Raw genomic sequence first — 55,689 nt, forward strand, 5'->3', positions numbered from 1 at the left:
CCGTCCGCACTCGCACGCGCCCAGGCGGCGTGCACCGTTCGTGAGAACGCCTGCGGCAACGGACCGGTGGCTACCACCCGCAACTCGAAACCCTGGTCGCGAGACTGGTGAATCTGGATCTGCCGCAATCCCCGGGCATGCTCGGCCGGCATTTCCTCCACCGCACTGCTCAGCGTGCCGACCAGGCCGAGTGTTCCTTCCGGCAGGAACGCGATGCGGCTGTAGCGACCGACCACCTCCCCGAAAGCCGGCAAGGTGCGGCCGCAGGGGCAAGCGCCATCGATGACTTGCGCAAGATCGCCGGTGTCGTAGCGCACCATCGGCATGGCGGTGTTGGTGAGCGACGTCACCACGATGCGGCCCGCCTTTCCGGATTCGACAGGATTGCCGGCGGCGTCGAGGATCTCGACGTGGCAATGCTCGGTGTGGACGTGATAGCGCCCAGCTTCGCAGCGCACGGCGACCAGTCCGATCTCGTTGAGCCCGTAGTTCTGTTGGATCGGCGCACCGAAGCTGCGCGCGATGAACCGGCGCATGCCCGGCGTCAGTTGCTCGGAAACCGCGAGCACGGAGCGGATCGATCCCACGGGAGATTCCGGCGCGGCAGCGAAGGCGAGGTGTTCGAGCGTTTCCGGATAGCCGATCAGATAACGCGGGTTTTGTTTCCGCAGGAGCCGCAACTGGTCGTCGACCGGATTGGTCACGTTGTAGTGCAGATGCGGGCCGGTGGCGAACGCCGATCCCACGTGGCCCCACGCCAAGTGCTTGAGCATTTCGCCGTCGGCGAGCCGGGAGCCGTCGGCCTTGCACGAAAGCTGACTGGCGAGGCGGATGGACACGAGCTTCTCCGCCGGATCGAATCGGAACCAGCGGTACTCGCGCTGTTTCAGCACGCCAAACATGCGCCACGCGTCCATGCTGAAGTAGACGCGCGTCGGCCGGCCCGTCGTGCCGGAAGACACGGTGCTGCTCGCGATGCGGTCGCTCGGCTCGGCGAATACCTCCGCGACCAAGGCCTTGGCATGCTCCTGAACGTTCCCCTTCAGCAGCACCGGCAGGAGCGACAGGGTTTCCAGCGGGTCGCGCGCTTCGGGATCCAGACCAAGCTCGGCGAATCTCTCGCGGTAGAACGGAACGTGCCTGGCGCAAATCCGCAGCAAGCGTCTCAGCGGTCCGGCGATGCGGGCGACCTGCGCGTCGGGCGTGTCGAATTCGTTGGCGACGAGCGCATCGTAGGCGGCGGCATCCCCCTTGGCGCGTGCGCGCCAGCGGGATTGCTCCGCCAGCTCTTCGCCGAGCGTCGTCATATCGGCGAGCGCTCCTCATGCGTGGGTTCCCTGCCGCGGACGACGGCATAAGCCCAGGCAAATATCGTCGCCGCGAGGAAGGGGTAGCAATAGACCACCTGCCATCTTGAATTCGCGCGCGCGATCCGCGTCACCATCCGGAAGCGCCGACGAAACAGCGGAACGAGGTTGCGGAAGAAACGTGGATGGCCGAGCGGATACTTCAGGCCGTAGTCCGGCACCGTCGGCAGGTAGCGTTCGCGAAACGGACCACCCCAAGACCAGCTGTGCCGCCAGGAGCGCCAGAACGAACCCCGCGCTTCGTGCATCACGACCAGGCGTGGCGTGAAGTAGATCGCGAAACCGCGCCCCATCAGTCGATGCTGGAATTCCATGTCTTGCATGACGGTCAACGAGTTGTCGAATCCGCCGACGGCGTCGAAGGCGCGTCGCGTCGCGACCAGGCTGAGGCCTGGCTGGAACAGATTCGTGCGCTCGGGCGGCCGGACCGGATGCCAGTTGAACCAACAGGCCCAATGATCCGCGATCGCGATCGGATTCCAGCGCTGGTTCGGCGGAATGACGACGGCGCCTCCGAAAGCACCGAACCTGCCCGGGCCGATGCGGCTGGCAATGTCGACCACTACCACGAACTGTTCGTTCGACCCGGGCAGCGTGTCGGCATCCATGAAATAGAGCAGCGAACCGCGCGAGGCGGCCACGCCTGCATTGCGGGCGGCGCCACTGCCGAGCTCCGTGCACAGTACATAGGTGAAGGGGCTGGCCTTGATCACCGCCGCGGTGTGGTCGGTCGAACAATTGTCGACGACGATGACTTCGACCCGCCAGTCGGGCGGGATCGCCTGCTCCCTGAGTTTTCCCAGCAAGCGACGCAACGCGCCGGCCTGGTTGCGGACGGGGATGATCACGCTGAGCATCTGGGAGGCGGGCGTGGCGGTCATCGGCCCCTTAGGACTTCGACAAGGCGGTCCGTGACCTTGTCCCAAGCGTAGTTTTCGGCGGCGAAGGCCGGGCCCGTCGCCATGGCGCGTGGTCGGAAGGATCTGTCTTCGAGCGACTTATCCATCAGGTGCACGAGGTGGTCCTGGTCCGGCATCAGGCGTTCGGAGCCACCGTCCAATTCCACGAGATCGCTGTCGATCCGCCAGGCGAAACTATCCCGCGTAAAGTCGTCCGTTGGGCCGCCGGCAGTGCAAATGACGGGCAATCCGCAGGCGACAGCCTCCAGCACCGGCATGTTGAATCCCTCGAGTTGATAAGGCGACACCAGCACATCGGCGCTCCGATACAGGTCGGCGAGATCGCGGTACGACAATTCCCCGCCTCGGTAGGAAATCTTGCCTTCCGTCGCCCGGCGCTCCGCCGCCGACAGCTTCGCCATCATAGCGGCGACGGCGGCGCGCGAACCATAAACCGAATCGATGCCCTTGAGCACGAGGCGCGCGTTTTCGTGCCGTGACGCGATCGCAGCGAAGGCCTTGAGCAACGATGGGATGCCCTTCCGATCGTAGAGCGCACCGACATTGAGGAATACGAAATCGTCCGCGGCGATGCCGCGCTTTCGACGCTGGGCCATCCGCTCGGCATCGGCCGAAGGACGGAAGGTCTGCGTGTCCACGCCATGTGGCACGACGACGGCGCGATGCGCGGGCACGCCGCTCGCAATCAATCGCGTCCGGGAAAAACCGGACGGCGTGACGACGGTGACGTCGTTTCCGAGGACCTCCGGCAACGCCCGGTTGCCGGCGACCATGTATTGGTTGAGCCGTTTGCCTTCGGCGACGGCGAATACGAAGGTTCGTCCGCGCGGAGCCGACGAGAAATCGAACGGGAACGCCAGGCGGAAGGTCGCGTCGGGAACGAGACCTGAGGGCGGTTCGGGAATCGCCGCGATCGCAGCTTCGCTGGCAGCAGGCAGCAGCCCCGTGGCGACTTTCCACGAGCCCACCTTGAGGAAACCCGCCGGCGGATGCGGCGCTTCGACATGGAACAGACGCACGTCGCCCCGCTTGAGGAGCTCGAGGCATTGGAACTGATTGACGATGGAATGGGACTGCGCGTAAGCGCGCCAGCCTTCGACGACGAGGGTGAACATCGAGTTCGTTTCCATTCGGACCGGAAGATCCACCGAGCAAGGACCTTAGAAAACTACAAGAGTGTTCGTTCGCGCAGGTCGTGCAAGTTCGCCATGCTATCAGCCGGAGCCGCGGCGTCGAAGCCTGGCTTGGCTCCGGAACGGATGCGTCGGCGGGAACCGCGAGATCGCACTGGAAAAACCTCGCCGAAGCGGGGCGAGTCGGGATTTCGCGCAGCATGGCCGCGTGCCGACGAACGCCCACAAAAAAGAAAAACCCCGCCGAAGCGGGGTTTTCTTGGAACGCTTTCTCTTGGTGCGAACGGAGGCCAGGGACGGCCTCCATCTGGACGTAGCCCGGTGCTGAGCGCAGCGAAGCCCGGGTTAATCGGCGAAGGACCGCCGATTAAAAGTCCATGCCGCCCATGCCACCCATGCCGCCGCCGGCCGGCATCGCCGGTTCGTCCTTCTTCGGCGCCTCGGCCACCATCGCTTCGGTGGTGATCATCAGGCCGGCGATGGACGCGGCGTTCTGCAGCGCGGTACGCGTGACCTTGGTCGGATCCAGGATGCCGAACTCGATCATGTCGCCGTATTCGCCGTTGGCGGCGTTGTAACCGAACGCGCCCTTGCCCTCGACGACCTTGTTGAGGATGACGGACGGCTCTTCGCCGGCGTTGGTGACGATTTCGCGCAGCGGCGCTTCCATCGCACGCAGCGCGATGGCGATGCCGTGGTTCTGGTCTTCGTTGGCGCCCTTCAGGCCGGCGATCGCCGCCTTGGCGCGCAGCAGCGCGACGCCGCCGCCCGGGACGATGCCCTCTTCGACGGCCGCACGGGTCGCGTGCAGGGCGTCTTCGACGCGCGCCTTCTTTTCCTTCATCTCGATCTCGGTGGACGCGCCGACCTTGATGACCGCCACGCCGCCGGCCAGCTTGGCCACGCGTTCCTGCAGCTTCTCGCGGTCGTAGTCCGAGGAGGTCTCCTCGATCTGCGCCTTGATCTGGTCGATGCGCGACTTAATCGCGTCGGCGGCGCCGTGGCCGTCGATGATCGTGCTGTTTTCCTTCGAGACCTGGATCTTCTTGGCGCGGCCGAGATCCTTGATGGTCGCCTTCTCGAGCTGCAGGCCGACTTCTTCCGAAATCACCGTGCCGCCGGTCAGGATGGCCATGTCTTCCAGCATCGCCTTGCGACGGTCGCCGAAGCCCGGCGCCTTCACGGCGCAGACCTTGACGATGCCGCGGATCGTGTTGACGACGAGGGTCGCCAGCGCTTCGCCTTCGACTTCCTCGGCGACGATCAGCAGCGGCTTGCCGGCCTTGGCGACGCCTTCGAGCACGGGCAGCAGTTCGCGCACGTTGGAGATCTTCTTGTCGTACAGCAGGATGAACGGGTCATCGAGCTCGGCCGACATCGACTGCTGGTTGTTGATGAAGTACGGCGACAGGTAGCCGCGGTCGAACTGCATGCCTTCGACGACGTCGAGCTCGTTCTCGAGACCCGAGCCTTCCTCGACGGTGATCACGCCTTCCTTGCCGACCTTGTCCATCGCCTTGGCGATCAGCTCGCCGATGTTGTGGTCGGAGTTCGCCGAGATGGCGCCGACCTGGGCGATTTCCTTCGAGGTCGAGGACGGCTTCGAAATCTTCTTCAGCTCTTCGACGGCCGAGACGACGGCCTTGTCGATGCCGCGCTTGAGGTCCATCGGATTCATGCCGGCGGCGACGGCCTTCATGCCTTCGCGGATCAGGGCCTGCGCCAGCACGGTGGCGGTGGTGGTGCCGTCGCCGGCGTTGTCGGACGTCTTCGACGCGACTTCCTTCACCATCTGCGCGCCCATGTTCTCGAACTTGTCGGCCAGTTCGATCTCCTTGGCGACGGACACGCCGTCCTTGGTGATCGTCGGGGCGCCGAAGCTCTTCTCGAGCACGACGTTGCGGCCCTTCGGGCCCAGGGTCGCCTTGACGGCGTTGGCGAGGATGTTGACGCCCTTCACCATGCGGGCGCGGGCATCTTCACCGAAGCGGATTTCTTTGGCTGCCATTGTCTTGTTACCTCAGATTCGTGTTTGTTTTTTCGTAAGTTCGCCGGCGGCGCGAGGCGCCAGCGCAGCGATCAGCCGATCACGGCGAAGATGTCGTCTTCCTTCACCACCAGGATTTCCTGGCCGTCGAGCTTCACTTCGGTGCCCGAGTACTTGCCGAACAGCACCTTGTCGCCGACCTTCAGGGCCGGGGCGCGGAAGGAACCGTTGTCCAGGGCCTTGCCCGGGCCGACGGCGAGCACTTCGCCCTTGATCGGCTTTTCGGTGGCCGAATCGGGGATCACGATGCCGCCAGCGGACATCTTCTCTTCTTCCATGCGCTTGATGACGACGCGATCGAACAGCGGTTTGATATTCATGACAACCCTCGTAACTGGTTGATTGGGGAGGAAATGGGGCCGGAATATTAGCACTCGCCATGAACGAGTGCCAGCCTCGGGCCGTAGAAAATCCCGGCATCGCCGGGTGCCCCAGTAATGGGGGGAGCCGCCCGGCTTTCAAGGGGGCTTGGCCTAGAATCGGGCAATGCCCGCCCTGCTCGTCACCTGCACCTGCCCCGACAAACCCGCCGCCCTGACCCTGGCGCGGGACCTGGTCGAGTTGCGGCTGGCGGCCTGCGTCCAGGTCCTGCCCGGCCTGCATTCGATCTACCGCTGGGAAGGCCGGGTGGAGGATGCCGAGGAGGTCCTGCTCTTGATCAAGACCTGGGACGACCGCATGCAAGCCCTCACCGAGGCGATCGGGGAGCGGCATCCGTACGAACTTCCCGAGATAATCGCGCTCCAAGCCGCGGGCGGACTGGCCCCTTACCTGCAATGGGTCCAGGACGAGACCCGCCCCGAGAACACAGAGATTTCCGAATGATGCGTTTGTTCGCCGCGGCCCTGGCCGTATTGCTGGCCGGATTCGCCGCAACTTCAGTGCGCGCGCAGGCATTGAGCGTGGACGACCTGCTGCCAGTCGACGAGGCCTACGTGCTCAGCGCGAAGGCGGTATCGCGCGAGAAGGTCGAGTTCACCTGGAAGGTCGCGAAAGGTTATTACCTGTATCGCCATCGCTTCGCCGTGCAGCCGACGGACTCGTCGTTCAAGTTCAATCCGCTGCAGCTACCGCCGGGGCACAAGCATCGCGACGAATTTTTCGGCGACGTCGAAACCTACCGCGACTCGGTGACGGCGACGCTGACGGGCGCGACCGCCAGCGGCGTGAATACAGTCAGTTTCAAGGTGAAGTACCAGGGCTGCGCCGATGTCGGCGTCTGCTATCCGCCGCAGACGCGCACGCTGACCGTGACGATGCCCGGCGCGGAGGGCATCGTCGCTTCGCCCGCGAGCAACGATCCGTTGGCCGCGTTGACCGGCGCCACCGATCCGGCGATCGCCGCCGGCGGCCTGCCCTTGCCGGAGGCGCATGCCTTCAAGTTCGAAGCCATCGCCAACACGCCGGCCGAATTGCTGGTGCGGCTGACGCCGGCGCAGGGCTATTACCTGTATCGCGACAAGACGAAGTTCCGCCTGCTCGATGCGCAAGGCGTTTCGCTGGGCACGCCGCGTTTCCCCGAAGGCCGTTCGCACAAGGACGAACATTTCGGCGACGTGACCGTGTATTTCGACGTGGCGGAAATCCCGGTGCCGGTCGTGCGCGAGAACACGACCACGCAGTCGCTGACGCTGGAGGCCAGCTTCCAGGGCTGCCAGAACAACGGCATCTGCTATCCGGTCATGACGCGCACGATGGCGATCGATCTGCCGGCAGGCGATGGCGCGGATGCTTCCGCCGTCATTGCAACCCCGGCCGGTTTGGATGGCGGCGTGAAACTGCCGCAGGTGCTGACGCTGGATCTGATGCGGCAGGCGCTGACCAACGCCAAGGTGACCGACGACAAGCCGGCCGACACCGGACTGTTCGCGGCGATGCTGCTCGCCCTGCTCGGCGGTTTGATCCTCAACCTGATGCCCTGCGTCTTGCCGGTGCTGTCGTTCAAGGCGCTGTCCCTGGCCGAAGGCGGAACGAGCCGCGCGCGCGCGAAATCGCAGGCGCTCTGGTACACCGCCGGCGTGCTGGCGAGTTTCGCGGTCGCGGGCGGATTGGTGCTGGCATTGCGCGGCGCGGGCGAAGCGCTCGGCTGGGGTTTCCAGTTGCAGCAACCGGCGGTCGTCGCGATCCTCGTCCTGCTGTTGTTCGCGATCGGCCTGAGCCTGTCCGGCCTCTGGCAATTCGGCGCCACGCTGGCGGGCACCGGGCAATCGCTGACGGAAAAGTCCGGCGCGGCCGGCGATTTCTTCACCGGCGTACTCGCCGTCGTCGTCGCCAGCCCCTGCACCGCACCTTTCATGGGCTCCGCACTCGGTTATGCCTTCACCGCGCCGATGCTGCCGGCCATGCTGGTTTTCCTCGCATTGGGCCTGGGCCTTGCCCTGCCCTTCCTGCTGATCGGTTTCGTGCCGGCGCTGGCCTCGCGCCTGCCGAAGCCCGGCGCATGGATGGACACGTTCAAGTCCTGGCTCGCCTTCCCGATGTATCTGACCGCCATCTGGCTGGCCTGGGTGTTCGGCAAGCAGCGCGGCATCGATGCGGTGGCCTTGCTGCTGGTCGGCACTGTGTTGCTGGCGATCGGCCTTTGGTGGTTCGAGCGGCAGCGCTACGGCGATGGTCTGCTGAAGAAAGCGACGGCCTGGGTATTCATCGCATTGGCTTTCGGCGTTTCCTATGGCGCCTTGCGCGTGCCCAATACGCACACCGGCGTCGCGTCGATCGAAGGCACGGTGCCGTACTCGGCGGAAAAACTCGCCGAACTTCGCGGCCAGGGCAAGCAGGTTTTCGTCGACATGACGGCCGACTGGTGCATCACCTGCAAGGTCAACGAAAAAGCCGTGCTGCACACCGACGGTTTCAAGAAACTCCTGGATGAAACCGGCACCGTGTACATGGTGGGCGACTGGACCAACCAGGACGAAGGCATCACCGAGTTCCTGGACCAGTACAAGGCGCCGGGCGTGCCGCTGTACGTCGTCTTCCCCGCTCGTCCCGCATCGGAAAACTGATCCGTGCGTTGGAAGCAGGCGGTGCTGATCGTGCTGGCCGCGTTGCTGGCCGGCGTGCTCGGACTCGCCGCGAGCATCGCCATCAACGGGCCGGGCATGCTGTTGCGCAGCGACGCGGGCCAGGCCCTGATGGCCTGGTGGCTGTCGTCGAAAGCGCCGCCCGGCCTGCAACGCGTCGACACCGGCGAGATCGTGCCGGCGTTCGAGCTGAACGCGCTGCAAGGCCAGCTGACACGCCTGCCCGTGCAAGGCCGCGGCATGGTAATCAACTACTGGGCCAGCTGGTGCGGCCCCTGTCGCGAAGAGATGCCGGTGCTGGGGCGATACGCGCAGTCGCAGGGCGACAAGGGCATCCAGGTCATCGGCATCGCGCTGGATCATCGCGAGGACGCCGAAGCTTTCCTGCGCGAAGTTCCGGTGCCCTTCCCGAACCTGCTGGAGATGCCGGGGCCGACCGACAGCTCGGCCCGGATGGGCAATGCCCAGGGCGTGTTACCGTTCAGCGTGCTGATCGGACCGGACGGCCGCCTGCTCAAACGCCGCTTCGGCAGCTTCGCCAGCCCGGAAGAACTGCAGGAATGGGCCTCCGGCACCCCCTGAGCCTCGCCGGACCAGCGCTTAACCATATTCAAACAGACGCGATCTGCCGGGAACGCGCCGATATCGTCTGGACAAGCCCCCACCCCTGGTCCACACTGCCCGTCCCACACGGAGGGGGCCGGTGGCCAAGATCCTCGTCCTTCACGGACCGAACCTCAATCTGCTCGGAGAACGCGAACCGGGCATTTACGGCCGCACGACGCTGGCGGAGATCGACGCGCGCCTGCGAGCCCGTGCGACCGAGGCCGGCCACCAGCTCGACTGCCTGCAGTCCAATGCCGAACACGAACTGGTCGAGCGCGTTCAGCGTGCCCGCCAGGACGGCACCGACTGGCTGCTGATCAACCCCGCCGCCTTCACCCATACCAGCGTGGCGCTGCGCGACGCGCTGGCGGCGGTGCGCATCCCCTTCATCGAGATCCACCTGTCGAACCCGCATTCCCGCGAACCCTTTCGCCAGCATAGCTATCTGAGCGACATGGCCCGCGCGGTGATCGCCGGTTTCGGCGCCGACAGCTACCACTTCGCCCTCGAAGCGGTGCTGCGCTGGCATGCGGCCAACGACGGCGTAGCCGCCGCCAACGGCTGAACCCCTCCACTTTCACCACAAGACCAGACGAGGCCGACATGGACCTTCGCAAGATCAAAGCACTTATCGACCTGCTCGAAAAATCCAATCTCGCCGAACTGGAAATCAAGGAAGGCGAGGAATCCGTGCGCTTGTCGCGCGTCTCCAAGCACGCGCCGCCGATGATGGTCGCGGCTGCGCCGGTCGCGCATCACGCGGAACCCGCGCGCCCCGCGCCCGCCGCGACACCCGCGCTGGCCGCGACCGCCGCCGAAGCGCATGCCAAGGGCGGCGGCAAGGACGTCCCGGACGGCCACACGATCCGCTCGCCGATGGTCGGCACCTTCTACGCTTCGCCCAATCCCGATGCGCCTTCGTTCGTGAAGATCGGCCAGACGGTGAAGGCCGGCGATACGCTCGGCATCATCGAAGCGATGAAGATGTTCAATCCGATCGAGGCCGATGTTTCCGGCACGGTGCGCGCGATCCTGGTCGAAAGCGGCCAACCGATCGAATTCGACGAGCCGATGTTCGTGATCTCCTGAGGCCCGCGCCATGCTCAGCAAAATCGTCATCGCGAACCGCGGCGAAATCGCACTGCGCATCCTGCGCGCCTGCCATGCGCTCGGCATCAAGACGGTCGCGGTGCACTCGACCGTCGACCGCAACCTCAAGCACGTGGCCATGGCCGACGAGTCGGTCTGCATCGGCCCGGCACCGTCGGTGGAGAGCTATCTCAACATCCCGGCGATCATCGCCGCGGCCGAAGTCACCGACGCGCAGGCCATCCATCCCGGTTATGGCTTCCTGTCGGAGAACGCCGACTTCGCCGAACGCGTGGAATCGTCCGGCTTCGTCTTCATCGGCCCAACCGCGAACGTGATCCGGATGATGGGCGACAAGGTCGAAGCCATCAACGCGATGAAGTCCGCTGGCGTGCCCTGCGTGCCGGGCTCCGGCGGTCCGCTCGGCGAAGACGGCGACGAGAACCTGCGCATCGGCAAGGAGATCGGTTATCCGGTCATCATCAAGGCGGCGGGCGGTGGCGGCGGCCGCGGCATGCGCGTCGTGCGCGAACCCGGCGCATTGCTGTCCTCGATCGCGACGACGAAGGCCGAAGCGAAAGCCGCCTTCAACAACGACATGGTCTACATGGAGAAATTCCTGGAGAACCCGCGCCATGTCGAGATCCAGGTACTCAGCGACGGTCAGGGCAATGCCATCCACCTCGGTGAGCGCGACTGCTCGATGCAGCGCCGCCACCAGAAGGTCGTCGAGGAAGCGCCCGCGCCCGGCATCACGCCGGAAATGCGCGCCGAGATCGGCAAGGTCTGCGTCGAAGCCTGTTTGCGCATCGGCTATCGCGGCGCCGGCACCTTCGAGTTCCTGTTCGAGGACGGCCGCTTCTACTTCATCGAGATGAATACCCGCATCCAGGTGGAACACCCGGTCACCGAACTGGTCACCGGCATCGACCTCGTGCGCGAGCAACTGCTGATCGCCAGCGGCGAGAAGCTGAAGATCAAACAGGAAGACGTGGTGCTGCGCGGCCATGCGATCGAATGCCGCATCAACGCCGAGGATCCGGAAACCTTCCTGCCCTCGCCTGGCTTGATCAAGCATTTCCACGCGCCCGGCGGCCCCGGCGTGCGCGTGGATTCGCATATCTACGAAGGCTACAAGGTGCCGCCGAACTACGACTCGATGATCGGCAAGCTGATCGTGCACGGCGCCACCCGCACGCAGGCGATCAGCCGGATGAAGGTGGCGTTGTCGGAGATGATCGTCGACGGCATCAAGACCAACGTGCCGCTGCAGCAGCGCATCATGAGCGACATCGGCTTCCAGCAGGGCGGCACCAATATCCACTACCTGGAAAAACGCCTGGCCGAACGCAAGGAAAAGGCGATCGGATTGGGGTGATGCACGAGCTCTGAATAGTTGCAGCGAGTTTCTCGCTCGATCACATTCGTACCAACATCTAGCGCAGGATGCGCGGCCCTAGTGCGAAACGCGCCCTAAAGCGAGCCGACTGATTTGCCTGGAGCAAATCAGGACAGCGAAGCTGGTCCCGAGCGTAGCGAGGGATGAGCACAAGGATGTGCGAACACAATCGCAGCCGATCGCGGGGGAAAGGCCCGACTGTCCGAGCGCAGGGATGCGCGAGTTCGGGCCGGCCCGCGGGCGGCGAGAAGCGCAGGGTACGGCGAGAAAGGATTTCGAGCCGGCGAGCGTCGGGCGCAATGGTTTTTGCCTACTTTTTGCCGAAACAAGAAAGTAGGGCCGCCGGCAGGGCAAATGTCCGGCGTAGCCGAACAGTCGCGATTGCCATCGCTCCTACGTCCTCGCGCGTGGCGAGTGGCGCATCGCGGCTGACGCCGCTCCTACGGGAGCATCAGGGACAGGTAGAATCGCGCCATGCCTTTCCTCGAACTCTCCCTGCGCTGCCGCGCCGCCGACGAAACCCGGCTCGAAACCGCACTGGAAGATCTCGGTGCGTTGTCGGTGTCGCTGCTCGACGCGGCCGATGCCGAAAACGAAAAGGCCATCCTAGAGCCCGGCGTCGGCGAACTGCCGCTGTGGCCGGAGATCACGCTGCTTGCGTTGTTCCCCGAAGGCACGCACGAAGCCCTGCTGCTGCATGCGCTCGAAGCCTACGACCCGAAGCTGGACCTGAGTTCGGCGAGTTTCCGCGTCGTCGAGGACCAGGACTGGGAACGCGCCTGGATGGACCAGTTCGCGCCGATGCGTTTCGGCGAACGCACGTGGATCGTGCCCTGGAATCTCGAAACGCCCCCCGAAGCGGAAGACGGCGCGATCGTGCGACTCGATCCAGGCCTGGCTTTCGGGTCGGGCACGCATCCGACCACGGCGCTGTGCCTGCAATGGCTCGATTCACTGGATCTCGCGGGGAAGACCGTGCTCGATTTCGGCTGCGGTTCCGGCATCCTGGCGCTCGCTGCCTTGAAGCTCGGCGCCGCGAATGCCGTCGGCGTCGACAACGATCCGCAGGCGCTGGCGGCAAGCCTGGACAATGCCGAACGCAACGGCGTCGGCGAACGTTTGCAGGTGTTCGCCCCCGACGACGAACCTGCGGCACGTTATCCCGTCGTCGTCGCGAATATCCTCGCCTCCGCGCTCGATGCCCTGGCCGAACTGCTGGCGGCGCGCGTCGCGCCTGGCGGTGGCATCGCCCTGTCCGGCATCCTGCATGGGCAGGAAACGGCGCTGATCGAACGCTACGCGACCTGGTTCGACGGGCTGGAAGCCGTGCGACTCGACGACTGGATGCGCATCACCGGCCGACGCCGGGCCTGAACGGTACGCGCGCCTACACACGCGCGCCGACTCCGTCGATAATCGCGGCGATGGCCTCCCCTTCCCCCGAATTCCTGAAACCCGCCGAACCCGCGCTGCGTCCGCGGCGCCATTGGTTCGTCTGGTTGCTGGTTCCGGTACTGGCGCTCGCGCTGCTGCTGCAGATCGGCATCGCCGATCGCGAACGCCTCGCCGCCGATCCGACTTGGCGCCCGCGCATCGAACGGTTGTGCTCGATCTTCGCCTGCGATGTGCCGCCCTGGCGCGAACCGTCGGCCTTCCATCTGTCCTCGCGCGAAGTGCGTCCGCATCCGACCGTCGCCGGCGCCCTGCTGATCAGCATCACCTTCCGCAACGATGCGCGTTTCGCGCAGCCCTGGCCGCTGCTCGAACTTTCCCTGGCCAACCTCGAAGGCCAGCCGCTCGGCCTGCGTCGCTTCACGCCGCGCGAATATCTCGGCACGCTGCCGACCAATGGCGAGATCGCACCGGGACAGTCGGCGAGCCTGTCGCTGGAGATCGTCGATCCCGGAAAACGCGCCGTCGAATTCCATTTCGATTTCCGTTAGGCCGGTCAAAGTCCTGATCGCTCAATCGCTTGCGATTGCCGTGGCGCCTGCGCCGCGACACGGGTAGACTTCCTTCCCCCTCAGTCGCCCGCAGGGAAGCGGAACCATGCATCTGGAGTCTTCGTCGGTGAAATCCCTGCGTGCGGAACCCGCGCCCGCGACCCACTCGCAACCGGCGCTGCGCGACTACGTGGCCAAGGCCGTCCGTCGTTACCTGCACGACCTGGGCGAATGCGACTCGCACGAGCTTTACGACATCGTGCTGCGCGAGATCGAGAAGCCGCTGCTCAACGAAGTGATGCGCCACTACGACGGAAACCAGAGCCGCGCCGCCGCCACGCTCGGCATCAATCGCGCGACGCTGCGCAAGAAGCTGCGCCAGTACGGCATCTGAGGCGACGGCCCCGAGCCGGTTTGCCGTTCGCGCTCGCGAAAGCGGCGGAAACATCCGAAAGACGATGCAATTCCGGCCGCGCCCGGCATCCGTGCAGGTATAATTCGCACTCCGTTTCGGGGTGAATCCATGCGTGCCGACCGTCTGCCCGTCCGCCGGGCCCTGCTTTCCGTTTCCGACAAGACCGGCGTGATCGAACTGGCGCGCGCATTGACCGCGCTCGGCGTCGAACTGCTTTCCACCGGCGGCACGGCCAAGGCCCTGCGCGATGCGGGCGTCGCCGTACGCGATGTGTCCGACGTCACCGGCTTCCCGGAAATCATGGACGGTCGCGTCAAGACCCTGCACCCGAAAATCCATGGCGGCCTGCTCGGCCGCAGCGGCACCGACGATGCCGTGATGGCCGAACATGGCATCGCGCCGATCGACCTGCTGGTGGTCAACCTCTATCCCTTCGCCGCTACCGTCGCCAAGCCCGGCTGCGACTACGACGACGCCATCGAGAACATCGACATCGGCGGCCCAGCCATGTTGCGCGCGGCGGCCAAGAACCACGAACGCGTGTCGGTGGTCGTGAATCCATCCGACTACGCGGCCCTCCTATCCGCCCTGCAGGACGGCGGCACCACGTTGGCGCAGCGTCGCGGTTTCGCCGCGAAGACCTATGCGCACACCAGCGCCTACGACGGCCAGATCACCGAATGGCTGTCGCGCCGCGCCGAAACGCCGGACCAGCCCGAAGCCTGGCCGCACACGCTGCATCCGAGCTACGCGCTGGCCTCGTCGCTGCGTTACGGGGAGAACCCGCACCAGCGCGGCGCGCTTTACGTCGAACCCGGCGCGCCGGGCGGCATCGTCGCCACCGCGCGTTTCCTGCAGGGCAAGGAGCTCAGCTACAACAACATCGCCGACGCCGATGCCGCACTCGAATGCGTGAAGGCCTTCGACGCGCCGGCCTGCGTCATCGTCAAGCATGCGAACCCCTGCGGCGTCGCCGTCGCGAACGACCTGATGACGGCCTACGACCGCGCGTACGCCGTCGATCCGACGTCGGCTTTCGGCGGCATCATCGCCTTCAACCGCCCGCTCGACGCGGCGACCGCCGCCGAGATCCTCAAGCGCCAGTTCGTCGAAGTGGTCATCGCACCTGACATCGCCGCCGATGCCCTGCCGCATTTCGCCAAGAAGGCGAACGTGCGCGTGCTGGCCTGCGGCGATCTTGTTTCGGGCAGCCACTCCGCCTTTGAATACAAAAAGATTGCCGGCGGATTGTTGGTGCAGGATTGCGATACCGATTCCTTGTCTGCGGCCGATCTAAAGATCGTCAGCCGCCGCCAGCCCACGCCGACCGAGCTCGCCGACCTGCTGTTCGCCTGGAAGGTGGCGATGTTCGTGAAGTCGAACGCCATCGTGTATGCGCGCGACGCGCAGACCGTCGGCATCGGCGCCGGACAAATGAGCCGCGTCGTTTCGGCGCGCATCGCCGCCCTGAAGGCCGAAGAAGCCGGCTTGGCCGTGCCGGGCTCGGTGATGGCCAGCGATGCCTTCTTTCCGTTCCGCGACGGCATCGATGCCGCCGCCAAAGCGGGTATCGTGGCGGTCATCCAACCTGGCGGTTCGATGCGCGACGCCGAGGTGATCGCCGCCGCCGACGAACACGGCATGGCGATGGCCTTCACCGGCCGCCGCCATTTCCGCCACTGATCGCCCCGCTCCGGAGTCGCGCATGAAAAAGCTTGCCGTCGTTCTCGCCGTCATCGCGCTGATCGCCGCCGTTGCCCTGCTGCAATGGCGGCACACCAATGCACCGACAAGCCCCTTGCAGGACATGGCGACACGCATGAGCCAGGGCCTGCCCAAGCCTTACGTGGACGGCCTGGTCACCGAAAGCGTGCGTGCCGTCGGCGACAACCTGGTGATCGACATCCGCATTCCCGACATCAGGCTCGAATCGCTCGATCCGCAGAAGGTGCCGATCATCCGCCAGCAGGAACAGGCCGAACTGATGGGCTTCGCCTGCAACGACCCGGAACTGCGCCCCCTGCTCGACGAAGGCAAGACGAAGATCGGTCGCCGCTTCGTCGACCAGGACCGCCGTCTGATCTTCGAAGTCGTCGTCGGCGCGAAGGATTGCCCGCTAGGTCGGCAGTTGTGAGCGAGGGCGAAACGCCATGAAGCTCTTGGTCATCGGCGCCGGCGGCCGCGAACATGCGCTGGCCTGGAAGCTCGCGCAATCCGAGCGCGTGCGATCCATCCTGGTCGCACCCGGCAACGCCGGCACCGACGGCGAGCGCAAATGCCGCAACGTCGCGGTGAAAGCCGACGACATCGACGGCTTGCTGGAACTCGCCAAGCGAGAGGGCGTCGATTTCACCGTCGTCGGGCCCGAAGTTCCACTGGTCGCCGGCGTGGTCGACCGGTTCCGCGCGGCCGGCCTGAGGGTCTTCGGCCCGAGCGCGCAGGCGGCGCAACTGGAAGGCAGCAAAGCCTTCGCCAAGGATTTCCTGGCGCGCCATCGCATCCCGACCGCGCACTACGCCGTGTTCACCGACACGACCGAAGCGATCGCGCACTTGCGCGCGCATGGCGCACCGATCGTGATCAAGGCCGACGGACTCGCGGCGGGCAAGGGCGTGGTCGTGGCGACGACGCTGGCGGAAGCCGAAGCGGCCGTCATCGACATGCTCAGCGGCAATGCGTTCGGCCAAGCCGGCGCACGCGTCGTGATCGAGGAGTTCCTCGATGGCGAAGAGGCGAGTTTCATTTCCATCGTCGACGGGCGCACCGCATTGCCGATGGCCACCTCGCAAGACCACAAGCGCGTCGGCGACGGCGATACCGGCCCGAACACCGGCGGCATGGGCGCCTACTCGCCGGCGCCGGTGGTGACGCCGGAGGTGCACGCACGCGTGATGCGCGAGGTGGTCGAACCCACCGTTCGCGGGATGGCGCTCGACGGCGTACCCTTCACCGGCTTCCTCTACGCGGGGCTGATGATCGATCGCGATGGCGCGCCGAAGGTCATCGAGTTCAACGTGCGCTTCGGCGATCCGGAAACCCAGCCGGTGATGCTGCGCCTGCGATCCGAGCTGCTCGGCCTGCTCGAAGCGGCGGTCGATGGCCGCCTGCAGGACGTTTCGGCCGATTGGGATGCGCGCCCCTCGCTTGGCGTGGTGATGGCGGCGGCCAACTATCCCGAGTCGCCGCGCACCGGCGATCCGGTCTCCGGCCTCGGCAGTCCAGCGCCGTCGCACGCGAAAGTCTTCCACGCCGGCACGCGTCGCGAAGGCGAGTCCATCGTCACGACCGGTGGCCGCGTGCTCTGCGCCTGCGCGCTGGGCGACACGGTCGCAGAAGCACAGCGCGAGGCCTATGCGCTGGTTTCGCAGATCCATTGGGACGGGGAGTTTCACCGCAACGACATCGGCTGGCGCGCGATCGCACGCGAGCGCAGCTGAAGTTTGTTAGGCTCCCGCCATCCGGGAGAGCTCCATGGCGCACAACCAGTTCGAACTTCTGCGGCAACGCCGTTTCCTGCCGTTCTTCCTCACCCAATCGCTGGGCGCCTTCAACGACAACGTCTATCGCCAGGCCATCATCGGCCTGCTCGGTTACATGGCGGTCTCGCCGGAACAGCAGACGCTGTACACGAACCTGGCGCCGGCGATCTTCATCCTCCCGTACTTCATCTTCTCCGCCACTGCCGGCCAGATCGCCGAGAAGCTGGAGAAGTCGCGCCTGATCCGCCTCACCACCGGCATGGAGATCGCCATCATGTCGCTGGCGGCGATCGGCTTCATGACGCAGAACATGATCGTCCTGCTGGCGGCGCTGTTCTGCACCGGGCTGCAGTCGACCCTGTTCGGGCCGGTGAAGTATTCGATCCTGCCCAGCGTGCTGAAGCCCGAGGAACTCACCGGCGGCAACGGCCTGGTCGAAATGGGCACGTCGATGTCCATTCTGATCGGCATGATCTTCGGCGGCCTGATCTTCGCGCTCGCCGGCAGCCACGGGCCGGTCGTGGCTTCGGTGGCGATCATCGCGCTGGCGATCACCGGCAACCTGGTGAGCCGCGCGATCCCGTCGGTCGAAGCCGCAGCGCCCGACCTGAAGATCAACTGGAACCCGATACCGGAATCGCTGGCCATCATGCGCCTGACCGGCAAACAGCCGGCGGTGCGCAATGCGGTGGTCGGCATCTCCTGGTTCTGGTTCGTCGGCACGGTGCTGACGGCGAACCTGCTCAACTACGCCGAGGCCAACCTCGGCGGCGCGCCCGATTCGGGCCTGTACATCTTCGTGCTCGCGCTGTTCTCGATCGGCACCGGTGTCGGTTCGCTGCTTTGCGAACGCCTTTCGCAGCGCACCGTCGAGATCGGCCTGGTGCCGCTGGGCGCACTCGGCATGACGATCTTCTGCGGGGATCTGTACTTCGCCCGACCCGGCGCCGCGCCCGTCAGCGGGCTCGATATCCCGGGCTTCCTGTCCGCCGCCGGCAGCGTCCGCATCATCATCGACCTGATCGGCATCGGCCTGTTCTCGGGTTTCTTCCTGGTGCCGCTGTTCGCGCTGGTGCAGAGCCGCACGCCGAAACGCGAGCTCTCGCGCGTCATCGCCGGTGTGAACATCCAGAACTCGGTCTTCATCGTGCTGGCGGCGGGTTTCGGCATCGCCGCGCAACGCCTGCTCGACCTCAGCGTACCGGAAGTATTCGGCCTGCTGGCGATCATGAACGCGGTCGTCGCGATCTACATCTTCGCGCTGGTGCCGGAATTCTTCATGCGCTTCCTGAGCTGGATCATCGCCAAGGCGATGTACCGGGTCGAGGTGAAAGGCATCGAGGAGCATGTGCCGGACGAGGGTCCTGCGCTGCTGGTGTGCAACCACGTCAGCTACATGGACCCGCTGGTCATCATGGGCGCGGTGCCGCGACCCACGCGCTTCGTCATGTACTACAAGATATTCAATACACCCGGCGCACGCTGGGTGTTCCGCACCGCGCGCGCGATCCCGATCGCCGGCGCCCGGGAAGATCCCGCCGTGATGGAAGCGGCCTTCGTCGAAGTCGACCGCGCCCTGGCCGAAGGCGAGATCGTCGGCATCTTCCCCGAGGGCAAGCTCACGACCGACGGCGAGATCGCCGAGTTCAAGGCCGGCGTCGAACGCATCCTGAAAGCACGCCCCGTGCCCGTGGTGCCGATGGCGCTGAAGAACCTCTGGCGCAGCATGTTCAGCAAACGCGACTCGCGACTCGGCCGCTTGCGCCTGCCGCGGCATTTCCGCGCGCGCATCGAACTGATCGCCGGCCCGCCGATTCCCGGCACGCAGGCGACCGCCGCCCTGCTCGAAGAGAAAGTGCGGCGCCTGCGCGGCGACAATCCCTGAGTCGCGCAGATCGCGGCAGGGTTTCGCCGCAGCGCTAGAGTGCGGTGCGCGAAAGGCTTACCATCGACAAGCGCCTTTCGCGAATCGGGGAAATCATGTATTGCCAGCACTGCGGTCACCAGAATCCGGACGGCGCCAGCGTCTGCGAAGCCTGCGGCCATGCACCCACGCCTTTCGCCTCCAGCGATGCGACGCCGCCGCCGGTTCCACCGCCGCCGAGCCAGTCGCTGGGCCTCGCGCCGGATACGGTGCCGAACTATCTGGTCTGGTCGATCCTCGCGACGCTTTGCTGCTGCGTCCCCGGCGGCATCGTCGCCATCGTGTATTCCTCGCAGGTCAATACCAAGCTCGCGGTCGGCGACCTGGCCGGCGCGATCGAAGCATCGAACAACGCCAAGCTCTGGTGCTGGGTTTCGCTCGGCGTCGGCCTGGTCGTGGGCGTGCTGTACTTCCTCCTGAATATCTTTGCCGCTGCCGCCGGCCAGGGTTACTGAGTTGCAGGCATCGTCGGCGCCACGTTGGGCCCTGCCGGCGCTGGCGGCGCTCGCGATCGCCGGCGTGGCGGTGCTGTGGCGCGTCGATCCGAACCAACCCGGCAGCGGCCTGCCGCCCTGCCCGATCCATGCCTATACGGGATTGTTCTGTCCTGGCTGCGGCGCGACGCGGGCGATGCATGCCCTGGTGCATGGCGACCTGCCGCAGGCGCTGGCGATGAACCCTGTGTTCACGCTCGCCCTGCCCCTGGTGCTGCTGCTCGTACTCGACAAGACGACTCGCTTGCCGCCAATGCTGTCGCGCTGGGCGCTGCGCATCTCCGATGCGCGCCCCTGGGCCGTTCTGCTGTTGGGATTCGCGTTCCTGCGCAACCTGCCCTGGCCGCCGTTCAACCTGTTGGCGCCAGGCTGAGGAGTTCGCGTGTACTGCATCTATTGCGGAGCGAAGTTCGATCCCTACGCCACCGCCTGCCTGGCCTGCGGCAAGGAGCGCGCGAAAGCCACGGCAGGTGCTCGCCCGATGATGGCGGCACCTGCGCCTGCACCGGACTCGACCATGCGCTGGCTGCTGCCGGTGGGACGTTCCGGCTATGCCATCGCGTCCGGCTATCTCGCCCTGTTCGGATTGATCCTCCCCGGCATCGGCCTGGTCGCGATGATCTTCGGCTGGCTAGGCCTGCGCGATATCGCCAAGCATCCCGAGAAGATCGGAAAGGGACGCGCCTGGTTCGGCATCGTCGGCGGCGGGCTGGTCACGCTGCTGACGGTGGCGCTGCTGCTGCTCAGATAGAGCCGGCGCCGTCGGAACGATTCAGTTCGCGTAACCGGCCACGACGAAAATGGCCAGCACGGCGAGCCACAACAGAAGTATGCGCCAGACCAGGCTCATCGCATCGCGAAGTTCGAGCAAGGCCGGCGCCTGCGCCGGACCGTCGATCGCATAAGCCTGTTCTTCGGCCAGCTCGCTGACGACGCTGGCGCGCGCCGCCGCGCCCAGGAAACCCGTGTCGAGCCGGACGCCGCCATTGGCGTGCCAGTCGCGCCATGCACCGAGCACATTGTCGAAGTTCGCCGCCAACGCCAGCCCGAACGTCATCAGATGCGCCACGGGCCAATCGAGCAGCGCGCGGAAGAACTTCGCCGCCTGGCTCTGCGCCGTCGGCAGGTTACGCTGCGCCTCGCCCTGCGCGCTGAGCGAAATCAGGCGATAGAACAGCGCGCCGGCCGCGCCGAGCAGCAGGAACCAGAACAGCACGCCGAACCAGCGCCACAATGCGCAACGGAACACGGCCTCGACCAGTTGCGGACCTTCCAGGGCGGGATCGCCGCCTTCGGGATACAGTGCGGCGGCGGCGGCGCGACGCGCATCGCCATTGCTGGCTTCGACCACGGCATCGACATCGAGGTCGAGGTCGCGCGGGCCCCAGGTGTAGATCAGGATAAGCAGCGAGAAACCGAAGGCCGGCAGACCGAACCAACGATCGTCCAGCAGGTATTGCACGCCCGCCACCGCCAGTACCGGAAGGCCGACGCCGAACAGCAGGCCGAAGCGGCCCTGCCACACGCTCTGCCCGCCGAGCACGCGCGACAGCGCCTGCAGCCAGCTGATGAACCAGTGATAGCCGCGGAGTTGCGCGATGCCCGGCATGATGTGGCCGAGGACCAGCGACAGGACGACGGCGATGAGCGTCAGTGCCATGGCCCGATTCTAGAACCTATCGCGCCGTCCCGCATGGGCCGAACGCCAAGAGCGTCAACGCGCGGCGAGCCAGTCGTCGATCAGCCAGCGCGAGATCGACAGCCTCGGCGAAATCTGCAGGCTGCGATCGGCCACCCGCGAACGCAGTTCCTCGGCGCTGAACCAGCGCGCGGCTTCCAGCTCGTCCCCGACCTGCGGTTCCTGCGGGTCCGCTTCTGCATGGAAACCGACCATGAGCGAGGAAGGGAAAGGCCAAGGCTGCGATGCGGCGTAGCGGGCATGGCGGATCTTCACGCCAGCTTCTTCCATCACCTCGCGGGCAACGGCCTGCTCGAGCGATTCGCCGGGCTCGAGGAAACCGGCCAGCACCGACCAGCGCCCTTCCGGCCAGCTGGCCTGGCGGCCGAGCAGCAGGCGCTCGCCGTCGCTGACGGCGACGATGATGGCCGGGTCGGTCCGCGGATAGTGTTCCACGCCGCAGCGCTCGCATCGGCCGCAATGACCGCCGCGGGCGAACACGGTCGCCTCGCCGCAGGCGCCGCAGAAACGATTGCGGTGTCGCCAATGCATGAGTCCGCGGGCCTGCGCGAATACCGAAGCCTCGAACACCGGCCAGGCGGTGGCCGCGCTGCGCAATTCCATGGTCTTCTGCGGGAGCGCCTGCAGTGCCTCGCTGGACAGGGCGAACCAGGGCTCGCCCTGTTCGTCGAGCCCGAGGAAACAGCTTGCGCCGGTACGCTCGGCGAGCAGCTCGCCGCCGCGCGGAAACCGGGGCGCTTCGTCTTCGCCGACAAAACGCGCCTGGCCTTCGACATCGAGCACGAGCACCTGCGCGCCCGTCCACAGACGGTCGAGCGCCGCGTCGTCGGTGCGGAGATGATCGGCGCGATCCAACCCGCGATGCTGGAACGCGTAGCGCTTTTCGGTCACGCCGAGAAGCTGCTGCCGCAGCCGCAGGTGGTCTTCGCGTTCGGATTGCGGATCACGAACTGCGAGCCCTGCAAGCTCTCCCGATAGTCGACCTCGGCGCCCATCAGGTATTGCAGGCTCAGCGGATCCACGAGCAAGGTGACGCCGTCGCGCTGCAAGGCGAGATCGTCCTCGGCCTGGGCCTCGTCGAACTCGAATCCGTACTGGAAACCGGAGCAGCCGCCGCCGCGGATGTAGACGCGCAGCTTCAGCGCCGGATTGCCTTCTTCGGCGATCAACTGTGCGACCTTGCCTGCCGCCGCCGAGGTGAACTGCAGCGGCGCGTCGATATCCTGGTACGTCTGCGATTCCATGCGGTCCACATGGGGCCGGATCGGCCCGTTTTCAATGCGCCGTCAGGAGGCGCGGGCGAAGGCGGGTTCGGCCGGCACGAGCTGGGCCACCGGCGCCTCGGCGTGGATCAGGCGCCCGGTGAATGTCGACCCCGCCGCCATCTCGACGATGCGGTAGTGGATGTTGCCGAGCACCCGGGCCTGGCTGCCGAGTTCGACGCGCTCGGAGGCATGCACGTCGCCCGTGAGCTGTCCGCCGACAACGACCACCGGCGCATGGACTTCGCCCTCGACCACGCCCTTCTGCGCGATGGTCAGCACGGCCGGCGCACCCTCTTCGGCGATCACCTTGCCGATGATGCGGCCTTCCACGTACAGGCCGCCGGAGAAATGCACGTCGCCACGGATCACCACGCGCGGCCCCACCAGGGTCTCGACCATGTTGGTGACGCTGCGCGAGCTCTTGTTCTTGTCGCCGAACATCTCATTCTCCGGGGGGTTTGGAGGTGCTCCACGGGAAGGACTGCTCCACATCGCCACCGGGCGCGTCCAGCGAAATGCGGACGCGTTGAGGCGTGAGCCCCGGCGGCAGGATGACGCTGCCCTCGATCTGCTGGAAATACCGGAAGGAAAAGGGTTGGCCGGGCGAACCCGGCTTCTGCAGGAGATCGTCCCAGCGGACCGTGGCGAGCTTGCCGCCCCGGACCCCTTCCACCGAGAAGCGCATCGTACCCTTGCTGATGGCGCCGCGGTTGATGTTCTGCGTCAAGGTAACGATGTAATGCCAGCTGCCGCCCGGCTCGGCGGAAAACACCGCCTCGTGCACGTTCAAGCCATGGCGCTTGCCGGTGGATCCGACCAGGCGCTCGTAAAAATCGACATCGGCCCGCAGGCCCGAGACTTCTTCCTCGCGCTCGGCCAGGGCCGACTGCAACTCGGTATTGGCATTACGGCTGATCTGGTCCGAGCGCTTCAGCGTGGCGACCTGCTGACGCAGGTCGCGCACCAGCTTCTGCTGCACGCGCAACTGCTCGGCGTTCAGCCCCAGTTCGTCCCGGGCGGCCGTGAGCCCCGGGGCCGCCTGGCTCGACGCCCAGTACCAGATGCCGATCAGACTCACGGGCCACAACACGGCAACCAGCCACCAGAGCAGCTTGGCCCGCGGCCTGTGCGGCACGATGACGAAGCGCTGCGAGTCGGGGGACGGCGTGTTCATTCCCTGAGCATACCGGCCGCCGGGGAGCGACGAAACAATCCTGCGGTCCATGCATCCGCCGATGGCGGGCGTATGCTGACGACGTCTTCCGAGGACCACGTGATGACCGAAGCCCATCTTTTCGCGATCGGCCTTGCCCTCGCGGCCCTGTCCGGCGTACGCGCCTACCTGACCGTTCTGGGCGTCGGACTGGCCGGGCTGATGGGCTGGATCGAGCTGCCGCCCGGGCTCGAAGTCGCCACGTCGCCTTGGGTATTGGGCACGGCCGGCGCACTGACGGTGATCGAATTCTTCGCCGACAAGATCCCGGGCGTGGACTCGGGCTGGGATCTGCTCAACACCTTGCTGCGCGTTCCTGTGGGCGCGTTCCTGGCCGCCGCGACCCTGTCGCCTGACGGACAGCTCGGAACCGCAGCCCTCGTCGCCGGAGGCAGCGCCGCGCTGCTGACGCATTCGCTGAAAACCACCACGCGGGCGCTGATCAACGCGTCGCCCGAACCCGTGTCGAACTGGACCGCCTCGGCCGGCGAAGACGTTACGGCCATCGGCGTCCTGGCCTTGGTGTTCGCCCACCCCTGGCTCGCCCTGGGCCTGCTGGTCGGCGTCCTGTCCTGCGTGGCCCTCGTGGTCTTCTGGATTGCGCGCGCGGTGTGGCGCGGCGTGTTCAGGCCTGCCGCCAGTCCCGGCGCCTGACGGATCCGGCCGCGTCGGGATCGCCCGCACCGGCCTGACAGCTTCGCCACCCCGGGGCATAATCAACGGCCCAGAGGGCCCTGCGATGAATCTCCGCGACGAGTCGCCACTCGCCGAACGCCGTCTCGCTTTCGAGCGGATGTTGCCGCGTCGCGTCGACATGATCGGGCGCAGGTTAGATCGTTTCCTGCAAACCGGCTGGGACATCAACGGCCTTTCGCTGATGCAGGAAGACACGCTGTGGCTCGGCAAGCAGTGCCAGGATGTAGGCCTGGATGCCCTGGTCGAACCGCTGCAAGCCCTGGCGAACATGGTGGACAGCGGCCTTGCCGGCGAAACATTGCCCGACCCGACCTTGGGCGAGCGCATGCTCAACGAGTTCGAGGCCTTGGCCGCCGCCACGCCACGCCACGCCGACCCGGGCACCGAATCGCCTACCCTCCGACCGGTGGGCAATACGTCGCGAGCCGAAACGCCACCACCCAGTTATTGGCGGCGCTGGGGCAACGACGCGGGACCACGGTTATTCGTCGACGAGGCGCCGGCACCGGTCGTCGCAAAACCGAAACCGGTAACGCTGGCCGAGGAATACCTGGAGTGGAATAGCGCGTTCCCGCCGGATCCCGGCCCGACCGAATTCGTCATCGGCTTCGACAAGGAAATCCAACCGGCGCCGAGCGGCCTGATCGAAGCCTCGGTTCCTGTCGGTCAGTCGGCGCCGACGCAGCCGGTGCCGGAGAAGAAGCGCGAGATGCTGACGCTCGGGGAGTCATCGCCGACGTCAGCGCCCGCCAACAACAACCCGGCAACAGCACGAACCCCCGCGCGCATGGAACCGGCCCGCAAGTTGCTGGGAGCGGGTTTTCGGTTGTATCACCTGACCAGCCACAATCCGGTATCGCTGGAGCTCGACCAGCGGCTCGAAACGATGCAGGTGGAGGTCGACCTGCTCGAAGACGCCGACGAGCTCGAAGAATTGCTGGGTGCCCTGCCCGCCGATCTGGTGCTGGTGGACGCCGAATTCGCCGACCAGCTCGAACGCATCGGCCAGGCCGTGCGCGGCACGCGCCAGCGCGGCCACAAGTCGATGCAGCTCGTCGCCATCGCGCATGCCGATGACATCGCCCTGCGCCTGTCGGCGCGGCGCGCCGGCGTCGACACGCTGATCAGCGGCGTCACCGACGCCAACGAAGTGCTGAAGCGCCTTCAGGCCGCCGTGGATCCGGCGCGCGAAGCGGCCTATCGCGTGCTGATCGTCGAGGACGACCGCAGCCAGGCGCTTTTCGCCGAAGGCATCCTGCGCAATGCCGGCATGGATTCGCTGGTCGTGCTCGACGCGCTGGGCGTACTGCCCGCGCTGGAACAGTTCCATCCCGACCTCATCCTGATGGACTTGAACATGCCCGATGCCAACGGCATCGAGCTGACGGCGCTGATCCGCGAGCAGGACGCCTTCATGCAGACGCCGATCGTGTTCCTGTCCGGCGAAAGCGACGAAGACCGGCAGTTCGACGCCATCGACGCCGGCGGCGATGATTTCCTCGCCAAGCCCATTCGTCCACGCCACCTGATTTCCGCAGTTCAGAACCGTGTGCGCCGGCACCGCGCGCTGGAAGAGCGCCGCAGCCAACGGCCGCTGCGCGACACCAGCACCGGCCTGCACGATCGCGCCAGCGTGCTCGAACTGATCGCGCCCCGGCTCGGCGGCAACGGCGATGCGCGCCCGGGCGGATTGCTGTTCGTCGAGATCGAGAGCGTGACGCTGTTGCGCGAGCGCCTCGGCCTGACCGCGCTCGAGGAGGTGTTGGCCGAAGCCGGACGATTGGTCAATGGCCTGGTCGGAGAACTCCCTGCCGCGCGCTTCGGCGACGGCAGCTTCGTCGTGTTGGCGCCCGACATGGACGACACCGGCATGGAATCGTTGGCTGTGCGTCTGCGCGCGGCGCTGATGCAGCACGGCTTCCAGGCGCAGGGACACCCCTTGCGCCTGCGCGCATCGGTCGGCATCAGTCCATTGCGCTTCGGTTTCCCGGACATCGGCGCCTTGCTCAACGCGGTCGAGAAGGCCACGCGCGAGGCGCGCACGCAGGACCGCGGCGTACGGCGCTACGAACCGCCGAAGCCGGTGGAGGCGCAGCGCGAAGCGGCATTGCTCGCGCAGTTGCGCGATGCCGTGCAAGGCGAACACCTCGAACTGCTTTACCAACCGGTGGTGGCCGTCGCGGGCAGCGACGATTCGCAGTTCCAGGTGCTGCTGCGCATGCGCGACAACCAGGGCCGGCTGCGCTCCGCCGCCGAGATCATCCCGATCGCCGAACAGGCCGACTTCATCGTAGAAATCGATCGCTGGGTGATCTCGCAGGCGCTGACGCTGATCCGCGATCGCCGCGCCGAAGGCCGCGAGCTGCGCCTGTTCGTCACCCAGTCGCCGCTGACGCTGGCCGACAGCAGCCAGACCGAATGGCTGCGCGGCGAACTGGTGTCGCATGCCGTTCCGGGCACCTCCCTGGTCATCGAGCTGCGGCTGGAGGATGCGGCGATCCATGCCGGGACGATCCGGCAGTTCTGCCTGGCCATGGTCGCGGACGGAGTGCAATTCTGCCTGAGCCAGTTCGAGCCCGGCCCCGACAGCGATGCCCTGCTCGAACAACTGCCGCTGGGCTTCATCAAGCTCGCCCGCAAGTACACCGCCGGCAATCTCAGCACCGCCCTGCGCGACGAGTTGCGGATACTGATCGATCGCTCCCATCGCCGTGGACTCGAAGTGATCGGGCATGGCGTGGAAGACGCCCAGGCAGCCGCCACGTTGTGGATGAGCGGCATCGATTTCATCCAGGGCAATCTGGTGCAGCAGGCGAACCAGGAACTCGACTTCGATTTCAACCAGGCGGTGCTGTGATGCCCAAGTTTCGTCCCAAGGATGCGCTGATCCTGCGCTGGCTGGCGATCGCCGGCGCCGGTGGCGCGGCGGCAGCCGCCGGCGTGGCGCACCTGCGACCGGAATCGGTCTGGATCACCATCGCTTTCGTCGCATCGCTGCTGGCCGTCGCCGGCATCGCCGGTTTCTGGCGCGCCTTCCACGTGCGCAGCCACGCGCTGGCGGAAGCGGCGCAGGAAACCGGCGAGCAGAAGCGCGAGGTCAATGCCCTGCAACAGGAACTGGCCATCCATCGGCAACTCGAGCGCGAACTGGTCGAAGCCAAGCAGGCGGCGGAAGCGGCGATGCTGGCCAAGGGCGAGTTCCTCGCGACCATGAGCCACGAAATCCGCACGCCGCTCAACGGCATCATCCCGATGCTCGACCTGCTGATCAGCGCGCGGCTGGCGCCGGACCAGCATGACATCGTGCGCACGGCCTATACGTCGGCGCGACAGATGCTGCGCATCGTCGACGACATCCTCGACTACTCCAAGCTCGAAGCGAACAAGCTGCAGCTCGAATCGACCGGCTTCAACCTGCGCGAAGCGCTCGATTCGATCATCCACCTGATGGAAAAGCCGGCGGAAGCCAAGGGCCTTCGCCTGCAACTGCAGATCGACCCGAGCGTGCGTCTGGCCGTGCGCGGCGACCCGGTGCGGCTGCGGCAGATCCTCAGCAACCTCATCAGCAATGCGCTGAAGTTCACCGAGCGCGGCTCGATCAGCCTACACGTCATCCGCCGCGGCGAAACGCGCAGCCAGCACGAACTTCGCTTCGAAGTGCGCGATACCGGCATCGGCATCGCCGCCGCCAACGTGCAGCGCCTGTTCCAGCCTTTCAGCCAGGCGGACAATTCGACCACGCGCCTGTACGGCGGCACCGGCCTCGGCCTCGTCATCTGCAAACGCATCGTCGACCTGATGGGCGGCAGCATCGGCGTCGACTCGCAACCCGGCCGCGGTTCGACCTTCTGGTTCGACATTCCGCTGCTGAAGGCGGTCGGCGACATCCAGGGCCAGCGCACCGACCTCAACGGCAGTCGCCTGATGCTGCTCAGTACCGACGCGGCCCTCCGGCAGCGGCTGAAACAGGCGATCCCCGGTTGGGGCTCGCACCTGACCGAAAGCGACACCACGCAGGATGCGCTCAATCGCCTGCGCTCCGCGCTCGGCCGCGGCAGCACCTGGACCTTCGACGTGCTTCTGGTCGACCTCAACAGCGTGCGTACCACCGCGATTGCCCTGCATCGAAACCTGCGCCGGACCATCGAGCTCGAAGATCTGCGCGTGGTCTACCTGCAAGGCAACGAACCGCCGCCGGCGGAACTGACCGAAGGCCATCCGGCGCTCTTCCTGCCGCGCAACACCGGCCCCACGGAGATGCGCAGCGCGATCAGCGGCTATCTGGCCGCGCCGCCACCGGTCAGCGAAGCGCGTGTCAGCGAGAGCGAACCGGTGTCGGGCTATTCCGAACCGGCGCCGGCGACGACCGCTCCGACGAAATTGCGCGGGCACGTGCTGCTGGTCGAGGACAACCCTGTCAACCAGATGGTCGCGCAACGTCTGATCAGCATGCTCGGTCTGAGCTGCGAAACCGCCGACAACGGCGAAAAGGCGCTCGATCGCATGCGCCAGGGCGGACTGGACCTGGTGTTGATGGATTGCCAGATGCCGGTGAAGGACGGCTACACCGCTTCGCGCGAATGGCGCCAGCTCGAGAAACAGACGCAGGCCGCGCCCTTGCCGATCATCGCCATGACGGCGAATGCGATGGCGGGCGACCGGCAGAAATGCCTCGACGCGGGCATGGACGATTATCTGTCGAAACCGGTCGACCGGCGCCTGCTCGAATCCTGCCTGGCGCGCTGGCTGCAACGTTCGCCGTTGGCTGGACAGGGCGCGCGACCGGTGGGCCTGCCGCCCGCCAGCGCTGCGCCAGTCGCCGTCGCCACGAGCGTTGCTGCGGCGCCACCGGCCCTCAAACCGGTGCCCTCGGCGCCGCGACCCGCTCCTGCGCCTGCGCCAGCACCGGCACCTGCGGCTGCCGCGCCGGCGCTGCCAGCCGAGCCCACCCCGGCTGCACCGCCTATCCTCGACATGGAAGTCGTCGAAGAACTGCGCATGGTGATGGGCGATGAATACCTGAGCCTGATCCGCCTGTTCCTGCAGGACGCGCCTGCGCACATCAAGCGCCTGGAGACCGCCGCTTCCGCCAACGATATCGCTGGTCTCGTCGCCCCCGCGCACACGCTGAAATCGTCGAGCGCCAATCTCGGGGCACTCGCGCTATCCGCCGTCGCCAAACGCATCGAGATCGGCGCGCGCGGCCAGGCGCTCGCGCGCCCCGCGGTGGCGGTGCTGATGCTGGAGAACGAATTCAAGCGCGCGAAGGCGGCGCTGGAGGGCCTGCTCAACGCCTGAGGCGAGGAACGAGAGGAGATTGATTGGCGACTTTCGATCCGACAAGAAAAAACCCGGCGATGCCGGGTTTTTCTTTGCGCGTCCCGTTGCAGCGATCAGCTGCCGATCTTGCTTTGCAGGTAATTCGTTTCGCCGAGGCGGGCGATCAGGCCGAGTTGGGTTTCGAGCCAGTCGATGTGCTCTTCCTCCGAATCGAGGATGGCGGCGAACAGGTCGCGCGAAACATAGTCGGCGACCTGCTCGCTATGCGCGATCGCCGCCTTCAGGTCGGGCACGGCGAGCAATTCGAGCTTGAGGTCGCACTCCAAGCATTCCTTGGGCGACTCACCGATGAACAGCTTTCCGAGGTTCTGCAGGTTCGGCAGGCCGTCGAGGAACAGGATTCGCTCGATCAGGCGATCGGCATGCTTCATCTCGTCGATCGATTCCTTGTACTCGTGCTCGGCCAGTTCCTTCAGCCCCCAGTTCTTGAACATGCGCGCATGCAGGAAATACTGGTTGATCGCGATCAGTTCGTTGTACAGCGCCTTGTTGAGGTGCTCGATGACCTTGGCGTCGCCTTTCATGGCCGTGCTCCTTCCGTCGAATGCGCGCACTCTAGCGCGCCCGGAAAAACCTGGGCGAAAAGACAATCGCTCTTGTTCGCGTCGCGCTTGGGCCCGGAGTCAGGCGGCGACGGGCAGGATCGGCAGCGGAAGCGCCTGCGGTTGATGATCGGACAGGATCTCGGCCGCCAGATCGCGGCAGGAGCCGCAGCTCGCGCCGCAACCCGATCGCATCGTCAGCTCGTGCAGGTCGCGACAACCATCGGCCGCGATGCGGCGGATATCGGCGTCGGTGACTCCATTGCAGATGCAGACGTACATGGCCCGTTCCAGCTGAGAACGGTTCCTATTTGACGCCAAATGAGAATGAATGTCAACCGCAGCCTGATCAGGGCAGGCCCGGCACCCGCGCCTTGGACCATCGCCGGTTCCGCGAGGCCTGCCGGCGCTCGGCAGGCTCCGGCGAAAAGCGGAGATCCTGCACCGGAATAGCCTCTTCTCCAGCGATCGTGCGTGCAAAACTGGACAAATGATGCAGGGCGCGGACATAGACTTCGCGCTTGAAGTGCACGACGTTGTCGACCGGGTACCAGAAGTCCACCCATCGCCAGGCATCGAATTCGGGCTTTTCGGTCAAGTCCAGGCGTAACGAGGTTTCATCCCCCGTCAGCTGGAGCAGGAACCAGACCTGCTTCTGGCCGATGCAGGTCGGTCGGGTGCCGCGCCGCACACAGCGTCGCGGCAGGCGATAGCGCAGCCAGCCGGGGGTCGAGCCCAGCACTTCCACGTGCTCGGGCATCAGACCGGTCTCTTCGCGCAGCTCGCGGTACATCGCCTCCAGCGGGGTCTCATCGCTGTTCATGCCTCCCTGCGGAAACTGCCAGCCGTCCCGGTTGACCCTGCGGGCCCAGAACAGCCGACCATCCGCGTGCATGAGCACGATGCCCACATTGGGGCGGTAACCGTCCGGATCGATCACGAAACGGACTCCAAATTCACTGTGGTCAAGCCTGCCACAGCGATCGGCGAGCCCACAAGCACGGGCGTTTCGATTGACAGGAAGCACGGCTACGGGGAAAATTCGCGACCCCGCAAGGGGATCGGCGACCCGCGTGGCTATGTAGCTCAGCCGGTTAGAGCACAGCACTCATAATGCTGGGGTCGGTGGTTCGAGTCCACCCATAGCCACCATTCGCCGCTGCCTTGATCGCACGCCCGCTTCCGCGGGCGTCGTCGTTTCCGGGCCGGGTAAACTGTCGCCCTTCCCTCATGGAACTCCTGTCATGACGCTCGCAGGAAAAGTTGTCGCCATCACCGGCGCTTTCGGCGCACTGGGCGCCGCCGTCGTTCGCGCAGCCCTGGCCGAAGGCGCGACGGTCGCCGCGATCGACCGCGCCGCCGAACCGCACGATCGTTCGACACTCGGTACGGCGCACGTCTACGGCGGCGTCGATCTTGGCGACGCTGCGGGCGCCGAAAAGACGCTCGCCGCGATCGTCGCGCAACTCGGCGGCCTCGATGCGCTGGTGAACATCGCCGGCACTTTCCGCTGGGAAACGATCGGCGACGGCAGCCTCGATACCTGGGACTTCCTGTACCAGACCAACCTGCGCACGGCCGTCGCCGCCAGCAAGGCTGCGCTGCCTTCCCTCGTCGAGCGCCGCGGTCGCATCGTCAACATCGGCGCCGCCGGCGCGGCGCGCGGCGAACTCGGCAAGGGCGCGTATGCGGCCTCGAAAGCCGGCGTCGCACGCCTGACCGAATCGCTGGCCGAAGAGCTGAAAGACCGCGGCGTTACCGTCAATGCGGTGCTGCCGAGCATCATCGATACGCCGGCCAATCGCGCCGACATGCCCAAATCCGATTTCTCTCGCTGGGTGAAACCGGAACAGCTCGCCGACGTCATCGTCTTCCTGCTCTCGGACAAGGCGTCGGCCGTGAACGGCGCGTTGATTCCGGTGCTCGGTCGCGTCTGAGGCCCGCCAACATGGACATCTTCAAGGTTTTCCGCATCGAAGCCGCGCACCGCCTGCCGAACGTACCGGAAGGGCACAAATGTGCGCGCCTGCATGGGCATTCCTTCGCCGTCGAACTGCATGTCGCCGGCACGCCCGATCCGCACACCGGCTGGATCATGGATTTTTCCGAGATCAAGAAGATCTTCCAGCCGCTGTACGACCGCCTCGATCACCACTATCTCAACGACGTGCCCGGGCTCGACAATCCGACCAGCGAGAACCTCGCGATCTGGATCTGGAACCGGCTCAAGCCGCAGCTGCCATCCCTGAGCGAAGTGGTCGTGCACGAAACCTGTACGTCAGGCTGCCGCTATCGCGGCGAATGAAGAACGGCGCCGGAAGGCGCCGTTTTCTCGATACCGCTCCGCATCGGACTCAGGCTGAAGCCGGCTCGGCTTCGCGATGATGCTTCGAGTGATCGCGCGCCAGCAGCAGATACACCACCGGTACGACGAACAACGTGAACACCGTGCCTATCGCCATGCCGCCGACGATGACGTAACCGAGCTGGTTGCGCGCCTCGGCGCCGGCACCGCCGGCGATAGCCAAGGGAATCGAACCCAACACCATCGCGCCGGTCGTCATCAGGATCGGGCGCAGGCGCAGGGCCGCCGCTTCCAGCACGGCGTCCAGCTTGCTGCGTCCCTGTTCCTGCAACTGGTTGGCGAACTCCACGATCAGGATGCCGTGCTTGGAGATCAATCCCACCAGGGTCACCAAGCCGATCTGCGTGTACACGTTGATACTGCCCCCCATCAGCTTCAGGAACAGCAGTGCGCCGAAGAAAGCCAACGGCACCGAACCGAGCAGGATGACGAGCGGGTCGATCCAGCTCTCGAACTGCGCGGCCAGTACGAGGTAGATGAAGAACAGGGCGAGGCCGAAGATGAGCACGAACTCGCTCGACGATTCGCGGAACTCGCGACTCTGGCCGGACAGGTCGTAGGGCGAACCCGGCGCCACCTCGCGCAGCGCGGTCTCCATCCAGGTCAGCGCTTCGCCCATCGAATAACCCGGCGCCAGGCCCGCGCTGACCGTGGCAGAACGCAGCTTGTTGAAGTGGTTGAGCTCCTTCGCGGCGACGGTCTCGTGCGATTGCACCAGGTTCGACAACTGCACCATCTGGCCATCGCCGGCGCGCACGAAGATGTTCGACAGATCGCCCGGCGTTCGGCGATTGACGTCCTCGACCTGCACGATCACGTCGTATTGTTCCGAACCGCGCTTGAAGCGGGTCACGTTGCGTCCACCCAGCAGGGTTTCGAGCGTATGGCCGACCGTGGCCACGTCGCTGCCGATCGCGGCGACCTTGTCGCGATCGACGTCGAGCTTGAGCTGCGGCTTGTCGAGCTTGAGGTCCGTGTCCGGATTGATCAGCTTCGGGTTCTCGCGCATCTTCGCCATCAGCTGGTTCACCGTCTGGCCCAGCTCTTCCCAGGTGCCGGTGCTCTGCACGACGAAGCTGACCGGTTGGCCGAGGAAATCGTCCGAACCCAGCGGCGGCGGCGTCTGCGTAAACGCCATGACGCCTGGCACGGCGAAGAACATCTGCCCGCCCAGCGCATCGGAGATCTGCTTGGCGGACTCGTTGCGCTCCTCCCAGTCCTTCAGCATCGTGAAACCGATCGTCATCGTCACGTCGGGGAAGCCGACGATCTGGAACACGCGTTGCTGGTCCGGCAATCCCTTCAGCATGCCTTCGATCTGGCGCGCGTACTTGTCGGTGTACTCGACCGTCGAACCCTGCGGCGCGATGCCCATCGCGATGATGAATCCCTGGTCTTCCTGCGGTGCGATCTCGCGCGGCAGGAGCAGGAACAGACCGGCTGCGCCGGCCAGCACGGCCAGGGCGAACCCGATGACGGCGACCCGCCAACGCAAAGCCGTTCCAAGCAAGCTGCGATAGCCCTCATCGAGGCGCTTCAGCACGCGCTCGCCCGCCTGGTAGAACCGGCCGTGTCCCTTGTCTTCGCTCAGCAAACGCGAACACATCATCGGCGACAGCGTCAGCGCGGTGAATCCGGACACCACGACGGCACCGGCCAAGGTCAGCGCGAACTCGACGAAAAGCTTGCCGGTGCGGCCGGTCGAGAACGCCAGCGGCACGTATACCGCCGCCAGCGTCAGCGTCATCGCGACGATGGCGAAACCGATCTCCTTGCTGCCCTTGAGCGCCGCTTCGAAAGGCTTCATGCCCTCCTCGACATGGCGCACGATGTTCTCCAGCATCACGATCGCGTCGTCCACGACCAGGCCGATCGCCAGCACGAAGGCCAGCAGGGTCAGCGTGTTGATGGTGAAGCCAAAGGCGTACATCAGGCCGAAGGCACCGATCAGGGACACGGGGATCGTGACCAGCGGAACGAGGGTGGCGCGCCCGCTGCGCAGGAACAGGAAGATCACCAGCACCACCAGGATCACCGCTTCGCCGACGGTCCAGTAGACCTCGTCGATGGATTTGCTGATGAAGATGGTCGAGTCGTAGGCGATCTCGACCTTCATGCCTTCGGGAAGCACCGCCGTGATCTGCGGCAGCATCGTCTCCAAGGCATGGGAAATATCCAGCGGATTGGCGACGGCCTGCTTGACGATGCCCAGGGGCACGGCGTTCTTGCCGTTGTAACGCGCCCGGAAGCGTTCTTCCTGCTGGCCGAGTTCGACCTTGGCGACGTCGCGCAGGCGCACGAGCGTGCCGTTCACGTCGCTGACGATGACTGCGCCGAATTGCGCCGGTGTCTTCAGGTCGGTCTCGGACAGCACGGTGAATTCGCGCTGGTTGCCTTCGACGCGACCGGCCGGTATTTCGACGTTCTGCTTGCGCAGGGCGTTCTCGACATCGGCCGGCGTCAGGCCGAAGCCCGCAAGACGCTGGGGGCTGAGCCAAATACGCATCGCATAGGTGCTCGAGAACACCTGCGCCTGCGCCACGCCCGGGATCGTCTGCACGCGATCCTTGACCAGGGTTTCGGCGTAATCGGCGATCTCGACCTGGGAATGGCGATCGGACGAGAACGCGAGATAGATGATCGGTTGCTGGTCGGCTTCCTGCTTCTGGATGATCGGCTCGTTGACCTCTTCCGGCAGGTACTGCCGCGCCTGCGCGACGCGGTCGCGCACGTCGGACGCGGCGCCGTCGGGGTCGCGGTTCAGGCGGAAACGGATCGTCACCTGGCTGGACTGCTCGCGCGACACCGATTGCATGTATTCGATGCCTTCGACGCCGCTCAACGCGTCCTCGATCGGCTGCGTGACCTGCGATTCGATCACCTGCGCGCTGGCGCCCGGATACGACGTGTTCACCGTCACCACCGGTACATCGACGTTCGGGATCAGGCGAATCGGCAGGCGCGTATACGCGATGATGCCGATCAGCACGATGACCGCATTGATGACGATCGCGAGGACGGGCCTGCGGATCGAGATGTCGGATAGGACCATGGATCAGCCGCCCTGCGGTTTCGCCGGCGCCGCCGCCGGCTTCTCGACCTGCGCGCCCTGGGGCGCCACGCCGGCGCCATCGAACATCATCGGCTTGGTCTGGCCGGCGGTGATGACTTCGTCGCCGTCCTTCAGGCCTTCGGTGACTTCGACCTGGCCCGGGATGCGGCGGCCGGTCTTGATGACGGATTTCTTCGCCTTGCCGCCGACGACGGTATAGACGTAGCGCTGCTCGCCCTCTTGCATCAACGCTTGCTCGGGAATCATCAGCGCCTTGGCATCGGCATCGCCGGTGGCCAGGCTCAGCCGCGCGAACTGGCCGGGGCGCAGGCGATAGTCGGGGTTCGGCAGTTGCGCGCGCATCTTCGCGCTGCGGCTGTTCGGATCGATCACCGGATCGATGGCGACCACCGCACCCTTGAAGGATTCGCCCGGATAGGAATCGACGGCGATGCTGATCTCGCGACCGCTCTGCAGTTGCGCCAGCATCGTTTCCGGCACGCTGAAATCCACTTCGACCGGATCGAGATTCACCAGCGTCAGCAGGTCCTGACCGGCGTTGACGAAATCGCCCTCGCTGACCTGCCGCAAGCCGACCTGGCCGGCGAACGGCGCACGCAATTCCATCTTGGCGAGCATGGTGCGCGCGGACGCCAATCGCGCTTCGTCCACGGCCAGCTTGGCGCGGGTCAGGTCGAAGTCGGACTGCGATACCAGCTTGCGACCAACCAGCTCACTGGCGCGCTTGAAGGCCACGCGACTGGTTTCGAGATTGACGCGCGCCTCGTTGACGCTGGCCTGCACCGTGCTGGCGTCCAGCGCGAACAACAACTGCCCCTTGCTCACGCGACCGCCTTCGGCAAAACCGATCTTGACGATCTTGCCGGCGACTTCCGGACGCACCACCACCGACTCGTCCGCACGCAGGCTGCCCACCGTTTCGAAGCCGGTATTGAGCGGCAACAGTTGCGCCCTGGCCGTCTCCACCGGCAAGGGCGGCATCTGCCCTCCGGGCGGTCCACCGGCCGCCGGCGCCGACTTGTCTCCGCAGGCCGTCAAGGCCAGTGCGAACAGGGAAAGGGCGAGAAGATTACGACGCATGCAATACCCCGACGCGAAGCGTCATTGAATCCACAATAATAGACTGCTTAGTTTAACAATCGCGAGACGAGACCGGACCCTGCCGGAAGTCCTGCGATCAGAACGCTGTGTGCAACAGGACACCCATTGACTCGGGCGTCGGATGCTGCGCGAAGCCCAGTCGGCCGAGGCATGGAGAATCCATGGCCTGCTCCAGTTTGCTGAAATACGCATCGGCGTGCTCAAGCCGGTCATCGGGCGAATTGCATATCCATCCGCCCAGGCGGAAACCGTCGGCGAGGATGGCCCGCTCGCTGAGTCGCGCATGGTTGATGCATCCCAGGCGCAGGCCGACGACGAGCACGATTTCGTCGATGCCCAACGCGCGCGCCAGATCGGATTGGTCGAGCGCGTCGCTCAGTGGCGCGAGCCAGCCGCCGACGCCTTCGACCAGAACGACGTCTGCTTGCGCGGCCAGCCCGGCGAACGCCGCTACCATCGGCGCCAGCTCGATGCGCACGCCGGCATGATCGGCCGCGATCTGCGGTGCCGTCGCCTCCGGCAAGGCATAAGGATTGACCAAGGCATAGTCAGGCCTCGGATCGCTGGCCTGCTGCAGCATCAGGGCATCGTCGTTGCGCCAGCCCTGCGCAGTGGGCGTGCATCCGCTGGCGACCGGCTTCATGCCGATCGCGCGCAGGCCCTGACGACGAAACGCCTGCAGCATCGCCGCCGCAACGACGGTCTTGCCAACGCCGGTGTCTATGCCGGTGACGAACAACGCTCGGCTCATGGCCGCCCCGGAGTCGCCGCCAGGTACTTGCGATGGGCGCGCACCATCATCAGGCCGGTGAAACCCAGCAAGCCGTACACCATGCCGGGCAAACCGAGCATCCAGGGCGGGATGCGCGCCGGCAGGGCGAAAGCCAGACCGATCGAAAGCAGTGCGATGGCGATCGTGTAGTGCCAACGCACGATCTCGGCGCGGGTCCAGGCGTTCTCGTCGGGCGAGAGCCGCAACCGTTCCGCGTTACGCAAGGCGTGCCGATACAACGACGCCACGCACCAGGACATCGTGGCGAACGCGACGCCATAGATGACGAACATGCCGCGCAAGTCGTTCAAGGTCTGCAGGTCGGCCGCCGCCGGCAACCAGCCCCCGGTAACCCAGGCGAAGAAATTCCCGAACAGGATCTTCAGCGGGTAGACGTACACCAGCACCAGGAAGACCAGCACCATGCTCAGACGCTGGCTCTTGCCATCGTCCAGGCCGTAGCGTCGGCTCCAGGTCGCATGCGCGGACCAGAAGAGCATGATCTGGGCGAAACTGGCGGCGAAAGCCGGCACGCCTTTCAGGGCTTCGATCATCGCCGGGATACTGGCGGGGATGGCATCCAGCGAGATCACCATCAAGGTGACCGCAAAGGCGAACGCGGCATCGACGAAGGCTTCCAGCCGGGTAACGGCCGCGCCTCGTTCGAGGAAGCCGTCCGGCGAGCGCCGGGGTTCGGAAGACAGGCTCATGGCGCCAGCTTACCAGCCTGCGTCGCTGCTACACTGGCCGCCCCCCGCGAGGTTTCCATGTTCACGACCGCCACGCTTAGCGGCAGCAAGCCCGAACAATACGACCAGCTCGCCGACCAGGCGCGAGGGTTGCTGCACGGGGAGAGGGATCGCATCGCGAATGCGGCCAACCTGGCTTCGTTGGTTTTCCATTCATTGCCCGCCCTCAATTGGGTCGGCTTCTATTTCTGGGATGGCCGGGAACTGGTCGTCGGCCCCTTCCAGGGCATGCCCGCTTGCGTGCGCATCGCCCTCGACAAGGGCGTCTGCGGCACCGCTGCAAGCACGCGCCGCACGCAACGCGTCGCCGACGTCGATGCTTTTCCGGGTCATATCCCCTGCGATTCCGCGTCGCGTTCCGAACTGGTGGTGCCGCTCTACCGCGGCGATACGCTGATCGGCGTATTCGACCTCGACAGCCCCGAGCTGGACCGCTTCGACGAAGACGATCAGCGCGGGCTGGAAAACATCGCCGCCATCTTCCTGGAGTCGCTGCCATGACGGCGAAACTGCGCAACATCGGCCCCAAGAGCATGGCCTGGCTGCGCCAGACCGGCATTCGCACGCTGGAAGACTTGCAGGGCGTAGGCGCCCTGGCCGCCTACGTGCGCATCAAGCGCGCCGGCTTCAAGCCGAGCCTGAATCTGCTCTACGCGCTGGAAGGCGCGCTGCTCGACTGTCATTGGCAGGAGATTCCGGAAGCGCGCCGCAACGAACTCGTCGTCGCCGCCGATGCCGCCGTGGCCTTGCTGCCGAAAGGGCGAGGCAAGGCGATGCCCGCAGCCGCGCCCGTGACCACGCGCCAGGGCGAAGGCGAGGAGGCTTCGATGCCGGAGCCCGATTTCGGTTTCGACGATCCCGACCGCCAGGAAGAACACGCGGCCGACTGAACGCCTAGCGCGCGTGACCGTGCTCGCAGGCTGGTGCGTCGCAACGCGCGGATTCGAACTGCAAAGTGACGTGCCCGATGTCGAAATCGTGCGCGAGCCGATGGGTCAGGCGTTCGCGCAGCGCATCGTCGCCGACGAGGCTTTCGCGAAGTACGACATGCGCCGTCAGCGCCCGCGCATGACTGGCCAACGACCAGACATGCAGATCGTGCAGGTCCTCGACCTCCGGTGCGGCGCGCAGCGCGGCCCGCACCGCTTCGATATCCAGGCCCTTCGGCGTACCTTCGAGCAGGATGTTGACCGCATCGCGCAGCAGCGAGGCCGTGCGCGGCAGCACCCATAGGCCGATCAATACCGCCAGTACCGGATCGATCAGCCGCCAGCCCGTCCACCACATCAATCCGGCGCCGACCAGCACGGCCAGCGAACCGAGCATGTCGCTCCAGACCTCCAGATAGGCGCCGCGCAGGTTCAGGCTTTCTTCGCTGCCTTCGCGCAACAGGCGCATCGCCCAGAGGTTCACCGCCAGGCCCAATGCGGCCACGATGGCCATGCTCAGGCTGTGCACCGGCGGCGGTGCGGCGAAGCGCGCGATCGCCTCCCATAGCACCCAGAGCGCGACGACGAACAGCAGGCTGCCGTTGAACAACGCGCCGAGCGCTTCGAGTCGGGCATAACCATAGGTGCGGCGCGCGTCCGGCGGTCGCTGGGACAGCCGAACGGCGAACAAGGCGACCGCCAGGGCCAGCGTGTCGGTGGCCATGTGGCCGGCGTCGGACAACAGCGCAAGGCTGTTCGACCAAAGACCCATCGCGACTTCGACCAGGAGGAATCCGCCGGTAAGCCACAAGGCCCGACGCAGGGGCCGCTCATGCCGGATGCGGCCCAGCCCGTGGTCGTGCGAATGCGCGTGGGAATGCTGCGAGTGCGAGTCGGCGTTCATGCGCTGCGGTTCCGTCGTCGTGGACGCAGCCTAGCGAACTCGCTCGCGCGGATACTATTGCAGCAACAATGTAACGCCCGATCGCGAGGACGCGTCGAACGCATCGAACGCCGCGGCAGTCCCTTGCCGCGGAGCCCGAGCCTCAGGTCGACAAGAGTTCGACCATTTGCACGGCGGCTTCGCGCTTGCGTTTGGTCACGCGGCGCAAGGCGATCAATACACGTGTTTCGAGATCGTCGCGGGCGAAGTCCTGCAGCATGGCCGCGTCCACGCGCGCGTCTTCTTCCAGATGGCTCGGGCCACGACCGGTGGCCAGCCATTCGAAGCAGGCATTGGTTTCGTGTGCGATCTGGACGAGGTGGCTGACGCTGGGCGTCGTGCCCTGATCCTGTTCCCACTGGGTGACAGCGCTGCGCTGGATGCCGAGGCGACGGGCCAGTTCCGATTGAGTCAGGGCGGCCTGGGTCCTGAGACGCCTGATACGTACGGAAATCGTATTCATCGCTGGTGTTCCCCCTTCGCAAGTGCAACAAAGAAAGCCGTACTGACACGATATCCAGATCGGAAAGAGAAGTGCTTAATATCGCTTACATGTAAGCGATACTATCATCATCTTGAATAGCGATGCTTACCTAATGCATTCGCGCTAGGGCCAAAAAGCAGGGGGATATTGCATGGTCAGCAATACTTAACAAACCCAGGCGCCTGCCCGGTTGCGGGCCGCCCCGGCGATGGCGGGGCGATTGGGCAGCGCCCGCTAAGCCGGGCGGCGTTCGCCGCGCTAACGCACCACTGCGTAGTCGCGGGCGTCTTCGCGCCAGGCCGGCGTCGCGGCGATGGTGGGCAGGACGTCCTCGACGCGATCGACGAGCGACCACATGGCCGCATGCTCGGGATTCATGAAGCGCTCGGCGATGACCTGCTGCATGAACACCTGCAGCGGCGAGTAGTAGCCGCGCGTATTGAGCAGCAGGATCGGATTGAAATAGATGCCGAGGCGCTTGAGCGTGATCGCTTCGAACAGTTCTTCCAGCGTGCCGCAACCGCCAGGCAAGGCGACGACGGCATCGGAGCCGGTCAGCAACTTGTGCTTGCGCTCGCGCATGTCCTCGACCAGATCGAGGTGCGTCAGGCCCGTATGGCCCCATTCCAGATCGGCCATGAACTTCGGCAGGATACCGATCACTTCGCCGCCGCAGGAGAGCGCGCCGTCTGCGACCGCGCCCATCAAGCCCTGCGAGCCACCGCCGTAGACGATGCTGTGTCCGGCCGCGGCCAGGGTCCGGCCCAGCGCATGCGCCGCGTCGTGGAACTCGGGCGCGATCCGCGCACTCGACGCCGCGTATACGCAAACGCGCATGCTCACTCCACCGTCACCGACTTGGCGAGATTCCGCGGCTTGTCGACATCGGTGCCGCGCTTGAGCGCCGTGTGGTAGGCCAGCAACTGCACCGGGATCGCGTGCACGACCGGGCTGAGCAAGCCGACGTGACGCGGCGTGCGGATGACATGCACGCCTTCGGATTCGCTGAAATGGCTGTCGGCATCGGCGAAGACGAACAGCTCGCCGCCGCGCGCGCGCACTTCCTGCATGTTCGACTTCACTTTCTCCAGCAGGGCGTCGTTCGGCGCGATCACCACCACCGGCATGTCGGCATCCACCAGGGCCAGGGGGCCATGCTTGAGCTCGCCGGCAGGATAGGCCTCGGCGTGGATGTAGGAGATTTCCTTCAGCTTCAAAGCGCCTTCGAGCGCGATCGGGTAGTGCAGGCCGCGACCGAGGAAGAGCGCGTGCTGTTTCGGCGTGAAGCGGTCGGCCCAGCCGGTTATCTGCGGCTCCAGGTTGAGCGCATGCTGCACGCTACCGGGAAGATGGCGCAGCGCCTCCAGGAATTCGGTCCCGCCGGCTTCGTCCAGCCGCCCGCGCAGCTTCGCCAGGGTACCGGTCAGGGCGAACAGCGCGATCAGCTGCGTCGTGAACGCCTTGGTCGAGGCCACGCCGATCTCGGCGCCGGCGCGCGTGTAGAAGATCATCGCGCTGGCGCGTGGAATCGCGCTTTCCGGCACGTTGCAGATCGACAGCGTACGCTCGTGGCCCAGGGACTTGGCGTACTTCAACGCCTCCATCGTGTCCAGGGTCTCGCCCGACTGCGAAATCGTCACGATCAGGTGCTTCGGATTCGCCACGGCGGCGCGATAGCGGTACTCGCTGGCGATCTCGACGCTGCAGGGCAGACCGGCGATGGCCTCGATCCAGTAGCGCGCGGTCAGACCGGCGTAATAGCTGGTGCCGCAGGCGAGGATCTGCACGCCTTCGACGCCCTGCATCAAGGCGTCGGCGGCGGGCCCGAACAAGCGCGTGGAGAATCCCTCGGCGATCACCGGCTCGATCGTGTCGGCGATCGCACGCGGCTGCTCGTGGATCTCCTTCTGCATGAAATGGTTGTAGGGCCCGAGTTCCAGGGAAGCGAGCGAGACGTCCGAGACATGCGGCTTGCGCTGCACTTCGGCGCCGCCGGCATCGTAGATGCGCACGCGCTCGCGGGTGATGTCGGCGACGTCGCCCTCTTCGAGGAAAATCACCTTGCGCGTAGCCGATACGACGGCGGATACGTCGGAAGCGACGAAGTTCTCGCCCTCGCCCAAACCGACCAGCAGGGGGCAGCCCATTCGGGCCGCGACGAAACGATCCGGATCGCGCTTGCTGACCACGGCGATGGCATAGGCGCCGGCCAGCTCGCGCACCGCCTTCTGCGTGGCGTGCAGCAGATCGCCTTCCTGCTTCAGGTAGTGGCGGATCAGGTGCGCGATGACTTCGGTGTCGGTCTGCGACTCGAAGGGATAACCCAGGGCGCGCAGGCGATCGCGCTGCTCCTCGTGATTCTCGATGATGCCGTTGTGCACGATGGCGAGTTCGCCATCGCTGATGTGCGGGTGCGCATTGCCTTCGGTGACGCCGCCGTGCGTGGCCCAGCGCGTGTGGCCGATCCCGAGCACGCCATGCAGGCCTTCGCTCTGGGCGGCGCCCTCCATTTCGGAAACGCGCCCGGTGCGTCGCACGCGCTTGAGTTCATCGGAAAGCACGGCCAGACCGGCGGAGTCGTAGCCGCGATACTCCAGACGCTTCAGGCCATCGACCAGGAAAGGCACCACATCCCGCTGGGCGATCGCACCGACAATTCCGCACATGGCCTTACCTCTCTTGGGGTGAGCGATTTTAGCGCCTGCCGTTCCGCGGCGGTCGCCGCGCGTGTCCGCCGCCGCTAGCGCGGACAGCTGCCGGACAGCCCGGACAGACTCCTGTGCGACATAAAACCCTTTGGAATCAGTTCGTTGCTCGTTGGCACAGCTCCTGCTTTTGAAGCCCTGCCTCAATCGAGACCGACCGATGATCCGCGACACTTCCGCCCAGGACCAAGTCATCGCCGCGCCCGCCGGCGCCGCCGCCAGGAAGAAGCTGTTCTGGCTGCTCGGTGCGATCGCGCTGCTGGCGCTGAGCGTGTTCCTGCTGTCGGGCTGGTTGTCGAGCGAACGTTCGGTCGACGCCTCGCGATTGCGCATCGCCGAGGTCAGTCGCGGCACGCTGGTGCGCGACGCCGCCGTCAACGGCCGGGTCGTCGCAGCGGTCAGCCCGACCCTTTATGCCCCCGCCATCAGTACGGTGACGCTGAAGATCCACGCGGGCGATGCCGTCAAGAAGGGCGACGTGCTCGCCATCCTCGACTCGCCAGACCTCAGCAACGAGCTTGCCCGCGAGAAAGCCAGCCTGGAGCAACTCGAGGCGGAAGTGGCGCGGCAACGCATCCTCGCCGAAAAGCAGAAGCTCGTCGCGCGACGCGATGCCGACGAGGCGGAAGTGGCGCGCCTGGGCGCCGAGCGTATCCTCCAGCGCACCGAACGCGGCTACAAGGCCGGCGCCATCGCCGAAGTCGAATACCTGCGCGCGCAGGACGCGCTCAAGTCGGCGCAGATCCGCAGCAAGCAGGCTGCGCAAGCTTCCGGCCTGGAGATCGCCGACGTCGGTCTCGAACTCAAGACCCGACTCAGCCAGCTCGAACGCCAGCGCTTGACCGTCGCCGATGTGCAGCGCCGCGTCGACGAACTCAGCGTGCGTGCGCCGGTCGACGGCGTCGTCGGCACCTTGTCCGTCGCCGATCGTGCCGTCGTCGCCGCCAACGCCGCGCTGATGACCGTGGTGGATCTGTCCAAGCTCGAGGTCGAACTGGAAATCCCGGAAAGCTACGCCGACGATCTCGGCCTCGGCCTTTCGGCCGAAGTGAGCATCGGCGCCATCCGGGCCGTCGGCAAACTCTCGGCGATCTCGCCGGAGGTCGTGCGCAACCAGGTGCTGGCGCGCGTTCGTTTCGACGGCAAGCAGCCGGCTGGCCTGCGCCAGAACCAGCGCGTCAGCGCCCGCATCCTGATCGAGGAAAGGCCCAACGTCGTGATGCTGCCGCGTGGCCCCTTCGTCGAAGACGAAGGCGGTCGCTTCGCCTACGTGATGGACGGCGACATCGCCGTGCGCCGTCCCGTGCAGCTCGGCGCCACCAGCGTCAATGCCGTGGAAATCCTGTCTGGCCTGCAGCCGGGCGACCGCGTCGTGATCGCCGGCACCGACAGTTTCGACGATGCCGAACGCGTATCCGTCAACGAATAACCATCGAATTCCCGCGTCAACACGCCCCGAGGAAGAAGGAAAGCGACATGCTCAAGATGAACCAGCTCAACAAGGTCTACCGCACGCACATGATCGAGACGCACGCGCTGCGCGGTTTCGACATCCACGTGAAGGAAGGCGAGTTCGTCGCCGTGACGGGGCCCTCGGGCTCGGGCAAGACCACCTTCCTCAACATCGCCGGCCTGCTGGAGGATTTCACCGGCGGCGACTATTTCCTCGACGGCGTCAACGTCAGGGGCATGGACGACAGCGCGCGCTCGCGCCTGCGCAACGAGAAGCTCGGTTTCATCTTCCAGGGCTTCAACCTCATTCCCGACCTGAACCTGTTCGACAACGTCGACGTACCCCTGCGCTATCGCGGTTTCGATTCGGCCGAACGCAAGCGCCGCATCGAAGAAGCGCTCGGTCGCGTCGGTCTCGCCTCACGCCAGAAGCACTACCCGGCCGAACTTTCCGGCGGGCAGCAGCAACGCGTCGCCATCGCCCGTGCCCTGGCCGGCTCGCCGAAGCTGCTGCTCGCGGACGAACCGACCGGCAACCTCGATTCGCAGATGGCCCGCGGCGTGATGGAACTGCTGGAGGAGATCAACTCGCAGGGAACCACCATCCTGATGGTGACGCACGATGCCGAACTGGCGGCGCGCGCGCAACGCAACGTGCACATCATCGACGGCCAGGTGACCGACCTGATGCGCGAAACCAATATTTCGCTCGCTGCGGTCGCCGCCCATATCCCCACCAACGCCTGAGGAACCGACCATGTTCGGCTACTACTTCGGGCTGGGCCTGCGCAATCTGCGCCGCAATCCCGCCCTCACCGCCCTGATGGTCATCACCCTGGCCGTGGGCGTCGCCGCCAGCATGGCGACGCTGACCGTGCTCTACGTGATGTCCGGCGATCCGATCCCGCACAAGAGCGACCGTCTGTTCGTTCCTCGCCTCGACAACGCACCGCTCAACGGTTACACGGCAGCGGACGAACCCAGCGACCAGATGACCTATCGCGATGCGACCAACCTGCTGGCCAGCGGCGTCGGCGCGCGTCGCACCGCCGTTTATGGCGTGGTCTCCGGCATCGAAAGCGGCCGCCCCGACCTGCCGCCTTTCCTGGTGCAGGGCGTGGCGCCGACGGCGGATTTCTTCGCCATGTTCGAAACGCCCTTCCTGTACGGCGCGGCGTGGAGCAAGGAAGACGAAAGCGCCAAACGCGACGTGGTCGTCCTGAATCGCGCGATCAGCGAGAAGCTGTTCGGCAAGACCAATCCGGTCGGCAAGCGCGTACGCATGGAAGGCGCCGATTTCCAGGTGGTCGGCGTGCTCGATGAATGGAAACCGCTGCCGCGCTACTACCGCCTGATCAACGGCAACGGCGGCAGCTTCGACGGCGAGGACGAGTTCTTCATCCCGTTCCAGACCGCCGTGCGGCACGAGCTCAACAACAACGGCAACAACAACTGCAGCGGCGACGGCGCTTCTCCGGGTTGGCAGGGCTGGCTCGACTCGGAATGCGACTGGATCCAGTTCTGGTTCGAGGGCGAGAGCGCGGCCGACAGGCAGCGCATCAAGGACTACCTCACCGCCTACATCACCGACCAGAAAAAGCTCGGGCGCTTTCCGCGTCCGGTGAACACGCGCGTCGAGAACGTCATGGAGTGGATGGATCACCTGAACGTCGTCAGCAACGACAGCAAGCTGTCGACCTGGCTGGCCTTCGGCTTCCTGCTGGTCTGCCTGGTGAACACCGTGGGCCTGCTGCTGGCGAAGTTCTCGGCGCGCTCCGGCGAGATCGGCGTGCGCCGCGCGCTCGGCGCAACGCGGCCGGAGATCTTCCGCCAGTACCTGACCGAGGCCGGCGTCATCGGCCTGGTCGGCGGCCTGCTCGGTCTGCTGCTGAGTTTCGGCGGGCTGTGGCTGATCTCGCTGCAGTCCGACGAAATGGCGGTCGTCGCGCACATGGACTGGATGATGCTCGGCACCACGCTGGCCCTGTCCGTGGCAGCCAGCCTGCTGGCCGGCCTGCTGCCGACGTGGCGCGCCTGCCAGGTCACGCCGGCCCTGCAACTGAAGACGCAATAAGGAGCGCGCCATGGAAATCCGTCCCATCCTGTCCTCGTTGTTGCGCAACAAGACCGGCGCCCTGCTGATCGCCGCGCAGATCGCCCTCAGCCTGGCCATCGTCGCCAACGCGCTCTACATCATTCGTGACCGCCTCGAGGTCGCCGCGCGCCCCAGCGGCGTCGACGACGAGAACGCGCTGCTGCGCATCTCGATCGCGCCCCTGAAGGACCCGGAGACTTCCGAAGCGATCGTCGCGATGCAACAGCGCGACGCCGAGCTCTTGCGCGCGATCCCCGGCGTGCAGTCGGTGGCCTGGACGAACCAGACACCGTTGTCGCAGTCGGGTTGGAACATGGGCCTGTCCCTCGATCCGAAACAGACCGATTCCAGTTCGAACACCGCGATGTACTTCGGTCCCGATTCGCTGGTGAAGACTTACGGACTGAAGCTGGTCGAGGGCCGCGACTTCACTGACGAGGACGTATACCAGTCCGACCCCAAGGTGGACGAGACGCTGGGCCAGAACGCGATCATCACGCAAGCCCTGGCCAGCAAGCTCTGGCCGGACGGCAAGGCGGCGGGCAAGACCATGTACATCGGCAACGGCGCCCGCGCCCAGCCGCTGAAGGTGATCGGCGTCGTCGAACGCCTGCAGACGCCCTGGTCGAATCTGGGCGAACGCGGCGAACTGTCGACGATCCTCGCCACGCGTTGGGTCAGCTCCTACTCGCTGTTCTCCTTGCGCGTCGATCCGGCGCAGCGCGATCGCATCCTGAAGGATGCCGAAGCCGCCCTGCTGAAGGCGATGCCCGGCCGCATGGTCGTCGAGAAGCGTGCGATGAACGAAGATCGCGACCGTCGCTACCGCGACGATCGCGCGGTCGCCTGGATGCTGGTCACCGTCACCGTGCTCTTGCTGCTCGTCACCGCCAGCGGCATCGTCGGCATGGCCACGCTTTGGGTGAATCAGCGCCGCAAGCAGATCGGCGTGCGGCGCGCGCTCGGCGCCCGCCAGTTCGACATCCTGCGTTATTTCATCACCGAGAACCTGATGATCAGCACCGGCGGCATCGTCGCCGGCCTGTTGCTGGCGCTCGGCCTGAACCAGTTGCTGGTCAGCGAGCTCGAGCTCAACAAGTTGCCCCTGGGCTATCTCGCGGTGGGCTCGCTGGTGCTGTGGTTGTTGGGCGTGCTGGCCGTGTACGGGCCGGCGTCGCGCGCGGCAAGCATCTCGCCGGCGATCGCCACGCGCAGCACATGAGTTCGAGGATCGCCGCCGCTTCGGCGGCGATCCTTCTCCCCTCTCCGGCGGATCCGCGGCTTGACGGAAACCTCCGAATCGGCCGGTCGAAGTACGCCAGGCACTGGCACCCGAGCGATCGCAACCTAGACGACTCGCACCCAGTGCGGCGGCTCGCGCCGAGAATGCGCTTGCGCTGTCCGCCCGTCTCTCTTACGCGGTATAAATACACATGCCTACGGTCCTGGTGATCGACGACAATCCAGCGGTAGCGACGGCGCTCGAAGTGCTGTTCTCCCTGCATGAACTGCGTACCCTGCGCGCACTTTCGCCACAGGAGGGCCTGGCCCTCCTGCGCAAGGAAGCGGTGGACCTGGTCGTGCAGGATATGAACTTCGCCGCCGACACGACCTCGGGCGAGGAAGGCGTCGAACTGTTCCGCGAGATCCGCGCGGCGTTCCCCGATCTTCCGGTCATCCTGCTGACGGCGTGGACGCACCTCGATGCCGCCGTGGACCTGGTCAAGGCGGGCGCTGCCGACTACCTCGCCAAACCCTGGGACGATCGCCGCCTGATCGCCAGCGTGATCAACCTGATCGAGCTCGGGCAGGCCAATCGCGAACTGCAGCAGCGCGTTCAACGGGAACGCCGCCAACGTCGCGACCTGGAAGAACGCTTCGACCTGCGCGACGTCGTGTGGAACGACCCGGCGACCGAGCGCGTGCTCGCCCTCGCCTGCCAGGTCGCACGCGCCGATGTTCCGGTGCTGATCACCGGCCCGAACGGCAGCGGCAAGGAGCGCATCGCGGAAATCATTCGCGCCAACTCCTCGGTGAAAGAAGGTCCGTTCGTGACGCTCAACTGCGGCGCCCTGCCCTCCGAGCTGATCGAAGCCGAGTTGTTCGGCGCCGACGCCGGCGCTTATACCGGCGCAAGCAAGGCGCGCGAAGGCAAGTTCGAAGCGGCCGACGGCGGCACGCTCTTCCTCGACGAGATCGGAAACCTTCCGCCCGCGGGGCAGATGAAGCTGTTGCGCGTACTGGAAACGGGGCGGTTCGAACGCCTGGGTTCAAATCGCGAACGCCAGGTCAAAGTGCGCGTGCTGAGCGCGACCAATGCCGACTTGCCGGCGATGATCCGCGCCGGCACGTTTCGCGAAGATCTCTACTATCGCCTCAATGTCATCGAGCTGCGTCTGCCGCCGCTGGCCGAGCGTCCCGGCGACATCCTACCGCTGGCCGAACATTTCCTGCCGCCCGGAAAATCGCTCGGAGAGGCCGCGCGCGCCGCCCTGCGGCAACATGGCTGGCCGGGCAATGTGCGCGAGCTGAAGAACGTGATGCAGCGGGCCGGCCTGCTGGCAGCGAACGAATGCATCGAACCGGCCGATCTCGGCCTGCCTGTCGCCGCGGCGTACATCGCGGGTCCGACGGCGGATCCCGAACCCGACCGGGACAGCATCGAGCGCGCGCTCGCGCGCGCCAGCGGTGTCGTTGCGCAAGCCGCTGCCGAACTCGGATTGAGTCGCCAGGCGCTGTATCGGCGCATGGAACGCCTGGGCATCGTGCGTAGCTGACATGCCCGTTCGCATCTCCCTGGCCGCACGAGCCATCGCCGTGACCGGCGGCCTGGTCGTGCTCGCAACGGGGCTCACGCTCGCGCTGGATCGATGGTTGCCCGACAGTCCCTGGCTGATCGTCAGCCTCGTGTGCCTGATCGTGCTGCCGCTGGCGATCTGGGCCGTGCGCCGCCTGCTGCGCCCCATGTTGTCCTTGTTCCGCGCCCTGACCGGCACGGTCACCAGCTACCGCGACGGCGATTTCTCTTTCGGCCTGAGCTGGCAGGGCAACGACGAACTCGGCGACCTGGTCGTGGCGCACAACGAGCTGGGCGATGTGCTACGCGAACAGCGACTGGGGCTGGTGCAACGCGAATTGCTGCTCGACACGATGGTGCAGAACACGCCGGTGGCGATGTTGCTGGTGCTGGAGTCGGGTCCGATCGTCTACGCCAATCTCGCGGCGCGCCGCTTGCTGGGCAATGGCAGGAAACTCGAAGGCCATGCCTTCGGCGACGTGCTCGAGACCGCGGCCGAACCCTTGCGCGACGCCCTCGGGCGCGGCAACGACGGCCTGTTTTCCGTCGGCGAAGACGACGAGGAAGAGGTTTACCACCTCGCCCGCCGAAGCTTCCGGCTCAACGGCCGCACGCACGAACTGATCCTGCTGCGCCTGTTGACGGCCGAACTGCGGCGGCAGGAAGTGCAGACCTGGAAAAAGGTCATTCGGGTCATCAGCCACGAACTCAACAATTCGCTGGCCCCTGTCGCTTCGCTGGCGCACTCCGGCGCCGAACTTCTGCGTCGCGGCCAGAACGAGCGATTGCCGAGCATCCTGGCGACGATCGAAGAGCGCGCACGCCACCTCGAAGGCTTCATTCGAGGCTATGCGCGTTTCGCCAAGCTGCCCGCGCCGCGACTGGAAACCTCCTTGTGGCCGGATTTCGTCGCGCGCCTCGCCACGCAGATCGCGTTCGTGCAAGAAGGCAACTTGCCGGAGGAGCCCATCCGCATCGACGTGCCCCAGTTGGAGCAGGCGCTGCTCAACCTGCTGAAGAACGCGCACGAATCGGGTTCGGCGCCGGAGGAAGTGCGGTTGGGAGTCCGGCGCGGACCGCAGGCCGTGCGCATCGACGTGCTCGACCGCGGCAGCGGCATGAGCGAAGCGGTGCTGAGCAATGCGCTGGTCCCGTTCTATTCGACCAAGCGCAGCGGCACCGGCCTCGGCCTGGCGCTTGCGCGCGAAATTGCCGAAGCGCATGGCGGACGGATCGCGCTGGCCAATCGCGACGGCGGCGGGCTCTGCGTTTCGCTTATCCTGCCCAATACCTGACCACTGCCCGCTGGCGGCGACCGCATGTACGAAAACGATCCCTGGTTGCGCCGCCGGGCCGGCGCAGGTGCGTTGCTGGCGCTGTTCCTGCTGCTGGCGCTCGCGCTACCGCTGTGGCTGTTCCGCGGCAACGATCATCCGTTGGCTGGCGCGGAATCGCTGGACCTGTGCGCGAAGCTGTCCGCGCTTGCGCCCGCGCCGGACCTCGAACCGCGCACTGCCCGCCCCTTCGGGATGGCAGGCGTCTGCCAGTGGCTCGGGCCCGACCAGCAAATCCGATTCGAAGCCTCGTTGACGACGACGCGAAACATCTCGCCTCAGTTGGTGGCCGACCATTTCGGACGATGGCGGGACGAGGTGAAAGTGACCGGTCCGGACGAATTCGCCGAAACAGGCGAGGAAGGCGAGCGCCGGCTGTACTATCGCCGCGGCCGCAATCGCGAACAACTGATCGAGGATCGCGGCGTGATGATCTGGTTGCGCGGGCTGGACTACGAGCGAGCCGAGTTCGAACGGCTCGGCTTCGAGGCCCAGACCCTGTTGCGCCAGACGGCCGAAGAAGCTCCCCGCTGAACCCGTGCGGTGCTGATCGCCTTGGAGTGCGCTACTTAGGCTTTTTGGTCGGACGCTGCCAGCCATCGAGCGTGACCTGGCGCGCACGCGCCACGGTGAGCTTACCGGCGGGCGCGTTCTTGCCGATCACCGAGCCTGCGCCGATCGTCGCGTCCTTGCCGATGGTGACCGGCGCCACCAGCGACGAATTGGAACCGATGAACGCGCCGTCCTCGATATTCGTCGTGGCCTTGTTCACGCCATCGTAGTTGCAGGTAATCGTGCCGGCGCCGACATTCACCCCGGCACCGATCTCGGCGTCGCCAAGATAGCTGAGGTGATTGGCTTTCGAACCTTCGCCGATGCGCGCCTTTTTCGTTTCGACGAAGTTGCCGACATGCACGCGATCGAGCAGCTCGGTGCCTGGACGCAGGCGCGCGTACGGACCGATGCTGCATTCGGCTCCGGCACGCACACCATCGAGATCGCTATGTGCGTTGACGACCGTCCCGCTGCCAAGCGTGACGTCCTTCAGACGGCAGAAAGGCCCGATGCGCACGCCATCGCCCAGGTGCACGTCGCCTTCGAGCACCACGTCGACGTCGATCTCGACATCGCGGCCGGGCAACACGGTCCCGCGCAGATCGAATCGCGCGGGGTCGGCGATGCGGACGCCTTGCATCGCCAGGGCGTGCGCGGTTCGTCGCTGGTAGCCGCGCTCGAGCTGCGCCAACTGCCAGGGATCGTTCGCGCCTTCGGTTTCCAGCGGATCCTCGACCGAAACGTAGTCGGCCGGCGAGAACTCGGTGGCGGCCATGGCGAACACGTCGGTCAGGTAGTACTCGCCCTGGGCGTTGGCATTGCCGAGCCCGGCCAGCCAGCGCCGTAGCGAAGCCGCCTCGGCCACGATGATGCCGGTATTGATCAGGCGAATGCGCTTGACGTCCTCGTCGGCATCCTTCTGCTCGACGATGGCGCCGACGTGTCCGGTGGCATCGAGCACGAGCCGGCCGTAACCGGTCGGATCGGATGGCTCTGCCGCAAGCACGTTGAGCGGCCCTGGCAACTGCAGCAGGGCTCGCAGGGAATCCGCGCGGATCAGGGGCACGTCCCCGTAGAGCACCAGCACGCGCGCGTCGTCGGGTATCGACGGCATGGCCTGCTGCACCGCATGGCCGGTTCCCTTCTGCTGTTGCTGTTCCGCCCAACGCAGATCGCCCTGATCGGCAAAGGCTGCTTTGACTTGCTCGCCGCCGTGGCCGAAAACGACATGGATGCCTTCGGGCGCGAGGTCGCGCGCGGTCGCGATCACATGCGCCAGCATCGGTCGGCCCGCGACCTTGTGCAGCACCTTGGGCAAGGCCGATTTCATGCGCTTGCCTTCGCCTGCGGCGAGGACGACGACGTGCAAAGGTGGAAGGGTAGGCATGCCCGGATCCCGTATCCAGCCGCTGATCGGGAGCGGCGGGTTCTGCGACAATCTTAGCAATTGCCGATGATGTAGACGCCATGCGTACGCCCGCAGCGAACGACCGCTCCGTCCTGTTGCCGCTGACCCTCGCCCTGGTCCTGCCCCTGCTACTGACGCTCGCCCTGGGACAGGACGGCAACTGGGATCTGCGCAACTATCATCTCTACAACCCGCACGCGTGGTTGCATGGGCGCCTCCTGACGGACATCGCGCCCGCCCAGTTGCAGACCTGGCACAACCCCTTGCTCGACCTGCCGCTTTATCTGCTGGTCAGTGCCGGCGCATCGGGCGTCGCGGTCGCACTCTGGCTGACGTTGCCTTACATGCTTGCCCTCTTTCTCCTGCTTCGGCTGCATGCGCGGCTGAGTCCGGAGCCGCCGGGATTTTCCATGCAACTGCTGCTGTGCCTGCTGGCGATCGGCGGCGTCGATGTGCGCATGGAAATCGGCGCCAGCATGAACGACGGCTTCGTCGCGGCCGGCGTCGTTGGCGCGCTTTACCTGCTTTTCCGCAACGATGTCCCGAAGCCCTGGCACTGGTGCGTGGCCGGCGTCATCGCCGGCGCAACGGCGGGACTGAAACTGACCGCTGCCATCTATTGCATCGGATTCGCGGCGGCGGCCGTGCCGGCAGGCCCGATCCATCGCGCACCGCAGCGCCTGCTGGCCCTGCTGATCGGCGGTATCGCCGGTTTTGCGCTGACCTACGGGTATTGGGGATGGACCTTGTTCGATCTCTACGGAAACCCGGTATTCCCCTACTTCAATCAGGTGTTCCGATCCGTCGACGCCCCGCCCGAGGCGTTCGCCGACTTGCGTTTTGTTCCCGGCAGTTTCCTCGATGCGGCATTGGTTCCGTTCCGGCTCGCCGCCGGTTCGAGCCTGTATGCCGAAACCACGCTGCGCGATCCACGACTGCTGCTCGGCCTGGCGGCGTGGCCTATCCTGCTGGCACTCGCAAGACGGAATCCGGACCGTTTCGCATCGATATCCCTGCCGATCCGCTCGATGACCTGGTTCTATCTGATTTCGTTCGCGGTTTGGGTTTGGCAATACGGCATCTATCGCTACCTGCTTCCGCTGGAGATGCTCGCCGGCCTGCCCCTCCTGCTCTGCCTGCAGGCGTTTCGGCGCGAATGGCGCATCGGTTCGGCCGTGGTGCTTGCGCTGCTGGTGGTCGTAGCGACTGGCCGGCCGGCATGGCCGCGCGAGAGCTTCCGCTCGCCGATGTTCGCGCTCGACCTGCCGCCGCTGCCGGCAGGTTCGATGCTGATACTCAGCAGCCAGGAACCCTTGGCCTTCGCGGCACTTCGCATCGACGATGCCGTTCCCATCGTCTCCGCCTACAACAACTTCATGCATCCTGAAAAATGCAGCGGTCTGCAACGGCGCGTGCAGTCGCGCATCGCCGGACACGAAGGCCCGCTCTGGTTGCTGCGCACGCCCATGCCGGCGGACGACGATGGTCAGGCCATCATCGAATCCGCGTACGGCCTGCGAGCGAACAGCGAATGCAGGCCCGTCGAGAGCAGCCTGGGGAACTTGGTGCTTTGTCCGCTTGATCGGCGCGCGATCGAATCGCCGTGTCCGGTGTCGCGATAGGACGTTGCGGCGACAGCGGCTGGTAGAATGCCGCGATGCGCGACGACTGGAAGCGGCACTTCAAACAGGCTGGCATGTTCGTGGCGGTGGGTATGGCCCAGGTGGCGCTGGATACCGTCGTCTTCATCGTCGCAACCGCACTCGGCGCGCCGGTCGCCCCGGCCAAGGTGCTCAGTCGCGCCAGCGGCGCCTGCCTCGGCTTCCTGCTCAACGGGCGCTACACTTTCTCCGAGGGCGGGCCCGCGAGGAATACGCCGCAACACCTCGGTCGATTCGTGCTGGCCTGGAGCCTGTTGACCAGCATCAGCACCTTCATCATCCACACGATCGCGCAGAACAAGTCTCTGCAAGGCGCCTGGATCGCCAACCCGCTGGTGGAAGGCGGCATGGCCGTGATCGGCTTCTTCGTCTGGCGGCACTGGGTCTTCGTCAAGCGCTGATCCCGGCGCAGAAAAGAAAACGCCGGCTTTCGCCGGCGTTTCTGTTTCGAGAATCCGATGGCTGTCAGTGCTTGAGGTTCTTGCGCAGGCGCTCGAGCGCCTGCAGCTGCGCCATCGCTTCGGCGAGCCTGGCCTGCGCTTCGGCGATCTCGATCGCTTCGCCGCGGCCGGCGAGGATGCGTTCGGCTTCCGCCTTCGCTGCCTTCGCCTTCTCTTCGTCGATGTTCTCGGCGCGGATCGCGGTGTCGGCCAGGATGCTGACGACCTGGGG

Annotated in this window: 55 protein-coding genes and 1 tRNA gene (2 of these 56 only partly in view); 33 read left to right on the forward strand and 23 right to left on the reverse strand. The window is 65.8% G+C overall.

Annotated elements, in window-relative coordinates; all coding sequences use genetic code 11:
* The 5 genes from QM707_RS12495 to QM707_RS12515 form a co-directional block, all read right to left on the reverse strand.
* Positions 1-1,307, reverse strand: partial view of a phenylacetate--CoA ligase family protein gene (locus tag QM707_RS12495; protein ID WP_415002210.1) — the 5' portion only. The gene continues 115 nt to the left of window position 1, outside the view; only the first 1,307 of its 1,422 coding nucleotides appear in the window; it begins with the start codon at positions 1,305-1,307; the stop codon falls past the left edge of the window.
* On the reverse strand, positions 1,304-2,248 hold the full coding sequence (locus QM707_RS12500; RefSeq protein WP_415002211.1) for a glycosyltransferase family 2 protein: 945 nt from the start codon (positions 2,246-2,248) through the stop codon (positions 1,304-1,306). The genes QM707_RS12495 and QM707_RS12500 overlap by 4 nt, the downstream gene beginning before the upstream one ends.
* The gene (locus tag QM707_RS12505; protein ID WP_415002212.1) at positions 2,245-3,402 is read right to left on the reverse strand and encodes a glycosyltransferase family 4 protein; all 1,158 of its coding nucleotides are present in this window, start codon (positions 3,400-3,402) and stop codon (positions 2,245-2,247) included. The genes QM707_RS12500 and QM707_RS12505 overlap by 4 nt, the downstream gene beginning before the upstream one ends.
* A 385-nt stretch (positions 3,403-3,787) precedes the next feature.
* Positions 3,788-5,428 carry a chaperonin GroEL gene (gene groL / locus QM707_RS12510; protein WP_415002213.1) on the reverse strand — a complete coding sequence of 547 codons (1,641 nt, stop codon included), beginning with the start codon at positions 5,426-5,428 and terminating at the stop codon, positions 3,788-3,790.
* Positions 5,429-5,499: 71 nt separating this feature from the next.
* Complete coding sequence (locus QM707_RS12515; protein WP_415002214.1) at positions 5,500-5,787, reverse strand: co-chaperone GroES; 288 nt, start codon at positions 5,785-5,787, stop codon at positions 5,500-5,502.
* A 166-nt stretch (positions 5,788-5,953) separates the two neighbouring features.
* On the opposite strand from QM707_RS12515, the gene cutA reads away from it, so the two are divergent.
* The 16 genes from cutA (at position 5,954) to QM707_RS12595 (ending at position 20,590) form a co-directional block, all read left to right on the forward strand.
* Positions 5,954-6,292, forward strand: a complete 339-nt coding sequence (cutA, locus tag QM707_RS12520) for a divalent-cation tolerance protein CutA (RefSeq protein WP_415002215.1) — start codon at positions 5,954-5,956, stop codon at positions 6,290-6,292.
* A complete protein-coding gene (locus QM707_RS12525; protein WP_415002216.1) occupies positions 6,289-8,472 on the forward strand; it encodes a protein-disulfide reductase DsbD family protein in 2,184 nt (727 codons plus the stop codon). The genes cutA and QM707_RS12525 overlap by 4 nt, the downstream gene beginning before the upstream one ends.
* A 3-nt stretch (positions 8,473-8,475) precedes the next feature.
* Entirely contained in the window at positions 8,476-9,072 is a 597-nt protein-coding gene (locus tag QM707_RS12530) for a TlpA disulfide reductase family protein (RefSeq protein ID WP_415002217.1), read from the forward strand.
* Positions 9,073-9,193: 121 nt separating this feature from the next.
* A complete protein-coding gene (gene aroQ / locus QM707_RS12535; protein WP_415002218.1) occupies positions 9,194-9,661 on the forward strand; it encodes a type II 3-dehydroquinate dehydratase in 468 nt (155 codons plus the stop codon).
* Between the two features lie 38 nt (positions 9,662-9,699).
* A complete protein-coding gene (gene accB / locus QM707_RS12540; protein ID WP_415002219.1) occupies positions 9,700-10,185 on the forward strand; it encodes an acetyl-CoA carboxylase biotin carboxyl carrier protein in 486 nt (161 codons plus the stop codon).
* 10 nt (positions 10,186-10,195) lie between these two features.
* Positions 10,196-11,563, forward strand: coding sequence for an acetyl-CoA carboxylase biotin carboxylase subunit (gene accC / locus QM707_RS12545; RefSeq protein ID WP_415002220.1), 1,368 nt, complete (start codon positions 10,196-10,198; stop codon positions 11,561-11,563).
* Between the two features lie 495 nt (positions 11,564-12,058).
* The gene (prmA, locus tag QM707_RS12550) at positions 12,059-12,958 is read left to right on the forward strand and encodes a 50S ribosomal protein L11 methyltransferase (RefSeq protein ID WP_415002221.1); all 900 of its coding nucleotides are present in this window, start codon (positions 12,059-12,061) and stop codon (positions 12,956-12,958) included.
* A gap of 50 nt (positions 12,959-13,008) precedes the next feature.
* On the forward strand, positions 13,009-13,527 hold the full coding sequence (locus QM707_RS12555) for a DUF3426 domain-containing protein (RefSeq protein ID WP_415002222.1): 519 nt from the start codon (positions 13,009-13,011) through the stop codon (positions 13,525-13,527).
* Between the two features lie 106 nt (positions 13,528-13,633).
* The gene (gene fis / locus QM707_RS12560) at positions 13,634-13,921 is read left to right on the forward strand and encodes a DNA-binding transcriptional regulator Fis (RefSeq protein ID WP_415002223.1); all 288 of its coding nucleotides are present in this window, start codon (positions 13,634-13,636) and stop codon (positions 13,919-13,921) included.
* A gap of 129 nt (positions 13,922-14,050) precedes the next feature.
* Positions 14,051-15,625, forward strand: coding sequence for a bifunctional phosphoribosylaminoimidazolecarboxamide formyltransferase/IMP cyclohydrolase (purH, locus tag QM707_RS12565; RefSeq protein WP_415002224.1), 1,575 nt, complete (start codon positions 14,051-14,053; stop codon positions 15,623-15,625).
* A gap of 22 nt (positions 15,626-15,647) precedes the next feature.
* Positions 15,648-16,076: a hypothetical protein gene (locus QM707_RS12570; protein ID WP_415002225.1), complete on the forward strand. Its 429-nt coding sequence runs from the start codon at positions 15,648-15,650 to the stop codon at positions 16,074-16,076.
* A 16-nt stretch (positions 16,077-16,092) separates the two neighbouring features.
* Entirely contained in the window at positions 16,093-17,379 is a 1,287-nt protein-coding gene (purD, locus tag QM707_RS12575; protein WP_415002226.1) for a phosphoribosylamine--glycine ligase, read from the forward strand.
* Positions 17,380-17,413: 34 nt separating this feature from the next.
* On the forward strand, positions 17,414-19,306 hold the full coding sequence (locus QM707_RS12580) for an MFS transporter (RefSeq protein ID WP_415002227.1): 1,893 nt from the start codon (positions 17,414-17,416) through the stop codon (positions 19,304-19,306).
* A 95-nt stretch (positions 19,307-19,401) separates the two neighbouring features.
* A complete protein-coding gene (locus tag QM707_RS12585) occupies positions 19,402-19,800 on the forward strand; it encodes a CD225/dispanin family protein (RefSeq protein ID WP_415002228.1) in 399 nt (132 codons plus the stop codon).
* A 1-nt stretch (position 19,801) separates the two neighbouring features.
* Positions 19,802-20,212, forward strand: a complete 411-nt coding sequence (locus QM707_RS12590; protein WP_415002229.1) for a DUF2752 domain-containing protein — start codon at positions 19,802-19,804, stop codon at positions 20,210-20,212.
* Positions 20,213-20,221: 9 nt separating this feature from the next.
* Positions 20,222-20,590, forward strand: a complete 369-nt coding sequence (locus QM707_RS12595; protein WP_415002230.1) for a DUF4190 domain-containing protein — start codon at positions 20,222-20,224, stop codon at positions 20,588-20,590.
* Positions 20,591-20,611: 21 nt separating this feature from the next.
* Here the strand turns inward: QM707_RS12595 and QM707_RS12600 are convergent, their stop codons facing one another.
* The 5 genes from QM707_RS12600 to QM707_RS12620 are packed head-to-tail and all read right to left on the reverse strand — an operon-like array spanning position 20,612 to position 23,977.
* A complete protein-coding gene (locus QM707_RS12600) occupies positions 20,612-21,499 on the reverse strand; it encodes a hypothetical protein (protein WP_415002231.1) in 888 nt (295 codons plus the stop codon).
* Between the two features lie 54 nt (positions 21,500-21,553).
* Positions 21,554-22,429, reverse strand: coding sequence for an NAD(+) diphosphatase (nudC, locus tag QM707_RS12605; RefSeq protein WP_415002232.1), 876 nt, complete (start codon positions 22,427-22,429; stop codon positions 21,554-21,556).
* Positions 22,426-22,782, reverse strand: a complete 357-nt coding sequence (erpA, locus tag QM707_RS12610) for an iron-sulfur cluster insertion protein ErpA (RefSeq protein WP_415002233.1) — start codon at positions 22,780-22,782, stop codon at positions 22,426-22,428. The genes nudC and erpA overlap by 4 nt, the downstream gene beginning before the upstream one ends.
* A 42-nt stretch (positions 22,783-22,824) precedes the next feature.
* A complete protein-coding gene (locus tag QM707_RS12615) occupies positions 22,825-23,244 on the reverse strand; it encodes a bactofilin family protein (protein WP_415002234.1) in 420 nt (139 codons plus the stop codon).
* 1 nt (position 23,245) lies between these two features.
* Positions 23,246-23,977, reverse strand: coding sequence for a DUF6776 family protein (locus QM707_RS12620; protein ID WP_415002235.1), 732 nt, complete (start codon positions 23,975-23,977; stop codon positions 23,246-23,248).
* A gap of 102 nt (positions 23,978-24,079) precedes the next feature.
* Between QM707_RS12620 and QM707_RS12625 the strand changes: the two genes are divergently transcribed.
* From QM707_RS12625 to QM707_RS12635, 3 genes are all read left to right on the forward strand, one after another.
* Positions 24,080-24,670, forward strand: a complete 591-nt coding sequence (locus QM707_RS12625; RefSeq protein WP_415002236.1) for a DUF4126 domain-containing protein — start codon at positions 24,080-24,082, stop codon at positions 24,668-24,670.
* A gap of 85 nt (positions 24,671-24,755) precedes the next feature.
* Positions 24,756-27,569, forward strand: coding sequence for an EAL domain-containing protein (locus QM707_RS12630; protein ID WP_415002237.1), 2,814 nt, complete (start codon positions 24,756-24,758; stop codon positions 27,567-27,569).
* The gene (locus tag QM707_RS12635) at positions 27,569-30,010 is read left to right on the forward strand and encodes an ATP-binding protein (protein ID WP_415002238.1); all 2,442 of its coding nucleotides are present in this window, start codon (positions 27,569-27,571) and stop codon (positions 30,008-30,010) included. Before QM707_RS12630 ends, QM707_RS12635 begins: the two co-directional genes overlap by 1 nt.
* Before the next feature lie 95 nt (positions 30,011-30,105).
* On the opposite strand, the gene bfr is transcribed toward QM707_RS12635, so the two are convergent.
* The 3 genes from bfr to QM707_RS12650 all read right to left on the reverse strand — a co-directional run bounded on the left by bfr (position 30,106) and on the right by QM707_RS12650 (position 31,534).
* Positions 30,106-30,576, reverse strand: coding sequence for a bacterioferritin (gene bfr / locus QM707_RS12640; RefSeq protein ID WP_415002239.1), 471 nt, complete (start codon positions 30,574-30,576; stop codon positions 30,106-30,108).
* A gap of 99 nt (positions 30,577-30,675) precedes the next feature.
* Complete coding sequence (locus QM707_RS12645) at positions 30,676-30,876, reverse strand: (2Fe-2S)-binding protein (protein ID WP_415002240.1); 201 nt, start codon at positions 30,874-30,876, stop codon at positions 30,676-30,678.
* 67 nt (positions 30,877-30,943) lie between these two features.
* On the reverse strand, positions 30,944-31,534 hold the full coding sequence (locus QM707_RS12650) for an RNA pyrophosphohydrolase (RefSeq protein WP_415002241.1): 591 nt from the start codon (positions 31,532-31,534) through the stop codon (positions 30,944-30,946).
* A 135-nt stretch (positions 31,535-31,669) separates the two neighbouring features.
* On the opposite strand from QM707_RS12650, the gene QM707_RS12655 reads away from it, so the two are divergent.
* The 3 genes from QM707_RS12655 to queD all read left to right on the forward strand — a co-directional run bounded on the left by QM707_RS12655 (position 31,670) and on the right by queD (position 32,899).
* A tRNA-Met gene (locus QM707_RS12655) sits at positions 31,670-31,746 on the forward strand.
* A 92-nt stretch (positions 31,747-31,838) separates the two neighbouring features.
* Positions 31,839-32,531, forward strand: a complete 693-nt coding sequence (locus tag QM707_RS12660; RefSeq protein ID WP_415002242.1) for an SDR family NAD(P)-dependent oxidoreductase — start codon at positions 31,839-31,841, stop codon at positions 32,529-32,531.
* Positions 32,532-32,542: 11 nt separating this feature from the next.
* Entirely contained in the window at positions 32,543-32,899 is a 357-nt protein-coding gene (queD, locus tag QM707_RS12665; protein ID WP_415002243.1) for a 6-carboxytetrahydropterin synthase QueD, read from the forward strand.
* A 49-nt stretch (positions 32,900-32,948) separates the two neighbouring features.
* On the opposite strand, the gene QM707_RS12670 is transcribed toward queD, so the two are convergent.
* The 4 genes from QM707_RS12670 to QM707_RS12685 all read right to left on the reverse strand — a co-directional run bounded on the left by QM707_RS12670 (position 32,949) and on the right by QM707_RS12685 (position 38,615).
* Positions 32,949-36,011: an efflux RND transporter permease subunit gene (locus QM707_RS12670; protein ID WP_415002244.1), complete on the reverse strand. Its 3,063-nt coding sequence runs from the start codon at positions 36,009-36,011 to the stop codon at positions 32,949-32,951.
* A 3-nt stretch (positions 36,012-36,014) separates the two neighbouring features.
* Positions 36,015-37,112 carry an efflux RND transporter periplasmic adaptor subunit gene (locus tag QM707_RS12675; RefSeq protein ID WP_415002245.1) on the reverse strand — a complete coding sequence of 366 codons (1,098 nt, stop codon included), beginning with the start codon at positions 37,110-37,112 and terminating at the stop codon, positions 36,015-36,017.
* Between the two features lie 97 nt (positions 37,113-37,209).
* Positions 37,210-37,884, reverse strand: coding sequence for a dethiobiotin synthase (gene bioD, locus QM707_RS12680; RefSeq protein WP_415002246.1), 675 nt, complete (start codon positions 37,882-37,884; stop codon positions 37,210-37,212).
* Positions 37,881-38,615, reverse strand: coding sequence for a TMEM175 family protein (locus tag QM707_RS12685; protein ID WP_415002247.1), 735 nt, complete (start codon positions 38,613-38,615; stop codon positions 37,881-37,883). Before QM707_RS12685 ends, bioD begins: the two co-directional genes overlap by 4 nt.
* 57 nt (positions 38,616-38,672) lie before the next feature.
* On the opposite strand from QM707_RS12685, the gene QM707_RS12690 reads away from it, so the two are divergent.
* Both QM707_RS12690 and QM707_RS12695 read left to right on the forward strand, forming a co-directional pair.
* Positions 38,673-39,155 (forward strand): GAF domain-containing protein, encoded by a 483-nt coding sequence (locus QM707_RS12690; RefSeq protein ID WP_415002248.1) that lies wholly within the window; start codon positions 38,673-38,675, stop codon positions 39,153-39,155.
* Entirely contained in the window at positions 39,152-39,544 is a 393-nt protein-coding gene (locus tag QM707_RS12695; RefSeq protein ID WP_415002249.1) for a TfoX/Sxy family protein, read from the forward strand. The genes QM707_RS12690 and QM707_RS12695 overlap by 4 nt, the downstream gene beginning before the upstream one ends.
* A gap of 4 nt (positions 39,545-39,548) precedes the next feature.
* On the opposite strand, the gene QM707_RS12700 is transcribed toward QM707_RS12695, so the two are convergent.
* The 4 genes from QM707_RS12700 to glmS all read right to left on the reverse strand — a co-directional run bounded on the left by QM707_RS12700 (position 39,549) and on the right by glmS (position 43,676).
* Positions 39,549-40,487 (reverse strand): cation diffusion facilitator family transporter, encoded by a 939-nt coding sequence (locus QM707_RS12700; protein WP_415002250.1) that lies wholly within the window; start codon positions 40,485-40,487, stop codon positions 39,549-39,551.
* A 142-nt stretch (positions 40,488-40,629) separates the two neighbouring features.
* Positions 40,630-40,989, reverse strand: a complete 360-nt coding sequence (locus tag QM707_RS12705; RefSeq protein WP_415002251.1) for a helix-turn-helix domain-containing protein — start codon at positions 40,987-40,989, stop codon at positions 40,630-40,632.
* 279 nt (positions 40,990-41,268) lie between these two features.
* Entirely contained in the window at positions 41,269-41,847 is a 579-nt protein-coding gene (locus tag QM707_RS12710; RefSeq protein WP_415002252.1) for a TIGR00730 family Rossman fold protein, read from the reverse strand.
* A 2-nt stretch (positions 41,848-41,849) separates the two neighbouring features.
* Positions 41,850-43,676 (reverse strand): glutamine--fructose-6-phosphate transaminase (isomerizing), encoded by a 1,827-nt coding sequence (gene glmS, locus QM707_RS12715; protein ID WP_415002253.1) that lies wholly within the window; start codon positions 43,674-43,676, stop codon positions 41,850-41,852.
* Positions 43,677-43,875: 199 nt separating this feature from the next.
* Between glmS and QM707_RS12720 the strand changes: the two genes are divergently transcribed.
* From QM707_RS12720 to QM707_RS12750, 7 genes are all read left to right on the forward strand, one after another.
* Positions 43,876-45,144 (forward strand): efflux RND transporter periplasmic adaptor subunit, encoded by a 1,269-nt coding sequence (locus QM707_RS12720; protein WP_415002254.1) that lies wholly within the window; start codon positions 43,876-43,878, stop codon positions 45,142-45,144.
* A gap of 47 nt (positions 45,145-45,191) precedes the next feature.
* Positions 45,192-45,914 (forward strand): ABC transporter ATP-binding protein, encoded by a 723-nt coding sequence (locus QM707_RS12725; RefSeq protein ID WP_415002255.1) that lies wholly within the window; start codon positions 45,192-45,194, stop codon positions 45,912-45,914.
* Between the two features lie 10 nt (positions 45,915-45,924).
* Positions 45,925-47,241 carry an ABC transporter permease gene (locus tag QM707_RS12730; protein ID WP_415002256.1) on the forward strand — a complete coding sequence of 439 codons (1,317 nt, stop codon included), beginning with the start codon at positions 45,925-45,927 and terminating at the stop codon, positions 47,239-47,241.
* A gap of 10 nt (positions 47,242-47,251) precedes the next feature.
* A complete protein-coding gene (locus QM707_RS12735; protein WP_415002257.1) occupies positions 47,252-48,484 on the forward strand; it encodes an ABC transporter permease in 1,233 nt (410 codons plus the stop codon).
* Positions 48,485-48,695: 211 nt separating this feature from the next.
* Entirely contained in the window at positions 48,696-50,039 is a 1,344-nt protein-coding gene (locus tag QM707_RS12740; protein ID WP_415002258.1) for a sigma-54-dependent transcriptional regulator, read from the forward strand.
* A gap of 1 nt (position 50,040) precedes the next feature.
* Positions 50,041-51,354 carry a sensor histidine kinase gene (locus QM707_RS12745; protein WP_415002259.1) on the forward strand — a complete coding sequence of 438 codons (1,314 nt, stop codon included), beginning with the start codon at positions 50,041-50,043 and terminating at the stop codon, positions 51,352-51,354.
* A 24-nt stretch (positions 51,355-51,378) separates the two neighbouring features.
* Positions 51,379-51,927 carry a hypothetical protein gene (locus QM707_RS12750; protein ID WP_415002260.1) on the forward strand — a complete coding sequence of 183 codons (549 nt, stop codon included), beginning with the start codon at positions 51,379-51,381 and terminating at the stop codon, positions 51,925-51,927.
* A 31-nt stretch (positions 51,928-51,958) separates the two neighbouring features.
* On the opposite strand, the gene glmU is transcribed toward QM707_RS12750, so the two are convergent.
* A complete protein-coding gene (glmU, locus tag QM707_RS12755) occupies positions 51,959-53,335 on the reverse strand; it encodes a bifunctional UDP-N-acetylglucosamine diphosphorylase/glucosamine-1-phosphate N-acetyltransferase GlmU (RefSeq protein WP_415002261.1) in 1,377 nt (458 codons plus the stop codon).
* Between the two features lie 80 nt (positions 53,336-53,415).
* Here glmU and QM707_RS12760 point away from each other — a divergent pair, with 80 nt between their 5' ends.
* Together QM707_RS12760 and QM707_RS12765 are read left to right on the forward strand one after the other, a co-directional pair.
* Positions 53,416-54,978, forward strand: coding sequence for a hypothetical protein (locus tag QM707_RS12760; RefSeq protein WP_415002262.1), 1,563 nt, complete (start codon positions 53,416-53,418; stop codon positions 54,976-54,978).
* A gap of 35 nt (positions 54,979-55,013) precedes the next feature.
* Complete coding sequence (locus QM707_RS12765; protein WP_415002263.1) at positions 55,014-55,418, forward strand: GtrA family protein; 405 nt, start codon at positions 55,014-55,016, stop codon at positions 55,416-55,418.
* Positions 55,419-55,482: 64 nt separating this feature from the next.
* Here the strand turns inward: QM707_RS12765 and QM707_RS12770 are convergent, their stop codons facing one another.
* A protein-coding gene (locus tag QM707_RS12770) for a F0F1 ATP synthase subunit epsilon (protein WP_415002264.1) crosses the window boundary here: on the reverse strand, positions 55,483-55,689 show its final stretch. It continues 219 nt past the right edge of the window; the window shows 207 of its 426 coding nt (coding positions 220-426); its start codon lies off the right edge, out of view; it ends in the stop codon at positions 55,483-55,485.

This window comes from Arenimonas sp. (assembly GCF_047602345.1).
GTDB lineage: Bacteria > Pseudomonadota > Gammaproteobacteria > Xanthomonadales > Xanthomonadaceae > Arenimonas.

Excerpts from the sequence above, each read along its gene's own strand:
- QM707_RS12500 (WP_415002211.1), bottom strand. The coding sequence starts at position 2,248 with ATGACCGCCACGCCCGCCTCCCAGATGCTCAGCGTGATCATCCCCGTC.
- QM707_RS12505 (WP_415002212.1), bottom strand. The coding sequence starts at position 3,402 with ATGTTCACCCTCGTCGTCGAAGGCTGGCGCGCTTACGCGCAGTCCCAT.
- groL (WP_415002213.1), bottom strand. The coding sequence starts at position 5,428 with ATGGCAGCCAAAGAAATCCGCTTCGGTGAAGATGCCCGCGCCCGCATG.
- QM707_RS12515 (WP_415002214.1), bottom strand. The coding sequence starts at position 5,787 with ATGAATATCAAACCGCTGTTCGATCGCGTCGTCATCAAGCGCATGGAA.
- cutA (WP_415002215.1), top strand. The coding sequence starts at position 5,954 with ATGCCCGCCCTGCTCGTCACCTGCACCTGCCCCGACAAACCCGCCGCC.
- QM707_RS12525 (WP_415002216.1), top strand. The coding sequence starts at position 6,289 with ATGATGCGTTTGTTCGCCGCGGCCCTGGCCGTATTGCTGGCCGGATTC.
- accB (WP_415002219.1), top strand. The coding sequence starts at position 9,700 with ATGGACCTTCGCAAGATCAAAGCACTTATCGACCTGCTCGAAAAATCC.
- accC (WP_415002220.1), top strand. The coding sequence starts at position 10,196 with ATGCTCAGCAAAATCGTCATCGCGAACCGCGGCGAAATCGCACTGCGC.
- prmA (WP_415002221.1), top strand. The coding sequence starts at position 12,059 with ATGCCTTTCCTCGAACTCTCCCTGCGCTGCCGCGCCGCCGACGAAACC.
- QM707_RS12555 (WP_415002222.1), top strand. The coding sequence starts at position 13,009 with ATGGCCTCCCCTTCCCCCGAATTCCTGAAACCCGCCGAACCCGCGCTG.
- fis (WP_415002223.1), top strand. The coding sequence starts at position 13,634 with ATGCATCTGGAGTCTTCGTCGGTGAAATCCCTGCGTGCGGAACCCGCG.
- purH (WP_415002224.1), top strand. The coding sequence starts at position 14,051 with ATGCGTGCCGACCGTCTGCCCGTCCGCCGGGCCCTGCTTTCCGTTTCC.
- QM707_RS12570 (WP_415002225.1), top strand. The coding sequence starts at position 15,648 with ATGAAAAAGCTTGCCGTCGTTCTCGCCGTCATCGCGCTGATCGCCGCC.
- purD (WP_415002226.1), top strand. The coding sequence starts at position 16,093 with ATGAAGCTCTTGGTCATCGGCGCCGGCGGCCGCGAACATGCGCTGGCC.
- QM707_RS12580 (WP_415002227.1), top strand. The coding sequence starts at position 17,414 with ATGGCGCACAACCAGTTCGAACTTCTGCGGCAACGCCGTTTCCTGCCG.
- QM707_RS12585 (WP_415002228.1), top strand. The coding sequence starts at position 19,402 with ATGTATTGCCAGCACTGCGGTCACCAGAATCCGGACGGCGCCAGCGTC.
- QM707_RS12600 (WP_415002231.1), bottom strand. The coding sequence starts at position 21,499 with ATGGCACTGACGCTCATCGCCGTCGTCCTGTCGCTGGTCCTCGGCCAC.
- erpA (WP_415002233.1), bottom strand. The coding sequence starts at position 22,782 with ATGGAATCGCAGACGTACCAGGATATCGACGCGCCGCTGCAGTTCACC.
- QM707_RS12615 (WP_415002234.1), bottom strand. The coding sequence starts at position 23,244 with ATGTTCGGCGACAAGAACAAGAGCTCGCGCAGCGTCACCAACATGGTC.
- QM707_RS12620 (WP_415002235.1), bottom strand. The coding sequence starts at position 23,977 with ATGAACACGCCGTCCCCCGACTCGCAGCGCTTCGTCATCGTGCCGCAC.
- QM707_RS12625 (WP_415002236.1), top strand. The coding sequence starts at position 24,080 with ATGACCGAAGCCCATCTTTTCGCGATCGGCCTTGCCCTCGCGGCCCTG.
- QM707_RS12630 (WP_415002237.1), top strand. The coding sequence starts at position 24,756 with ATGAATCTCCGCGACGAGTCGCCACTCGCCGAACGCCGTCTCGCTTTC.
- QM707_RS12635 (WP_415002238.1), top strand. The coding sequence starts at position 27,569 with ATGCCCAAGTTTCGTCCCAAGGATGCGCTGATCCTGCGCTGGCTGGCG.
- bfr (WP_415002239.1), bottom strand. The coding sequence starts at position 30,576 with ATGAAAGGCGACGCCAAGGTCATCGAGCACCTCAACAAGGCGCTGTAC.
- QM707_RS12645 (WP_415002240.1), bottom strand. The coding sequence starts at position 30,876 with ATGTACGTCTGCATCTGCAATGGAGTCACCGACGCCGATATCCGCCGC.
- QM707_RS12660 (WP_415002242.1), top strand. The coding sequence starts at position 31,839 with ATGACGCTCGCAGGAAAAGTTGTCGCCATCACCGGCGCTTTCGGCGCA.
- queD (WP_415002243.1), top strand. The coding sequence starts at position 32,543 with ATGGACATCTTCAAGGTTTTCCGCATCGAAGCCGCGCACCGCCTGCCG.
- QM707_RS12670 (WP_415002244.1), bottom strand. The coding sequence starts at position 36,011 with ATGGTCCTATCCGACATCTCGATCCGCAGGCCCGTCCTCGCGATCGTC.
- QM707_RS12675 (WP_415002245.1), bottom strand. The coding sequence starts at position 37,112 with ATGCGTCGTAATCTTCTCGCCCTTTCCCTGTTCGCACTGGCCTTGACG.
- bioD (WP_415002246.1), bottom strand. The coding sequence starts at position 37,884 with ATGAGCCGAGCGTTGTTCGTCACCGGCATAGACACCGGCGTTGGCAAG.
- QM707_RS12685 (WP_415002247.1), bottom strand. The coding sequence starts at position 38,615 with ATGAGCCTGTCTTCCGAACCCCGGCGCTCGCCGGACGGCTTCCTCGAA.
- QM707_RS12690 (WP_415002248.1), top strand. The coding sequence starts at position 38,673 with ATGTTCACGACCGCCACGCTTAGCGGCAGCAAGCCCGAACAATACGAC.
- QM707_RS12695 (WP_415002249.1), top strand. The coding sequence starts at position 39,152 with ATGACGGCGAAACTGCGCAACATCGGCCCCAAGAGCATGGCCTGGCTG.
- QM707_RS12700 (WP_415002250.1), bottom strand. The coding sequence starts at position 40,487 with ATGAACGCCGACTCGCACTCGCAGCATTCCCACGCGCATTCGCACGAC.
- QM707_RS12705 (WP_415002251.1), bottom strand. The coding sequence starts at position 40,989 with ATGAATACGATTTCCGTACGTATCAGGCGTCTCAGGACCCAGGCCGCC.
- QM707_RS12710 (WP_415002252.1), bottom strand. The coding sequence starts at position 41,847 with ATGCGCGTTTGCGTATACGCGGCGTCGAGTGCGCGGATCGCGCCCGAG.
- glmS (WP_415002253.1), bottom strand. The coding sequence starts at position 43,676 with ATGTGCGGAATTGTCGGTGCGATCGCCCAGCGGGATGTGGTGCCTTTC.
- QM707_RS12720 (WP_415002254.1), top strand. The coding sequence starts at position 43,876 with ATGATCCGCGACACTTCCGCCCAGGACCAAGTCATCGCCGCGCCCGCC.
- QM707_RS12725 (WP_415002255.1), top strand. The coding sequence starts at position 45,192 with ATGCTCAAGATGAACCAGCTCAACAAGGTCTACCGCACGCACATGATC.
- QM707_RS12730 (WP_415002256.1), top strand. The coding sequence starts at position 45,925 with ATGTTCGGCTACTACTTCGGGCTGGGCCTGCGCAATCTGCGCCGCAAT.
- QM707_RS12735 (WP_415002257.1), top strand. The coding sequence starts at position 47,252 with ATGGAAATCCGTCCCATCCTGTCCTCGTTGTTGCGCAACAAGACCGGC.
- QM707_RS12740 (WP_415002258.1), top strand. The coding sequence starts at position 48,696 with ATGCCTACGGTCCTGGTGATCGACGACAATCCAGCGGTAGCGACGGCG.
- QM707_RS12745 (WP_415002259.1), top strand. The coding sequence starts at position 50,041 with ATGCCCGTTCGCATCTCCCTGGCCGCACGAGCCATCGCCGTGACCGGC.
- QM707_RS12750 (WP_415002260.1), top strand. The coding sequence starts at position 51,379 with ATGTACGAAAACGATCCCTGGTTGCGCCGCCGGGCCGGCGCAGGTGCG.
- glmU (WP_415002261.1), bottom strand. The coding sequence starts at position 53,335 with ATGCCTACCCTTCCACCTTTGCACGTCGTCGTCCTCGCCGCAGGCGAA.
- QM707_RS12760 (WP_415002262.1), top strand. The coding sequence starts at position 53,416 with ATGCGTACGCCCGCAGCGAACGACCGCTCCGTCCTGTTGCCGCTGACC.
- QM707_RS12765 (WP_415002263.1), top strand. The coding sequence starts at position 55,014 with ATGCGCGACGACTGGAAGCGGCACTTCAAACAGGCTGGCATGTTCGTG.